The 56,713-nt window shown below is 70.4% G+C and carries 51 protein-coding genes and 1 pseudogene (1 of these 52 cut by a window edge); 26 read left to right on the top strand and 26 right to left on the bottom strand.

Going from position 1 to position 56,713, the window contains the following annotated elements; all coding sequences use genetic code 11:
* Positions 1-122: 122 nt before the first annotated feature.
* The 5 genes from Apa02nite_RS29110 to yicI all read left to right on the top strand — a co-directional run bounded on the left by Apa02nite_RS29110 (position 123) and on the right by yicI (position 6,696).
* On the top strand, positions 123-1,139 hold the full coding sequence (locus Apa02nite_RS29110; protein WP_067692045.1) for a LacI family DNA-binding transcriptional regulator: 1,017 nt from the start codon (positions 123-125) through the stop codon (positions 1,137-1,139).
* A gap of 140 nt (positions 1,140-1,279) precedes the next feature.
* Positions 1,280-2,596: an extracellular solute-binding protein gene (locus tag Apa02nite_RS29115; protein ID WP_203827858.1), complete on the top strand. Its 1,317-nt coding sequence runs from the start codon at positions 1,280-1,282 to the stop codon at positions 2,594-2,596.
* A 54-nt stretch (positions 2,597-2,650) separates the two neighbouring features.
* The gene (locus tag Apa02nite_RS29120; RefSeq protein WP_067692039.1) at positions 2,651-3,544 is read left to right on the top strand and encodes a carbohydrate ABC transporter permease; all 894 of its coding nucleotides are present in this window, start codon (positions 2,651-2,653) and stop codon (positions 3,542-3,544) included.
* Between the two features lie 4 nt (positions 3,545-3,548).
* The gene (locus Apa02nite_RS29125) at positions 3,549-4,430 is read left to right on the top strand and encodes a carbohydrate ABC transporter permease (protein WP_067692036.1); all 882 of its coding nucleotides are present in this window, start codon (positions 3,549-3,551) and stop codon (positions 4,428-4,430) included.
* A gap of 16 nt (positions 4,431-4,446) precedes the next feature.
* On the top strand, positions 4,447-6,696 hold the full coding sequence (gene yicI / locus Apa02nite_RS29130; RefSeq protein ID WP_203827859.1) for an alpha-xylosidase: 2,250 nt from the start codon (positions 4,447-4,449) through the stop codon (positions 6,694-6,696).
* 40 nt (positions 6,697-6,736) lie between these two features.
* Here yicI and Apa02nite_RS29135 read toward each other — a convergent pair whose 3' ends face one another.
* Complete coding sequence (locus Apa02nite_RS29135) at positions 6,737-9,676, bottom strand: NACHT domain-containing protein (protein WP_203827860.1); 2,940 nt, start codon at positions 9,674-9,676, stop codon at positions 6,737-6,739.
* Between the two features lie 105 nt (positions 9,677-9,781).
* On the opposite strand from Apa02nite_RS29135, the gene Apa02nite_RS29140 reads away from it, so the two are divergent.
* From Apa02nite_RS29140 to Apa02nite_RS29155, 4 genes are all read left to right on the top strand, one after another.
* On the top strand, positions 9,782-10,453 hold the full coding sequence (locus Apa02nite_RS29140) for an enoyl-CoA hydratase-related protein (protein ID WP_203827861.1): 672 nt from the start codon (positions 9,782-9,784) through the stop codon (positions 10,451-10,453).
* Positions 10,454-10,596: 143 nt separating this feature from the next.
* Positions 10,597-13,005, top strand: a complete 2,409-nt coding sequence (locus Apa02nite_RS29145; RefSeq protein ID WP_203827862.1) for a phosphoketolase family protein — start codon at positions 10,597-10,599, stop codon at positions 13,003-13,005.
* 188 nt (positions 13,006-13,193) lie between these two features.
* A complete protein-coding gene (locus Apa02nite_RS29150; RefSeq protein WP_239164645.1) occupies positions 13,194-13,571 on the top strand; it encodes a peptidoglycan-binding domain-containing protein in 378 nt (125 codons plus the stop codon).
* Positions 13,572-13,690: 119 nt separating this feature from the next.
* Positions 13,691-13,837, top strand: coding sequence for a hypothetical protein (locus tag Apa02nite_RS29155; protein ID WP_203827864.1), 147 nt, complete (start codon positions 13,691-13,693; stop codon positions 13,835-13,837).
* 370 nt (positions 13,838-14,207) lie between these two features.
* Here the strand turns inward: Apa02nite_RS29155 and Apa02nite_RS29160 are convergent, their stop codons facing one another.
* The 6 genes from Apa02nite_RS29160 to Apa02nite_RS29185 all read right to left on the bottom strand — a co-directional run bounded on the left by Apa02nite_RS29160 (position 14,208) and on the right by Apa02nite_RS29185 (position 19,591).
* Entirely contained in the window at positions 14,208-14,984 is a 777-nt protein-coding gene (locus Apa02nite_RS29160) for an energy-coupling factor ABC transporter ATP-binding protein (RefSeq protein ID WP_067692022.1), read from the bottom strand.
* 37 nt (positions 14,985-15,021) lie between these two features.
* Entirely contained in the window at positions 15,022-15,786 is a 765-nt protein-coding gene (gene cbiQ, locus Apa02nite_RS29165) for a cobalt ECF transporter T component CbiQ (protein WP_203827865.1), read from the bottom strand.
* Position 15,787: 1 nt separating this feature from the next.
* Entirely contained in the window at positions 15,788-16,135 is a 348-nt protein-coding gene (locus tag Apa02nite_RS29170; RefSeq protein WP_203827866.1) for a PDGLE domain-containing protein, read from the bottom strand.
* Positions 16,132-16,830, bottom strand: a complete 699-nt coding sequence (locus Apa02nite_RS29175) for an energy-coupling factor ABC transporter permease (RefSeq protein ID WP_203827867.1) — start codon at positions 16,828-16,830, stop codon at positions 16,132-16,134. Before Apa02nite_RS29175 ends, Apa02nite_RS29170 begins: the two co-directional genes overlap by 4 nt.
* 99 nt (positions 16,831-16,929) lie before the next feature.
* Positions 16,930-17,895 carry an Acg family FMN-binding oxidoreductase gene (locus Apa02nite_RS29180; RefSeq protein ID WP_203827868.1) on the bottom strand — a complete coding sequence of 322 codons (966 nt, stop codon included), beginning with the start codon at positions 17,893-17,895 and terminating at the stop codon, positions 16,930-16,932.
* Positions 17,896-17,956: 61 nt separating this feature from the next.
* Positions 17,957-19,591, bottom strand: a complete 1,635-nt coding sequence (locus Apa02nite_RS29185; RefSeq protein WP_203827922.1) for a GAF domain-containing sensor histidine kinase — start codon at positions 19,589-19,591, stop codon at positions 17,957-17,959.
* 160 nt (positions 19,592-19,751) lie between these two features.
* Here Apa02nite_RS29185 and Apa02nite_RS29190 point away from each other — a divergent pair, with 160 nt between their 5' ends.
* Positions 19,752-20,396: a response regulator gene (locus Apa02nite_RS29190; protein WP_067692002.1), complete on the top strand. Its 645-nt coding sequence runs from the start codon at positions 19,752-19,754 to the stop codon at positions 20,394-20,396.
* A 64-nt stretch (positions 20,397-20,460) separates the two neighbouring features.
* Here the strand turns inward: Apa02nite_RS29190 and Apa02nite_RS29195 are convergent, their stop codons facing one another.
* Positions 20,461-22,416 carry an ATP-binding protein gene (locus Apa02nite_RS29195; protein ID WP_203827869.1) on the bottom strand — a complete coding sequence of 652 codons (1,956 nt, stop codon included), beginning with the start codon at positions 22,414-22,416 and terminating at the stop codon, positions 20,461-20,463.
* Positions 22,417-22,541: 125 nt separating this feature from the next.
* Here Apa02nite_RS29195 and Apa02nite_RS29200 point away from each other — a divergent pair, with 125 nt between their 5' ends.
* The gene (locus tag Apa02nite_RS29200; RefSeq protein ID WP_203827870.1) at positions 22,542-22,952 is read left to right on the top strand and encodes an ATP-binding protein; all 411 of its coding nucleotides are present in this window, start codon (positions 22,542-22,544) and stop codon (positions 22,950-22,952) included.
* The gene (locus tag Apa02nite_RS29205) at positions 22,949-23,260 is read left to right on the top strand and encodes an STAS domain-containing protein (protein ID WP_083971390.1); all 312 of its coding nucleotides are present in this window, start codon (positions 22,949-22,951) and stop codon (positions 23,258-23,260) included. The genes Apa02nite_RS29200 and Apa02nite_RS29205 overlap by 4 nt, the downstream gene beginning before the upstream one ends.
* Here Apa02nite_RS29205 and Apa02nite_RS29210 read toward each other — a convergent pair.
* Together Apa02nite_RS29210 and Apa02nite_RS29215 are read right to left on the bottom strand one after the other, a co-directional pair.
* Positions 23,257-24,861: a methyl-accepting chemotaxis protein gene (locus Apa02nite_RS29210; protein WP_203827871.1), complete on the bottom strand. Its 1,605-nt coding sequence runs from the start codon at positions 24,859-24,861 to the stop codon at positions 23,257-23,259. The genes Apa02nite_RS29205 and Apa02nite_RS29210 overlap by 4 nt on opposite strands.
* Positions 24,862-24,898: 37 nt before the next feature.
* On the bottom strand, positions 24,899-26,089 hold the full coding sequence (locus tag Apa02nite_RS29215; RefSeq protein WP_203827872.1) for a sensor histidine kinase: 1,191 nt from the start codon (positions 26,087-26,089) through the stop codon (positions 24,899-24,901).
* A 176-nt stretch (positions 26,090-26,265) separates the two neighbouring features.
* On the opposite strand from Apa02nite_RS29215, the pseudogene Apa02nite_RS52425 reads away from it, so the two are divergent.
* Positions 26,266-26,457 (top strand): annotated as a pseudogene (locus Apa02nite_RS52425) (response regulator); the annotation flags it as partial.
* A gap of 128 nt (positions 26,458-26,585) precedes the next feature.
* Entirely contained in the window at positions 26,586-27,260 is a 675-nt protein-coding gene (locus Apa02nite_RS51285) for an HD domain-containing phosphohydrolase (RefSeq protein ID WP_373873066.1), read from the top strand.
* On the opposite strand, the gene Apa02nite_RS29225 is transcribed toward Apa02nite_RS51285, so the two are convergent.
* Genes Apa02nite_RS29225 through Apa02nite_RS29250 form a run of 6 tightly spaced genes read right to left on the bottom strand, consistent with a single transcriptional unit; the run spans position 27,242 to position 33,394 of the window.
* Positions 27,242-27,640, bottom strand: coding sequence for an Hpt domain-containing protein (locus Apa02nite_RS29225; protein ID WP_203827873.1), 399 nt, complete (start codon positions 27,638-27,640; stop codon positions 27,242-27,244). The genes Apa02nite_RS51285 and Apa02nite_RS29225 overlap by 19 nt on opposite strands.
* Positions 27,641-27,656: 16 nt before the next feature.
* Entirely contained in the window at positions 27,657-28,808 is a 1,152-nt protein-coding gene (gene rhaI, locus Apa02nite_RS29230; RefSeq protein ID WP_203827874.1) for an L-rhamnose isomerase, read from the bottom strand.
* Positions 28,805-29,866 carry an ABC transporter permease gene (locus tag Apa02nite_RS29235; RefSeq protein WP_203827875.1) on the bottom strand — a complete coding sequence of 354 codons (1,062 nt, stop codon included), beginning with the start codon at positions 29,864-29,866 and terminating at the stop codon, positions 28,805-28,807. The genes rhaI and Apa02nite_RS29235 overlap by 4 nt, the downstream gene beginning before the upstream one ends.
* Positions 29,863-30,855, bottom strand: coding sequence for an ABC transporter permease (locus tag Apa02nite_RS29240; protein WP_239164648.1), 993 nt, complete (start codon positions 30,853-30,855; stop codon positions 29,863-29,865). The genes Apa02nite_RS29235 and Apa02nite_RS29240 overlap by 4 nt, the downstream gene beginning before the upstream one ends.
* Positions 30,852-32,351 carry a sugar ABC transporter ATP-binding protein gene (locus Apa02nite_RS29245; RefSeq protein WP_203827876.1) on the bottom strand — a complete coding sequence of 500 codons (1,500 nt, stop codon included), beginning with the start codon at positions 32,349-32,351 and terminating at the stop codon, positions 30,852-30,854. Before Apa02nite_RS29245 ends, Apa02nite_RS29240 begins: the two co-directional genes overlap by 4 nt.
* Positions 32,352-32,365: 14 nt before the next feature.
* The gene (locus Apa02nite_RS29250) at positions 32,366-33,394 is read right to left on the bottom strand and encodes an autoinducer 2 ABC transporter substrate-binding protein (protein WP_203827877.1); all 1,029 of its coding nucleotides are present in this window, start codon (positions 33,392-33,394) and stop codon (positions 32,366-32,368) included.
* 285 nt (positions 33,395-33,679) lie between these two features.
* Between Apa02nite_RS29250 and Apa02nite_RS29255 the strand changes: the two genes are divergently transcribed.
* Entirely contained in the window at positions 33,680-34,105 is a 426-nt protein-coding gene (locus tag Apa02nite_RS29255) for a phage holin family protein (protein WP_203827878.1), read from the top strand.
* 694 nt (positions 34,106-34,799) lie between these two features.
* Here the strand turns inward: Apa02nite_RS29255 and Apa02nite_RS29260 are convergent.
* The gene (locus tag Apa02nite_RS29260) at positions 34,800-35,069 is read right to left on the bottom strand and encodes a hypothetical protein (protein WP_203827879.1); all 270 of its coding nucleotides are present in this window, start codon (positions 35,067-35,069) and stop codon (positions 34,800-34,802) included.
* Between the two features lie 247 nt (positions 35,070-35,316).
* Between Apa02nite_RS29260 and Apa02nite_RS29265 the strand changes: the two genes are divergently transcribed.
* Complete coding sequence (locus Apa02nite_RS29265) at positions 35,317-36,015, top strand: DUF3618 domain-containing protein (protein ID WP_203827880.1); 699 nt, start codon at positions 35,317-35,319, stop codon at positions 36,013-36,015.
* A 210-nt stretch (positions 36,016-36,225) separates the two neighbouring features.
* Here the strand turns inward: Apa02nite_RS29265 and Apa02nite_RS29270 are convergent, their stop codons facing one another.
* Positions 36,226-36,993 (bottom strand): inositol monophosphatase family protein, encoded by a 768-nt coding sequence (locus Apa02nite_RS29270; protein ID WP_203827881.1) that lies wholly within the window; start codon positions 36,991-36,993, stop codon positions 36,226-36,228.
* A 79-nt stretch (positions 36,994-37,072) separates the two neighbouring features.
* Between Apa02nite_RS29270 and Apa02nite_RS29275 the strand changes: the two genes are divergently transcribed.
* Positions 37,073-39,022 (top strand): serine/threonine-protein kinase, encoded by a 1,950-nt coding sequence (locus tag Apa02nite_RS29275; RefSeq protein WP_239164649.1) that lies wholly within the window; start codon positions 37,073-37,075, stop codon positions 39,020-39,022.
* Here Apa02nite_RS29275 and Apa02nite_RS29280 read toward each other — a convergent pair whose 3' ends face one another.
* From Apa02nite_RS29280 to Apa02nite_RS29290, 3 genes are all read right to left on the bottom strand, one after another.
* Complete coding sequence (locus tag Apa02nite_RS29280) at positions 39,023-39,589, bottom strand: Uma2 family endonuclease (protein ID WP_239164650.1); 567 nt, start codon at positions 39,587-39,589, stop codon at positions 39,023-39,025.
* Positions 39,590-39,671: 82 nt separating this feature from the next.
* Complete coding sequence (locus Apa02nite_RS29285; protein ID WP_239164651.1) at positions 39,672-40,235, bottom strand: Uma2 family endonuclease; 564 nt, start codon at positions 40,233-40,235, stop codon at positions 39,672-39,674.
* 81 nt (positions 40,236-40,316) lie between these two features.
* Entirely contained in the window at positions 40,317-41,645 is a 1,329-nt protein-coding gene (locus Apa02nite_RS29290; protein ID WP_203827884.1) for a GntR family transcriptional regulator, read from the bottom strand.
* 59 nt (positions 41,646-41,704) lie between these two features.
* On the opposite strand from Apa02nite_RS29290, the gene Apa02nite_RS29295 reads away from it, so the two are divergent.
* From Apa02nite_RS29295 to Apa02nite_RS29330, 8 genes are all read left to right on the top strand, one after another.
* Positions 41,705-43,195, top strand: a complete 1,491-nt coding sequence (locus Apa02nite_RS29295; RefSeq protein WP_203827885.1) for a CoA-acylating methylmalonate-semialdehyde dehydrogenase — start codon at positions 41,705-41,707, stop codon at positions 43,193-43,195.
* Positions 43,196-43,205: 10 nt separating this feature from the next.
* Positions 43,206-44,543 (top strand): aspartate aminotransferase family protein, encoded by a 1,338-nt coding sequence (locus tag Apa02nite_RS29300; protein WP_203827886.1) that lies wholly within the window; start codon positions 43,206-43,208, stop codon positions 44,541-44,543.
* Between the two features lie 172 nt (positions 44,544-44,715).
* Positions 44,716-46,134: an aminobutyraldehyde dehydrogenase gene (locus tag Apa02nite_RS29305; protein ID WP_067691940.1), complete on the top strand. Its 1,419-nt coding sequence runs from the start codon at positions 44,716-44,718 to the stop codon at positions 46,132-46,134.
* Between the two features lie 44 nt (positions 46,135-46,178).
* The gene (locus tag Apa02nite_RS29310; protein ID WP_203827887.1) at positions 46,179-47,336 is read left to right on the top strand and encodes an ABC transporter ATP-binding protein; all 1,158 of its coding nucleotides are present in this window, start codon (positions 46,179-46,181) and stop codon (positions 47,334-47,336) included.
* A gap of 41 nt (positions 47,337-47,377) precedes the next feature.
* Positions 47,378-48,586, top strand: coding sequence for a polyamine ABC transporter substrate-binding protein (locus Apa02nite_RS29315; RefSeq protein ID WP_232344188.1), 1,209 nt, complete (start codon positions 47,378-47,380; stop codon positions 48,584-48,586).
* 4 nt (positions 48,587-48,590) lie between these two features.
* Positions 48,591-49,454: an ABC transporter permease gene (locus Apa02nite_RS29320; RefSeq protein ID WP_067691931.1), complete on the top strand. Its 864-nt coding sequence runs from the start codon at positions 48,591-48,593 to the stop codon at positions 49,452-49,454.
* Positions 49,451-50,257: an ABC transporter permease gene (locus Apa02nite_RS29325; RefSeq protein WP_203827888.1), complete on the top strand. Its 807-nt coding sequence runs from the start codon at positions 49,451-49,453 to the stop codon at positions 50,255-50,257. Before Apa02nite_RS29320 ends, Apa02nite_RS29325 begins: the two co-directional genes overlap by 4 nt.
* 167 nt (positions 50,258-50,424) lie before the next feature.
* Positions 50,425-51,807, top strand: a complete 1,383-nt coding sequence (locus Apa02nite_RS29330; RefSeq protein ID WP_067691925.1) for an aspartate aminotransferase family protein — start codon at positions 50,425-50,427, stop codon at positions 51,805-51,807.
* A 28-nt stretch (positions 51,808-51,835) separates the two neighbouring features.
* Here the strand turns inward: Apa02nite_RS29330 and Apa02nite_RS29335 are convergent, their stop codons facing one another.
* Positions 51,836-52,567, bottom strand: coding sequence for an alpha/beta fold hydrolase (locus Apa02nite_RS29335; protein WP_239164652.1), 732 nt, complete (start codon positions 52,565-52,567; stop codon positions 51,836-51,838).
* 156 nt (positions 52,568-52,723) lie between these two features.
* On the opposite strand from Apa02nite_RS29335, the gene Apa02nite_RS29340 reads away from it, so the two are divergent.
* Positions 52,724-53,119, top strand: a complete 396-nt coding sequence (locus Apa02nite_RS29340) for a response regulator (RefSeq protein WP_067691919.1) — start codon at positions 52,724-52,726, stop codon at positions 53,117-53,119.
* A gap of 235 nt (positions 53,120-53,354) precedes the next feature.
* On the opposite strand, the gene Apa02nite_RS29345 is transcribed toward Apa02nite_RS29340, so the two are convergent.
* The 4 genes in view from Apa02nite_RS29345 to Apa02nite_RS29360 are tightly spaced (at most 44 nt apart) and all read right to left on the bottom strand, a layout consistent with a single transcriptional unit that may run on beyond the window.
* Positions 53,355-54,587: an NAD(P)/FAD-dependent oxidoreductase gene (locus Apa02nite_RS29345; protein WP_203827889.1), complete on the bottom strand. Its 1,233-nt coding sequence runs from the start codon at positions 54,585-54,587 to the stop codon at positions 53,355-53,357.
* A 2-nt stretch (positions 54,588-54,589) separates the two neighbouring features.
* A complete protein-coding gene (locus Apa02nite_RS29350) occupies positions 54,590-55,045 on the bottom strand; it encodes an Lrp/AsnC family transcriptional regulator (RefSeq protein WP_232344186.1) in 456 nt (151 codons plus the stop codon).
* 44 nt (positions 55,046-55,089) lie between these two features.
* A complete protein-coding gene (gene gabT / locus Apa02nite_RS29355; protein ID WP_203827890.1) occupies positions 55,090-56,367 on the bottom strand; it encodes a 4-aminobutyrate--2-oxoglutarate transaminase in 1,278 nt (425 codons plus the stop codon).
* Positions 56,367-56,713 carry the 3' end of a gamma-aminobutyraldehyde dehydrogenase gene (locus tag Apa02nite_RS29360; protein WP_203827891.1) on the bottom strand. Its footprint extends 1,090 nt past the window's final position, so the window shows 347 of its 1,437 coding nt (coding positions 1,091-1,437); its start codon lies off the right edge, out of view — the gene reads right to left on this strand; its stop codon occupies positions 56,367-56,369. Before Apa02nite_RS29360 ends, gabT begins: the two co-directional genes overlap by 1 nt.

The following is a 56,713-nucleotide window of genomic DNA, read 5'->3' on the forward strand; positions in this document are numbered from 1 at the left end:
CTCGCGGCGGGGAGCCGGATGGGAGCGGGCTCCCCGCCGCGACCCCGGCGTGATCATGCAGGTGGCTAGGATCGACGAGGGGAGCGGTCTTGGGTAGAGACCGGGGGACATGGGGAGGCGCAGTGCCGACGATCAACGACGTCGCCAGGGCGGCCGGTGTGTCGCCCAGCACGGTGTCGTACGTGTTGAGCGGCCGGCGTCCGATCTCCGCCGAGACCCGGGCGCGGGTGCAGGCCGCCATCGCCGAGCTCGGGTTCCACCCGCACGCCGGCGCGCGGGCCCTGGCCAGCAGCAAGACCAACGTGCTCGCGCTGGTGGCGCCGCTGCGGCTGGACGTGAACGTACCGGTGATCATGCAGTTCGCCACCGCGGTGGTGACCGCGGCCCGGTCGTTCAACCACGACGTGCTGCTGCTGACCAAGGACGAGGGCACCGCAGGCCTGGAACGAGTGGCGCACAGCACCATGGTCGACGCGTTGATACTGATGGACATCGAGCGCGACGACGTGCGGTTGCCGGCCATCCGCCGCCTCAAACAGCCCTCGGTCCTGATCGGGATGCCCGCCGACCACGCCGGAATAGCCTGCGTCGACCTGGACTTCGAGGCCGCGGCCGGGCTCGCGCTGCGGCACCTGGCCGGGCACGGGCACCGGCGGATCGGCCTGATCGGCCCGTCGCCGGCCGTCTACCGGCGGCAGACGACGTACGCGGACCGGTTCCTGGCCGGCTTCCTGACCGCCTCGGCCGAGCTGGAGCTGCGCACGGTGACCCACCCGTGCGAGCCGGGCGCCGACGGCGTCCGGGCCGCCCTGGCCGACCTCGACACCGAGCTGCCCGGGATGACCGCGCTGGTGGTGCACAACGAGGAGACCCTGCGCCCGCTGCTCGACCTGCTGCGCGCGGCCGGCCGCCGGGTCCCGGAGGACATCTCGATCGTCGCGGTCTGCCCGCGGGACGTGGCGATGAGCATGCCGGTGAACCTCACCTCGATCGACATTCCGGCGCACGACGTCGGCACTCTGGCGGTGGAGACCGCGATGCGGTTGCTGGACGGCCGCCGGGTCGAGTTCACCCGGTTGCTCGAGCCGGGTCTGGTCGAACGGTCGAGTTGCCGCGAAATCCCGCCGTCACACCGTTGACATCTGCGTCACTGATTTCATAGCGTCTGCGGCGAGGTCGTTGTCGAAGCGCTTCGACATTTCCTGCGAGATTGTCGAAGCGCTTCGACGACACCCTTCCTGGTTGAACTCACCTTGATCAGTCCCCCTGGGAGGACGACATGGCTATTTCTCGGCGCGGTTTGCTGGCCGGCTCCTTTGCGATGACCGCCGCGCTCGCCCTGGCCGCGTGCGGTGACGACGGTGGCTCCTCCGACTCGACCGAGGGCGCCGACGCCAAGACCCTCACGCTGTGGCACTACGAGGGCCCGACCAGCGCGATGGGTATCGCCTGGACCAAGGCCATCGAGATCTTCAAGGCCAAGCACCCGGGCGTCGAGGTGAAGTTCGAGGAGAAGAGCTTCGAACAGATCCAGCAGAACGCCCAGATGATCCTGAACTCGGACAGCGCGCCGGACATCCTCGAGTACAACAAGGGCAACGCGACCGCCGGCCTGCTCTCCAAGCAGGGTCTGCTCACCGACCTCAGCGACCAGGTGACGAAGTACGGCTGGGACAAGAAGCTGAGCGGCAGCCTGCAGACCACCGCCAAGTACGACGAAGACGGCATCATGGGCACCGGCAAGTTCTTCGGCGTGCCCAACTACGGCGAGTACGTCATGGTTTATTACAACAAGGCGATGTTCGAGAAGTACAAGATCGCCGTGCCGACCACGCTTGCCGAGTTCACCGCGGCGATGGACACCTTCGTCAAGAACAAGGTCACCCCGCTGGCCGTCGGCGGCGCGGAGTACCCGGCTCAGCAGATCCTCTACGAGCTGGCGCTCTCCAAGGCCGACCGGACCTTCATCGACGACTACCAGCTGTACAAGAACAAGGTCGACTTCAACGGCCCGGTGCTCACCTACGCCGCGGACACCTTCGCCGACTGGGTCGCCAAGGGCTACATCAGCAAGGACTCGGCCGGCATCAAGGCCGAGGACATGGGCGTCTCCTGGGAACAGGGCAAGTTCCCGATCCTGATCTCCGGCAGCTGGTGGTACGGCCGGTTCGCCAGCGAGGTGAAGAACTTCGAGTGGGGCACGTTCCTGTTCCCCGGCAACACCCTGCACCCCGGCTCCAGCGGCAACCTCTGGGTGGTACCGGAGAAGAGCAAGGCCAAGGCCCTGGCGTACGACTTCATCGACATCACCATGTCGCCCGAGGTGCAGAACCTGCTCGGCAACAGCGGCGGTGTGCCGGTCGCGGCCGACCCGGCGGCGATCACCGACGCCAAGAACAAGGAACTGATCGAGAACTTCAACAAGATCTCGACCTCGGACGGTCTGGCGTTCTACCCGGACTGGCCGGCGCCGGGCTACTACGACGTGATGGTCAGCGGCACGCAGAGCCTGATCAACGGGTCCAAGACGCCGAAGGCGATGCTCGACGAGATCGCCAAGCCGTACAACGAGAACCTGGCCGACCTCGGTAAGTAGGCGTTTCGAACCGGGGCGGGCGGAGACGCCCGCCCCGCGGAAAGGACCGGGCGCATGGCCGGCAGCACCAAGAACCGCGGCTACGCGGTCTACCTCATCCCCGGGATCATCGCCTCGACCTTGGTGATCATCGTTCCGCTGGTGATGACGGTCTACATCAGCTTCACCAAGTGGACCGGGATCGGCAGCCCCCGGTGGGTCGGCTTCGACAACTACACCCGGCTCTTCGAGGACGCGAACTTCTGGGCGTCCTTCGGGCACATCCTGTTGCTCATCCTCGCGATGGCGGTGGTGCCGACGTTCCTCGGGCTGGTCCTGGCCGCGGTGCTGTTCGACTACGTCGCGAAGAAGTTCAACGACCGCTGGGCCTCGGTGCTGCGCTCCGGGTACTACCTGCCGCAGGTGCTCCCGGTCGCGGTCACCGGCATCATCTGGGGCTGGATCCTGCACCCCAGCTACGGCGCGCTCAACAAGATCCTGGAGACCGTCGGGCTCGGCTCGCTGGCCCGCAACTGGCTCGGCGACCCGAAGTACGCGCTGTACAGCGTGATGGCCGTGATGATCTGGTTCCAGCTCGGCTACCCGATCGTCATGTTCATGTCCGGCCTGCAGCGCATCGACCCGGAGCTGTACGAGGCGGCCGACCTGGACGGCGCGTCCTGGTGGCAGCGGTTCCGGAAGATCACCATCGCGATGATCCGCCCCGAGCTGTACGTGGTGCTGGTGACCACCACGATCGCGTCCCTCAAGATCTTCGGGCAGATCTTCGTGCTCACCCGGGGCGGCCCGAGCAACGCCACCCTGGTGCCGTCGTACTTCGCGTACAAGAACTTCTTCGAGAAGGCCCAGGTCGGGTACGGCTCGGCGATCTCCACCGTACTCACCATCCTGATCGTCATCCTGGCGATCGTCTTCCTGCGGCTGCAAAACCGTGCCGAGCGGAGCTGAACCCATGACCGTCACCGCCACTCGTGCACCACGACGTCGTACCGAAGAACGCCCCTCGCTCCGGCAACGTCACCCGGCGCGCTTCTTCATCCTCACCGGCCTGCTCATCCTGCTGCTGCTGATGGTCGCGCCGCTGCTGGTGGTCGCGGTCAACGCGGTCAAGAGCCCGGCCGAGTACGCCGCGAACGGCCCGCTGTCGCTGCCGCACCACCTCTACTGGGCCGGCATCGTCGACTTCTGGAACCGGGTCGACTTCGGACTCAAGCTCTGGAACAGCTTCATCACCAGCCTGGTGGTGGCGGTGCTCGGCGTGGTCCTGTCGGTCTTCAACGCGTACGCGCTGGGCATCGGCCGGGTCAAGGGCCGGACCTGGTTCCTGGTGTTCTTCCTGGTTGCCAACCTCCTGCCGCAGGAGGTGCTGGTCTACCCGCTGTACTACCTGTCGAAGCAGATCGGCCTCTACGACAACCTGCTCGCCATCATCATCATCTTCACCGTCGTGCAGAGCGCGTTCGGCACCTACCTGCTGACCTCGGTCTACACCGAGTTCCCCAAGGAGCTGCTGGAAGCCGCGTCGATCGACGGCGCCGGCAAGTGGCTGTCGCTGTGGCGGGTGGTGGTGCCGGTCAGCCGGCCGACCCTCGCGGTGCTGTTCACGTTCTTCTTCATCTGGACGTGGAACGAGTTCTTCCTGCCGCTGGTCTTCCTGATCTCCAACGACAACCAGACCGTCCCGGTGGCCCTCGGCGTGCTGCAGGGCGACCGGATGATGGACGCCACGACCACCAGTGCGTCCGCGCTGATCGGCATCATCCCGGCGATGGTCTTCTTCCTGATCTTCCAGCGGACCCTCACGCGCGGCATCGCCGCCGGCGCCATCAAGTGACCTGAGAAGGACAACCATGAAGTTCACCGACGGCTATTGGCGTAAGCGCGACGGCTACCAGGTGCTGCACCCCGCTCAGTTCCAGGACAGCGCGCCGGGCCCGGACTCGCTGACCGTCTACGCCGCCACCCGCAAGGTCCTCGACCGCGGCGACACGCTCGACGCCCCGCTGATCACGATCGGCCTGGAGTCGCCGGCACCGGACGTCATCCGGGTCACCCTCGAGCACTTCCAGGGCGGCCGCCCGCGGACACCCAGCTTCGCGATCACCGGCGAGCCGGTCGAGCCCGGCGTCTCCGCCACGTCGTTCACCTCGGGCGCGCTGACCGCGCAGATCCGCACCGGCGACGAGTGGGGACTGGACTTCCTCGCGGACGGGCGGCGGCTCACCGGCAGCGGCTGGAAGGGCACCGGCATCGTCACCGGCCCGGACGGCGCCTTTGTGCACGAGCAGCTCGACCTCGGTGTCGGCGAGGTCGTCTACGGGCTCGGCGAACGCTTCGGGCCGTTGGTCAAGAACGGCCAGAGCATCGACATCTGGAACGAGGACGGCGGCACCAGCAGCGAGCAGTCGTACAAGAACGTCCCGTTCTACTTCACCAACGGCGGGTACGGCGTCCTGGTCGACCACCCGGGCAAGGTGTCGTTCGAGGTGGCCTCCGAGATGGTCACCCGCACCCAGTTCAGCGTGGCCGGGCAGGCGCTGTCGTACCTGGTGATCTACGGGCCGACGCCGGCCGACGTGCTGCGCAAGTACACAGCGCTGACCGGCCGGGCGGCGCTGCCACCGGCGTGGTCCTTCGGGCTGTGGCTGACCACGTCGTTCACCACCTCGTACGACGAGGAGACGGTGAACAGCTTCATCGACGGGATGGCCGAGCGGGACCTGCCGCTGTCGGTCTTCCACTTCGACACGTTCTGGATGCGCGAGTTCAACTGGTGCGACTTCGAGTGGGACACCCGGATCTTCCCGGACCCGGTGGGCATGCTGAAGCGGCTGGCCGACAAGGGACTCAAGGTCTGTCTATGGATCAACCCGTACATCGCGCAGCGTTCGCCGCTGTTCGCCGAGGGCAAGGCGAACGGCTACCTGGTGACGACCGAGGCCGGTGACGTCTGGCAGTGGGACCGCTGGCAGGCCGGGATGGCCCTGGTCGACTTCACCAACCCGGCCGCCCGCGAGTGGTACGCCTCGAAGCTGCGCGCGCTGGTCGAGATGGGTGTCGACGCGTTCAAGTCGGACTTCGGCGAGCGCATCCCGGTCGACGGCATCGTCTGGCACGACGGGTCCGACCCGGAGCGGATGCACAACTACTACACGCAGCTCTACAACCAGGTCGTCTTCGACGTGCTCAAGGAGGCCCGGGGTGAGGGCGAGGCGGTGCTGTTCGCGCGCTCCGCGACCGTCGGCGGGCAGATGTTCCCGGTGCACTGGGGTGGCGACAACACCGGCAACTTCGCGTCGATGGCGGAGAGCCTGCGCGGCGGGCTGTCGCTGATGTCGTCCGGCTTCGGGTTCTGGAGCCACGACATCGGCGGCTTCGAGGGGCTGCCGGACCCGGCCGTGTTCAAGCGCTGGGTGGCGTTCGGGCTGCTGTCGTCGCACAGCCGGTTGCACGGCAGCAAGTCGTACCGGGTGCCGTGGAACTTCGACGACGAGGCGGTGGACGTGCTGCGCTCGTTCACCCACCTCAAGTACCGGCTGATGCCGTACCTGTACGGCGCGTCCCGGGAGGCGCACCTGACCGGCCTGCCGGTGATGCGGTCGATGGCGATCGGATTCCCGGGCGACCCGGCGGTGGCCTACCTGGACCGGCAGTACCTGCTCGGCGGGGACCTGCTCGTCGCGCCGGTGTTCAGCGCGGCCGGCGACGTGCAGTACTACGTCCCGGCCGGGTCCTGGACCCACTACCTGACCGGCGAGGTCGTGCAGGGGCCGGGCTGGGTGCGCGAGACGCACGGGTTCGACAGCGTGCCGCTGCTGGTGCGGCCGGGTGCGGTGATTCCGGTGGGCGCGCGGCAGGACCGCCCGGACTACGACTACCGGGACGGCGTGACGCTCCGCTTGTTCTCGCCCGCGGAGGGGCGGACCGCGGTGGTGGTGCCGGGGCCGTCCGGGGCGGACACGGTGTTCGCCGTGGTCCGGGACGGCGACGAGGTGCGGATCGGGCGCAGTGGCGAGGCCCTGCGGTGGTCGGTCCAGCTGGGCGACGCGGTGACCGAGGTGGCCGCGGATCAGGACAGCTGCACCCTGACCCTGGGCTAGCAGCGCACGGTGACCGGCGGGATCCAAGAGAGCCCGCCGGTCACTCCTGCGGGAGCATTCCCCGCGGGACCTGGTTACGGATCTCCGCGACGACTTCCGGCGCGATCTTGTCGTCGTTGTCGAGACGGTCCAGCAGCAGCCGCATGTAGTTGCTGACGGTCACCTCGTCCCAAGACTGGACCAGGGCGGGAACGTCGGCGGCCCGCTGGTAGTCGTCGGCCGACGGCGCGGGGTGGGCCAGGATCCGCAGCAGCAGATGTGCGGCCGAGTCCACGCCGGACCCGCCGAACGTGTTGACCGTGGCCGGCAGGTGGGTGACGAGTGGTTCCAGGGCGTGGTGGACCAGGTCGTCGAGGACGCTGCACTGGAAGTAGGACTTCAGGCGCAGCTGCTCCGGATGCAGGTCGGGCAGGGTGAAGAAGCTGCCCGGGTCCACGTTCAACGTCCAGTCCAGATCGAGAGCCGGAGCGACGGACGTGCTGTAGAGGCTGAGCCGCAGGTCGCGCCGGTTGCCTGCCCAGGTCCGCTCCAGGGAGATCATGTCGACCACGCTGGTCCAGGCGTCGGTGCTCAGCTGGGACCGCCACAACAAGGCCTGCGCGTGCCACGCGTCCACCGGGTCGGGCGGCTCCGGATACAGCTCGCTGCCCCGCACGTCACCGAGACAGAGCGTCAGCAGCAGCAGGTTCGCCGCGTAGGTCGCGTACCGCGCCGGCACACTCGGCGACTGCGGCTGGTAGGCCGGGTAGCGCGCCGCCGGGGGAGCGTGGTTGACCGCCCGGTACAGCCGCACCAGCAGACCGCGCAGGCGCTCCCGCTCGTGGTCGTCGGTCGCCGCGGCCAGATGCGCCAGGAAGTCGATCACCGGCGCCCGCACGCTCAGCGGCTGGAACGAGAGCAGCGCCCGCAGCAGCTCGTCCTCGGCCGGCCCGGGGTGGAACGACGCCGACGCGGCCGCGTCCCGCACCGCCAGGTCCTGGAGCACCTGCCAGCTCAGCCGCGCGACCAGGTATTCGCCGAACGTCGCGTGCAGGAACTCGTACGTCTGGAAACGGGTCTCGTCCCCGGCGGACCTGGCCCGATGGATGAAGAAGAAGCGCCCGAGCGTCAGCTCGGCCTCGGGAAGCGGCGCCCGCAGCCCGGACGCGGCGCCCGGACCGACCGGCCCGGTGATCTGCAGGGCGGCGATGTCGCGCTCGAGATCGGACTCGGTCACCCACTGCGCGGCCCGGTTGAACATCGCGAACGCCACCACCGAGAGCCGGCGCAGCTCGTTCTCGACCGCGGCGGCCAGCTCCCGGTCGGGCAGGCCCTCCCGGTGCTTGGTGATCTCGCGCAGCGCGAAGCTGCGCAGCAACTGCTCGTAGAGCTCGTCGGCGCGCAGGTGCGGTCCGGAGCGCTGCAGCACGTTGCCGTCCGCGTCGTAGAGCGCGAGCATCAGCAGCAGCAACGGCTGCCCGGCCAGGTCGCGGTGGGCGAGAACGGTCTCCGCGGCGAGCGGCTTGAGGTGCCGGGCGGCGAAGTTCGCGGCGTTCACCCGGTTCCAGATGTCCAGCCAGGCGATCACCCGCTCGTCGTCGAACGGTTCGAGGCGCAGCGCGACGGTCTCCTCCGGGGTGCGGGCCCGGTCGGCGACCGCGGTCCGGCTGGTGACGATCACCGCGACCGGCCGGCCCTGGTCGGCCTCGCGGCGCTGGAACCGGGCGACCCGGGTCAGGTAGTCGGTGTGGCTCACCCCGACCGCCTGCAGCAGCTCGTCGAAGCCGTCGAGCAGGACGACCGGCATCGCGTCGCCGGCCGAGCGGGCCAGCGCCGGCCACTCCACCCGCTCGCCGGTGGCCTCGCGGATCGCGTGCTCGATCTGGTCCTGCACGTCGTCGAGGGTGGGCACGTCACGCAGGATGACCCGGATCGGCAGGAAGTCGGCGGCCGGGAGCCGGGCGGCGAGGACCCGGGTGAGCACCGACTTGCCGGACCCGGGCTGGCCCAGCACCAGCAGCGGGGCGCGCACCGCCTGCGGCGAGGTCAGGTGCCCGAGCAGGAACTCCGGCAGGTCGTCGCGGACCGGCCGCGCGTCCCACCAGGACTCCTCGCTGACCTGGTCGTTCGCCCGGACCGCGACCGCGCGGAACCGGGGCGGCAGGTAGCCCTCGCCGAGCTCCGGCACCCGGATGCCGTCCGGGACGTCACCGGACTCGACGATGCGGCGGCCCAGCTCGGCGCGGTAGGCCAGGGCCAGGCCGGCCCGGCGCTGGTCCGGCGCGCGGCCGGTGGAGATCGCGGTCAGGGTCTCCTCGAGCCCGGCCAGGGCGGTCCGGGTGGCCCGGTGCTCCCGCTGGCTGGCCCAGCAGGCCACCTCGGGGAACTCGCCGGCCAGCTGGCGGAACAACTCCTCGTACCGCAGGACGGCGCGGGCCGGGACGGCGCTCATCGCGTCGTAGAAGGTCTTCCGGCGGCCCACGGTCAGGCGCTCCCAGACGGCGAGCCCGGCGGTGAACGTGGTGATCGATCCGGCCAGGCTTCCGTAATAGGCGGTCAGGCTGAGCAGATAGGTCTCCGGGGCGATCAGCGGTGACGGCAGCATCATCGGGGCCTGGTCGACCGTCGCCGGGATCGCCCGGTCGGCGAGGGAGCTCTGCTCGGCCTTGGTCAGCTCGAGATCACCGAACCGGAACGGCAGCCGGGCCTGCTCCATCGCCTCGAAGAACGCGGTGACCACGAGCACCGCGTGCGCCGCCTCCAGCCGCTCGGTGCGGCTGGCCCGGGACAGGCCGCTGCGCCGCTCGGACAGCGTGCGCACCAGCTCGTGGCTGAGCCGCACCAGCTCGCCCTTCGCGTCGAAGAGGCCGAGCAGCACCGGCGCCGCCGGCGTGGCGACCAGCAGCGCCCCGCCGACGATCTTCTCGACGGCGCTGACGAGCTTGCTGTCCTGCCCGCCGAGCAGACGAACCGCGTCCAGGTATCCGAGCAACCGAGCCATGTCGTCCATCATGGCCGGTGATCGCCACGGCTTCTCCTCGGTGCTCGCGGGGTGGGGCGGAATGCCGTAAGTTACCCGCTGGTAACAGTCTTTCAAGGAGGCAGCATGCCCACGCTCGAGCGGCACGACGACGTCTTCGTTCTCGATCTCGGTGACACCGAGAACCGGTTCCACCCGGACTGGCTGACCGCGGTCGGCGCGGCGCTCGACGAGGTGGAGAAGGCGGACGGCGCGAAGGCGCTGGTCACCACGGCGACCGGGAAGTTCTTCTCGAACGGGCTCGACCTGGACTGGCTGGGCGCCACCGGCGGGGACCTCGCGGAGTACGCGCTTTCCGTACAGGAGCTCTTCGCCCGGATTCTCGGTCTTCCGCTGCCGACCGTTGCGGCGTTGCAGGGGCACACGTTCGCGGCCGGTGCGATGCTGTCGCTCGCGCACGACTTCCGGGTGATGCGGGCCGACCGGGGCTTCTGGTGCCTGCCCGAGGTGGCGATCAACATCCCGTTCACCCCCGGGATGGCCGCGCTGATCCAGGCCCGGCTGACCCCGCAGGCCGCGCACGAGTCGATGACCACCGGGCGCCGGTACGGCGGGGCCGACGCGCTCGCCGCCGGGATCGTCGACAAGGCGGTGGCCGAGGACGCCGTCCGGCCCACCGCGATCGGGATCGCCGCGTCGCTCGCCGCCAACGCCGGCGAGACCCTCGGTGCGATCAAGACCCGGATGTACGCCCCTGTCCTCGCCGTCCTGCGCGACCGGGAGGGCCCGCTGGGCTGAATACCGGTTGTTCACTCGCAACGGAGGGTGCGCCCGGCCCCTCCCCGGGTAACGTCCCGGACGGAGGGGCCGAAGGACCCTGCCACGCGGGGCCCGGGCCGGGAAAAGTGAAGATCGAAAAAGCCTTCAGGGGAGGAAAGATCGTGACCGCTGTGCTCGACCACGAGGACCTGGTGCGCAAGCTCGCCCAACCCGACGACGCCGAGGTGGCGAGTCTCGACGCATGGTGGCGGGCGAACAACTACCTCACCATCGGACAGATCTACCTGCAGGCCAACCCGCTGCTGCGTGAGCCGCTGGCGAACGAGCACATCAAACCGCGGCTGCTCGGCCACTGGGGGACCAGTCCCGGCCTGTCGTTCGTCTACGCCCACGTCTCCCGGCTGATCAAGACCACCGGGCAGGAGGCCATCTACCTGGCCGGTCCCGGTCACGGCGGGCCGGCCCTGGTCGCCGCGGGATATCTCGAGGGCACCTACTCGGAGATCTACCCGAAGGTCAGCCAGGACGAGGACGGCCTGCTCCGGCTGTTCCGCCAGTTCTCCAGCCCGGGCGGCATCCCGAGCCACGTCTCGGTGACCACCCCGGGCTCGATCCACGAGGGTGGCGAGCTGGGCTACGTGCTGGTGCACGCGTTCGGTTCGGTGATGGACAACCCGGACCTGCTGACCATCGCGATGGTCGGTGACGGCGAGGCGGAGACCGGCCCGCTCGAGGGCTCGTGGAAGGGCATCTCGTTCATCAACCCGGAGCACGACGGCGCCGTCCTGCCGATCCTGCACCTGAACGGCGCCAAGATCGCCGGCCCGACGGTGCTGGCCCGGAAGGACCCGGCCGAGGTGCGCAAGCTCCTCGAGGGCCACGGCTACGAGATCATCGAGGTGAGCGGGGACGACCTGCCCGGCATGCACCACCGGTTCGCGGCGGCGCTCGCCGAGGCCTGGGGCAAGATCCGCTCGATTCAGACCGCGGCACGTGAGGGCAGCTGGGACGGGCAGCGTCCGCACTGGCCGCTGATCATTCTTCGTACGCCGAAGGGCTGGACCGGGCCGGAGAAGATCGACGGCATCACGGTGACCGGCACCTGGCGGTCGCACCAGGTCCCGCTGTCCGGGGTCAAGGGCAACCCCGCGCACCTCAAGGACCTGGAGACCTGGCTCAAGTCGTACCGGCCGGAGGAGCTGTTCGACGCGACCGGCGCACCGACCGAGCTGGTCAGGCAGCTGGCGCCGGAGGGTGACCTGCGGATGAGCGCCAGCCCGCACGCCAACGGCGGGCTGCTCACCAAGGACCTCGACCTGCCGGACTTCCGCGACTACGCGTTCGACGTGAAGCAGCCGGCCGCCGAGCACGCCGAGTCGACCCGCAAGCTGGGCGAGATGATGCGCGACATCTACACGCGCAACCCGGACCGGTTCCGGCTGTTCTGCCCGGACGAGACGAACAGCAACCGGCTCGGCGCGGTCTTCGAGGTGTCCGACCGCGGGTTCATGGAGTCGGTCAACGCCGACGACGTGAAGATCAGCCGCAACGGCCGGGTGATGGAGGTGCTCTCCGAGCACAACTGCCACGGCTGGCTCGAGGGGTACAACCTGACCGGCCGGCACGGCATGTTCGCCACCTACGAGGCGTTCGCCATGGTCAGCGCGTCGCAGACGATCCAGCACGGCAAGTGGTTGCAGGAGGCCAGCCACCTCGACTGGCGGGCCAAGGTGCCGAGCCTGAACATCCTGCTCACCTCGACCGCCTGGCGCAACGACCACAACGGGTTCTCGCACCAGGGCCCCGGCCTGATCCAGAACGTGCTGACCCAGCGCGGCGACGTGGCCCGGGTCTACCTGCCGCCGGACGCGAACACGCTGCTCTCGGTGGCCGACCACTGCTTCCGGTCGCGGTCGTACATCAACCTGATCGTCATCGACAAGCAGCCGCAGTTGCAGTTCCTCACCATGGACCAGGCGATCGAGCACTGCACCATCGGCGCCGGGGTCTGGGAGTGGGCCGGGACCGACGACGGTTCCAGCGATCCGGACATCGTGCTGGCCTGCGCCGGCGACGTGGTGACCATGGAGACCGTGGCCGCGGCCCGGATCCTGCGGGAGAAGCTGCCGAACCTCAAGGTGCGCGTGGTCAACGTGGTCGACCTGATGACCCTGCCGCGGCCCAAGGACCACCCGCACGGCATGAGCGAGACGCTGTTCCGCGAGCTGTTCACCGACCACGTGGACGTGGTGTTCTCGTTCCACGGCTACCCGGGCGCGATCCACCAGCTGGTGCACGGCCGGCCGGACGCCGACCGGTTCCGGGTGCGCGGCTTCATCGAGCAGGGCACCACCACCACGCCGTTCGACATGACGGTGCGGAACAAGGCGTCGCGGTACCACCTGGTGATGGACGCGATCAACAACGCCAGGCGGCTACCGAGCGGCGCGACCGAGGTCAAGGCGTGGTGCGAGGCCCAGCTGGCGAAGCACGAGGCCTACGTCGTGGAGCACCTGGAGGACATGCCCGAGGTGCGCGACTGGTCCCTCGGCGACTGGGCGCAGAGTTGATCTAGCGGGGTCCGGCCGCCGCTTCGCCTAAGAAAGTAGGGGCGAGGGGGCGGCTGACCCTTCCTTTCGACGTCGAGCCGGGAGAAGGTGAAAGGCACACGCCTACTCGACGTTGAGGAAGGGGATCCCGGATGGCCGCTACCCGCAGCCCATGGCCGACGACCCGGCAGGGTTCGACCCAACATCCCGTGCCCACGCTGCAATATCTGCTGCGAGCCCGAGGCCACACGGTCACCGTGGACGGCGTCTTCGGCGCGCAGACCGGTGACGCGGTCCGCGCCTGCCAGCGTGCCAAGGGCCTCCCCGACAACGGCGTCGTCTGCGCGGAGACCTGGCAGGCCTTGATCATGAAGGTCGGCCCCGGCGCGGTCGGCAACGCGGTGCGCGGCGTCCAGCACGAGTTCCGGCCCGGTTCGGACCCGGACGGCGTCTACGGCCCGGCCACCGAGTCGGCGGTCCGCGCCTTCCAGTCCTCGGTCGGCCTGCCCGCCGACGGCGTCGTCGACGCACCCACCTGGCAGGCCCTGGTGTGCGGCTCGGTCGGCTCCCTGCAGCAGGCCGCCTGACATAACGGCAGGTCAGCGTCCTCAATCGACGCTGACCTGCCGGCTTTTCTGGTCTACACTCCCGGCTTCAGTTGATCTTGAATTCGGGGGCCGACATGTTCGACGACTACGATCCCGCCGTGGTTTTGCTGCTCACAGGCATCTGGTACCTCCTCTGCACCGGCGCCGTCCTCGGCGCGTTGTACCTGGTGGTCCGGACCGCGGTCCGCGACGGCATCAAGCTGGCCGCCGCCGACAAAACCCCGGTTCGGCGCGAGACCGCCTGAGCTTCCGGCCCTCATCCGGTACGTATACGGAGCGCCCGCCCGCAGGCTACGAGCCGAGTCCCGCCCGTGAGGCGAACGCGAGACCGCGGCTGGCAGCGGCCGTGGCGCGCCCCCGGCCCCGGCTGGCTCTCAGGGGTGTCTCCGGGTTGTTGACGCACCCCTCAGGACCAGCCGGGGTCCGGAGGTGCGGCGCGGTCGTGAGCCCGGCTGGTGTTCAGGGGTGTCTCCGGGTGTTTGAGGCACCTCTCAGAGCCAGCCGGGGGCGGGGGCGCGCTGCGGTCGGGACCGGCTGCGGTGTCGCGTCTGCCTCATGGGCGGGACTCGGCTCGTAGCCTGCGGACGGGCGCTCCGTATGCGTACCGAACAGGGGTCAGCGGTGGCGAGTGGCAGCGGCCGTGACCGGGTCGAAGCCGAAGGGGAGTTCGAGGCGGTGGCCGCGCATCAGGTCGCGGTCGGCGAGCAGGGTGACGGTGGCGTCGTCGGCGACGATGCGGCCGGTGTCCAGGATGACCGCGCGGGGGCAGAGCTCGAGCGCGTAGGGCAGGTCGTGGGTGACCATCAGCAGGGTCACCGGGAGCGTCTCGAGGATCTCGGCCAGCTCGCGGCGGCTCGCCGGGTCGAGGTTGGACGACGGCTCGTCGAGGACCAGGATCTCCGGGCGCATGGCCAGCACGGTGGCGACCGCGACCCGGCGGCGCTGGCCGAACGACAGGTGGTGCGGCACGTGGTCGCGGTGCTCGGACATGCCGACCGCGGCGAGGGCCTCGTCGACCCGGGCGTCCAGCTCGGCGCCGCGGACACCGAGGTTGGCCGGGCCGAACGCGACGTCCTCGGCGACCGTCGGCATGAAGAGCTGGTCGTCCGGGTCCTGGAAGACGATGCCGACCCGGCGGCGGATCTCGGCGATCGCGGCGCGGTCGGCGGGGACGACCGGGGCGCCGGAGACCTCGACGGTGCCGCCACCGCCGTGCAGGATGCCGTTGAGGTGCAGCACCAGGGTGGTCTTGCCGGCGCCGTTCGGGCCGAGCAGGGCCACCCGTTCGCCGGGGGCGAGGGTCAGGTCGACGCCGCGCAGCGCGGCCCGGCCGTCCGGGTACGCGTAGTGCAGGCCGGCGACGCGCAGAGCGGGATCGGTCACGTCGATCATGCTAGGCCGGGCCGCGGGCGGGGTTGCGCCGGAGGGCTCATGCGAGCACCGCCGCGGCGACCGCGATGCCGGCCGAGGCGACCGGCAGGGCGGCCGACACCATCCACTCCCGGGGCGCCGCGCGCCGGCCCGCGACGACGGGGAGCCGGCCGGTGTAGCCGCGGGAGACCATGGCGAGGTAGACGCGCTCACCGCGTTCGTACGATCGCAGGAACAGCGACCCGACGCCCACCGCGAACGCCTTCACCTGCCAGAGGAACCGCGGGTCGTAGCCGCGGGACAGCCGGGCGATCCGCATCCGCCGCGCGTCGTCGGCGAGCACGTCGATGTACCGCAGCATGAACGTGGCGATCTGGGTGAACACCGACGGCACCCGCAACCGGTCCAGCCCGACGATCAGATCCCGCATCGTCGTGGTCGCCGCGAGCAGCAGCGACGCGAGCACACCCAGGGTGCCCTTGGCGAAGATGTTCCACGCGCCGTGCAGGCCGTCGATCGACAGCGACATGCCCAGCCAGTCGACCCGCTCGCCGTGCCCGGCGAACGGCAGGACCACCGCGAGCAGCACGAACGGCAGCTCGATGGTGGCCCGTTTGAGCAGCCACGGCACCGGCACCCGGGCGGCCGCGGTGACGCCGGCCAGCAGCAGCAGATAGCCGCCGAACGCCGCGAACTCGGTGGGCGGGGTCAGCACCACCACGATGGTGAACAGCAGCACCGCCGCGATCTTCACCTCGGGGGCCAGCCGGTGCAGCCGGCCGGCGCGATCCAGGTAGAGCGGATGGGCGTGCCCGGCGCCCACCTCAGGCGGCCTTCTGCTCGCGGCGGCGGACCAGCCAGAACCCGCCGGCGCCGAGGCCGAAAGTGATCAGCACCCCGGCGACGCCGGCCAGGCCGGTGGACAGGTACGGGTTGTCGATGCCCTTGATGCCGTAGTCGGCCAGGGGACTGTCGGCCATCTGGTGGCCCTCCTCGCGCTGGAGCATGCAGGTGCCTCCGGTGATCTCGCCGTCGGCGCCGAACGTGCAGCCCTCGCGGGCGGTGGCGTCCAGGCCGTCCGGGCTGCCGGAGGCGAAGTTGCTGACCACGCCGGCCAGCAGCAGGGCGACCAGCAGGCCACCGGCCAGGAACCAGCCGAGTTTCCTGGTCATGCCACGGCCTCCACGTCGACGGTCACCGGCTTGCGGAACGTGCGCAGCGCGTAGACCAGGTCGGGGCGGACCCGGGCGACGGTGGCCACGGTGGTCGCGGCGATCAGGCCCTCACCGATGCCGATCAGCACGTGGGTGCCGGCCATGGTTCCGGAGATCCACGGCAGGGACAGCTGGGTGGTGCCGCCGAGCGCGTACTCCAGGACGAAGCCCTGCGAGGCGACCACGACGGAGACGACCGAGGCGATGAACGCGGTGACGCCCAGCCCGTACGGGTTCTTCGGCAGCAGCCGGACCAGCCCGGCGACCAGCAGGTAGCCGGCGGCGGTGCCGAGGATCGCCATGTTGGTGATGTTAAGGCCGATCGCGGTCAGGCCGCCGTCAGCGAAGAGCAGGCACTGCACGATCAGGACGGTCGAGACGCAGAGCGCGCCGACCCACGGCCCGACCAGGATGACGGCGAGGGTGCCGCCGAGCAGGTGGCCGGAGACGCCCGGCAGCACCTGGAAGTTGAGCATCTGGACGGCGAAGATGAACGCCGCCACCAGCCCGGCCATCGGCGCGAGGCGGTCGTCCAGGTCGGCTTGCGCCTTCCAGACGCAGACCGCGAGCACCGCCACGGCGAAGACCACGAAGATGGCGGAAACCGGGCCGTTCACGATCCCGTTCGCGATGTGCATCGCTTGCGCGTCCATGGCGCCTCCCCTTCGCGGGGTCCGGAAGTCCCCGCGGCGCCAGCATATTGGCCAGAGGTAGCTGTTGCACATCCTTGGCAACTAGTCGAGTGATGATCTTCACCGCCCTTCGGCGTTCAGCACCTCCTCGACCGGGCGACGGGGGGTCATCTGACCGGGGTGGCCGTAGCCGATCCGGAGCGCGATCTGCGGGAACCCGGTCCGGCCCAGCGAGCGCCGCAACTGATCACGGGCGGCCGGCACCTCGATGGGCTGGGAGATCATCGAAACGGCCAGCCCGGCGTCGGTGACGGTCAGCAGCACCCGCTGCAGCGCCTGCCCGGCCATCACCTGGTCCAGCCGCCGGTCACCGGCCGTGCCCAGGATGCCGACCAGCGGTTCCGGCTCGTAGTCACGGCCCGGTGCGCGCCGCCGGTCGCTGAACGCCCGCTGCGGGATCAGGTCCTGGTGCTCGCCGACGACCGCGCCGGCGTACGCCGGGACACCGTCCGTCGCCACCTCGGTGTCCACCCAGCTGATCAGCTCGCCCTGGTACCTGTCGTTGCGGCGCAGCACCCGGTCGGCGCTGTGCGCGATCTCCGAGAACCCGGTCAGCGCGGTCATCCCGACCAGCAGGTCCAGCCAGGTGTTCTCGGCGCGGGCCGCGTCGATCAGCCGGACCCGGACGTCGGCCGGCACCGGATCGGGCCAGAACGGGTCCCGGTTGCTGTGCCGGCGCTCGATCGCGGCGTACAGGTCGCGTTCCGGGTACGTCGGTGGCCGGTGCCGTGCCGGGGTGAGCCGGGCGATCAGGTCCGGTTCCGCGGGGTCGGGCAGCAGCAGCACGTCGGCCGGGGTACCTGCCCAGGCCAGCGCGAGCCGCGCGTTCAGGGTGGCGGCGCCACAGGCCAGGCGCAATGCCCAGCCGCTCTGGTCGGCGACGCCGAGCTGGCGGGCCGGGTCGGCCATCACCTCGATCGCACCGTCACGCAGCCGGAAGATCCAGGGCTGGGTGTTGTGCATCGAGGGTGCCTGGATCCCGGCCGCTGCCGCGCGCCGCAGGTCTGACTCGTCGTAGCCGTTCACCTTTACCACAGTGCCTGCCGGGGCTTCCGGCGGGCAGGGCCGAAAGTCCCGGTCACGGCGGTCAGGAGGTCAGCGGGACCCGCCAGACCAGCAGGGTGCCGCCGTCCGGGGCCGGGCCGACCTCGAACGAGCCGCCCAGGTCCCGGGCCCGCTCACCCATGTTGACCACACCGCCGCGGGCCAGCGACGGATCGATGCCGACGCCGTCGTCGCGGACCTGCAGGTGCAGGGACCCGTCGGCGACCCGCACCGAGACCCGGACGTTCTTCGCCCGGGCGTGCCGCGCGACGTTGGCGAACGCCTCCTGCAGCACGGCCAGCAGCTCCGGTACGACGTCGTCCGGCACCGCGCTGTCCACCGGCCCGGACGTCTCCAGGTCGGGCCGGAACCCGAGCGTGGTCTCGGCGGCGTCGACCGCCTGCCACAGCTCGCCGCGCAGCGACGGGCCGATCGGCGCGCGCAGCTCGAAGATCGACCGCCGGATGTCGCGGATGGTGGCGTCCAGGTCGTCGACCGCGTCGTTTATCCGTTTCGCCACCTCGGGCCGGACCGTGTGCGGGCCGATCGCGCTCTGCAGGTGCATGCCGGTCGCGAAGAGCCGCTGGATCACCACGTCGTGCAGGTCCCGGGCGATCCGCTCGCGGTCGGAGAGCACCGCGAACAGCTCGCGCTCCTCCTGGGCCCGGGCCCGTTCCAGGGCCAGCGCGGCCTGCCCGGCGAACGTGGAGAGCAGCACCGGGTCGTCCGGCTCGCCGAGCGCGGCGTGCGCCGGCGACTGGGAGACGATCAGCACGCCCTGCGGGCTGTCCGACCCGGCCAGCGGGGCGGCCAGCGCCGGGCCGGCCGGGACCGGGCCGGGCCACTCGGCGGCCGCGCGCAGGTCGGGGATCTGCCGGTACCGGTCGGCGCCGAAGTCACGCACCACCGGGCTGTCGGCCGGGAGCACCTTGCCGGTCAGGTCGGCGCACGCCGGGTCGGCGCCGTCGGCCACCTCGACCCGGTACCGCGCGTTGCCCTCCTCGTGCAGCAGCACCAGCACCAGCTCGGCGCCGGCCACCTCGCGGGCCCGGCGGGCGATCAGCCGCAGTGCCTCGGTGCGGTGCACGGTGCCGAGCAGCACCCCGGTGATCTCGGCGGTGGCGGCGAGCCAGGCCTCCCGGCGCTGGGCCAGCTCGTAGAGCCGGGCGTTGTCGATCGCCACGCCGGCCGCGGCGGCCAGGGCCACCACGATCTCCTCGTCGTCCTCGCTGAACTCCGCGGCACCCTGCTTCTCGGCCAGGTACAGATTGCCGAAGACGTGGTCGCGGGTGCGCACCGGGACGCCGAGGAAACTGTGCATCGGCGGATGGTTCGCCGGAAATCCGTACGAATGCGGGTGTTTGCGAATGTCCGGCAACCGCACCGGGTTCGGATCGGTGATCAGCACGCCCAGCACGCCCCGGCCGTGCGGCAGGTCGCCGATGTTGGCGTGCACCGCCGGGTCGATCCCGTGGGTGATGAAGTCGGAGAGGCTGCGGTGATCCGGGCCGAGCACGCCGAGAGCGCCGTACCTCGCGCCGCCGAGCGCGCAGGCGGCCTTGACGATCCGCTGCAGGGTGCTGCGCAGATCGAGGTCGGAACCGATGCCGACGACCGCGTCGAGCAGGGCACGCAGGCGCTCGCGGCTGTTCACCACGTCGCCGACCCGGTCGAGCATCTCCTGCAACAACTCGTCCAGCCGGACGCGGGACAGCGGACTCAGACCGAGCGAGGGGGGAGACGGTTCGACCACGGTCCGAGGTTATCCGGTACTCGTCCGGGGCGACCCGGGACCTATGACCCTGTGTGTCAGGGCCGAGCGGGGATAGAAAGGATTCATGATCCGAGTTTTCCTCCTCGACGACCACGAGGTCGTCCGCCGTGGCCTGATCGATCTGCTCCAGTCCGGTGGCGACATCGAGGTGGTGGGCGAGTCCGGCTCCGCGCGTGAGGCGGCGGCGCGTATCCCCGCGCTGCGGCCGGACGTCGCGGTGCTGGACGCCCGCCTCCCCGACGGCAACGGCATCGACGTGTGCCGCGACGTGCGCGCGGTGGACTCGACGATCAAGGGGTTGATCCTGACCTCGTACGAGGACGACGAGGCGCTGTTCGCCGCGATCATGGCGGGCGCGTCCGGGTACGTGCTGAAGCAGATCCGCGGCACCGACCTGGTCGACGCGGTGCGCCGGGTCGCGGGCGGGCAGTCGCTGCTCGACCCGGCGGTCACCCAGCGGGTCCTGGAGCGGATCCGCAACGGCGTGGAGCAGCCGCGCGAGCTGGCCGGGCTGACCGACCAGGAGCGGCGGATCCTGGAGTTCGTGGCCGAGGGCCTGACCAACCGGGAGATCGCCGGCCGGATGTTCCTGGCCGAGAAGACCGTGAAGAACTACGTGTCCAGCCTGCTCGCGAAACTGGGCCTGGAGCGCCGCACCCAGGCCGCCGTGCTGGCCACCAAGCTGCTGGGCAATCACTCGCACGAATGACCAGGCCATGGCTGGTCGCCAGGGGTGTCTCGGTGCGTCGGAGGCACCCCGGAGAGCCAGCCGGTCAGCCGGTCGGGGCCGCGGCCGGGGCGCGGGGGAGGCGGACGGTGGCGATCGTGCCGCCGGTGTCGCCGGCCTCCAGGGTGATCGTGCCGCGGTGCAGGTCGACGATGGCGCGGCTGAGGGCCAGCCCGAGCCCGGCGCCCGGGATCCGGCTGTGCCGGGCGTTGGTGGCCCGGTAGAGCCGGGCGAAGAGCCGGTTGCGCTCCTCGTCCGGGATGCCCATCCCGGCGTCCGCGACGGCGAGCACCGCGGTGTCCTCGTCCGCGGTCAGCGTGACCGTGACGGTCGAGTCGTGCGGGCTGTACTTGACCGCGTTGCCGATCAGGTTCTCCGCGACCTGCCGCAGCCGGGCCTGGTCACCCCGGATCGGCAGGGTGTCCGGGAGATCGGTGAGCACCCGCGCGCCCGGCTCGCCGGCCTCCGCGGTCACCGCGGTCACCGCGGCCTGCAGCACGGCGGCCAGGTCGACGGCGCCGACGGTCAGGCTCGCGTGCCCGGACTCCAGGGCGGACAGGTCGAGCAGGCGCTCGACCAGCGAGCGCAGCCGGGCGTTGTTGCGTTCGATCACCGCGAGCAGGTCGCGGATCTCGCCGATGGTGGTCTCGTCACCGGACTCGACGATCAGATCCGTGTACGTGGCGATCGAGGTCAGCGGCGTCCGCAGCTCGTGCCCGACCAGCGCGATGTACTCGCCGATGCTGGCCGCCAGCTGGTTGGCCAGCTCGTCCGAGCGCCGCCGTTCCAGGTACGCACCGAACAGCCCGGCGATCCCGGTCAGCAGCACCGCGAGGGCCGGCTCCGGGTCCTGCCGGTCCGGGGTGAAGAACGTCAGCACCCCGACCACCTGCTCGGCGCTGAGCACCGGCACCGCCCCGGCCGCCCGGTACCCGGTGCCCTCGGCCACCCACGGCAGCATCGGTGAGTCGGTGGCCCGGATGTCCGGCACCCAGACCGTCTCGCCGCGCTCCCAGCACAGCCCGGCCAGCCCCTGGCCGCGTTCCAGGACGGCCGGCAGCGGCGCCACCTCGGCGCCCGGCGCGGTGTGCGTGACCACCGGCCGCAGCCGCCCGGACACCTCGTCGAGCATCCACAGCCGCAGGCACGGCCAGTCCAGGCAGTGCGAGAGGCTGCGCAGCACGGCCGCGCCGGCCGGCTCCACCCCCGGCGCGTGCACCAGGGCCCGGAGCACCTCGGCCTTGCACTTCTCGTACTGGATCTGCTGGTGCTCGCCGGTGATGTCGTGGATCGCGGCGACCGCGCCGAGCAGCGTCCCGGCGGCGTCCCGGACCGGCCGCGCGTTGATCGCGAACCAGCGCAGCCGGTGCTCGCGGTCGCAGGCCCGCACGTCGGCGTGGTAGACCTGTTCGCCGCGCAGCGCCCGGTCCAGCGGCAACTCCTCGGGCAGCAGCGGGGCACCGTCGTGGTGGCGCAGCTGGAACCGGGCCGGCCACTCGCGGATCGGCACGGTGGCGCACTCGTCGCCGAAGAAGTCGCGGACCGCCTGGTTGACGAAGACCGTACGGCCCTGCCGGTCACAGGCCACCGCGCCGGCGTCCAGCCCGCGCATCAGCTCGGCCAGGAACGGGCCGTCCGGCGGCAGCGGCAGGCACTGGCGCAGCGTCTCGGTCAGGCCCTTGACGCTGAACGGCTTGGCCACCACGGCGGTGGCGCCGGCCTCGGTCAGCAGCGTGTCGCCCGGCGGCAGGTAGCCGGTGATCAGCACGACCGGCACGTCGGCGGTGGCGGGCTCGGCGCGCAGGGCACGGCACATCCGCACACCGTCCAGGTGCGGCATGTCGACGTCCGCGATGATCAGGTCGTACGGGTCGGCGAGCGCGGCGGCGAGCCCGGCCCGGCCGTCGTCGGCGAGCGTCACCTCGTGGCCCAGGCGCCGGCCGATCTCGGCGAGCACCGCCTGATGTTCCGGGTTGTCCTCGACGACCAGCACCGCTGCCATGGCCCGACTCTAGAGCGACATAACGTCCAAAATTGGTGAAAACAGACAATCAGCCACTCAGGTTTCGTGATCGGTAGCGCGCGGGTACTGTGCGGGCCGCATATCGGCGAGCCTCGGGGTAATGCATGAGCGCGTTGACGGCCCACCTGGACGTACCACTGCACCACGGCGCGCCCGGCGCGGCCCGGCGGGCGGTGGTGGCCGTCCTGAGCGGCTGGGGTCTGAGCGACCAGGACTGGCTGGACGCGGCCGCCGTGGTGGTCAGCGAGCTGGTCACCAACGCGGTCCGGTACGGCGGCGGCTGCGTCGCCCTGCACGTCGAGGCGCAGGACGGTCGCGTGGTGGTCTCGGTCGCCGACGGTTCCCCGGTGCGGCCCCGGCGGCGCGACCCGGACGACGTGGGCGGGCGCGGCATCGCGCTGATCGAGGCCCTCGCCGAGAGCTGGACGGTGCGTCACCACGAGGGCGGCAAGCAGGTCCGGGTGGCGCTGCGGCAGTGCCCGGGTCTTGCGCCGGCCCGGGGGGTCGCCGCGTGAGAATCGTCCGGGACGGCGTCGACGGCCTGGTGCGGATGGCCTTCCACGGTGAGCTCGACCTGGCCACCGTCGACCAGGTGGCCGCTCAGGTGAGCGCCGAGCTGGCCGCTCCCGGCCTGCTCCGGCTGGTGCTGGACCTGGCCGGGCTGACCTTCTGCGACTCGACCGGCATCGACGCGCTGATCAACGCCCAGATCGCGGCCCGGGACCGGGGCGTGATCTTCCAGGTGGTGCGCCCGCGCGGGATCGTGCGCCGGACGCTGGTCGCCACCGGCGTGCTGGAGCTGCTGACCACCGCCACCGGTTAGAAGCGGAAGCGCTGGACCGCGGACCGCAGCTCGTCGGCGAGGGTCTCCACGTCCTGAGCGGTGCGGGCCGCCTGACCGGCCGCCGCCCGGCTGGCCGCGGTGCTGTGCGCGACGCTGGCGATGTTGCCGGCGATGTCGGTGGCGCCGGCGGCCGCCTCGCTGACCCCGCGGTTCATCTCGGCGGTGGTGGCGCTCTGCTGCTCGACCGCGGACGCGATCGTGGTCTGGTAGTCGCTGATCTGCTCGATGATCCGGCTGATCTCGTCGATCGCGGTGACCGCGTGGCCGGTGTCGCTCTGGATCGCGGCGATCTGCTGGGAGATCTGCTCGGTGGCCCGGGCGGTCTCCTGGGCCAGGTCCTTGACCTCGCTGGCGACCACCGCGAAGCCCTTGCCGGACTCGCCGGCCCGGGCCGCCTCGATCGTCGCGTTCAGGGCGAGCAGGTTGGTCTGCGCGGCGATCGCGGTGATGGTGGCGATCACGTCGCCGATCTGCGCCGACGAGTCGCCGAGCCGGTTGATGGTGGCGCTGGTGGCCCGGGCCGCGGCGACCGCGTCCGAGGCGACCTGCGCGGCGTCACCGGCGTTGCGGGAGATCTCGCTGATCGCCGAGCCCATCTGGTCGGTGCCGGCGGCGACCGTGTGCACGTTGCCGGACACCCCGGAGGCGCTCTGCGCGGCCAGCCCGGCCTGCTGATCGGCCTCGGCCACCGCGTCGTCGATCTCGTGGCTGACCCGGCGCATGGTCTCCGACGCCTCGGTCAGCCGGCCACCGCTGTCGGCGATCTCCACGACGGTGGTGCGGATCCCGATGATCGCCTCGTCCAGGGCGCGGCCCATCAGCGCGATCTCGTCGGCGCCGTCGGTGTCGGCGCGGACCGTGAGGTCGCCGCGGGCCATCGCCTGTAAGTTCTGCACCAGCCGGCCGACCGGGCCGGTGACGCTCCGGGTGACCAGCACGGTGAGCAGCACCGCGGCGACCACGGCCAGCGCGAACGCGATGATCAGGGCGTTGCGGGCGGTGGCCGCCTGCTGCTCGGCGGTGTGGGTGGCCTTCTCGGCCCGGCCGGTGACCGACGCGACCAGCGCGTCGGTGCCTTCCACGATCTTGAAGTACAGCTCGTAGCCCGGCCCCAGGATGATCTTGTCGCCGGCCGGGATGTCGCCCTTCGCGTACTCCGCGACGGCCTCCAGGTCGGCGTCGAAGTACGCGGTCCAGGTGGTCTTCAGGCCCTCGAAGACGGTGCGCTCGTCGGCGGTCATCGAGGCGGTGTCGGTGCCGTCCAGCAGGTCCAGCAGCTTCTGCTTGTCGGCCAGGAAGCCGGCCCGGTTCTCGGTGGCCGGGTCGACCGCGACCTTCGGGCCGAGGCGCAGGGTGTCCCAGACGTAGGCGATCTGCCAGCCGGAGATGTCACCGTCGTAGTACTTCTGCTCGTCCACCTGGTGCTGCAGCTTCAGCAGGCCCCGGGTCGCGGTGGCCGCGTCGGACTGCCGGTTCAGGCCGATCGCGCCGATCGCGACCGCCACCCCGAGCAGGGCCAGCACCACGCCGAATGCCGCCGCGAGCCGGCCCGCCAGCCGTAGACGCCGTAGCACCGTCATGGTCAACCCCCGTGCTGGGCCGGATCGCTGGACAAGATCAGCAGATCACGGTCATCCGGGCGGTGGTGCCCTTTCCGGAACCCTCCGAGAAGACGGTCAGCTCGCCGTCGTGCGCTTTCATGATCCGTTCGGCGATGCTCAGGCCGAGGCCGACGCCGGGAACCGCCTGGTCCCGGGAGAACCGGCCGCGGTAGAACCGCTCGATCACGTGCGGCAGTTCGTCGGGCGGGATGCCCGCGCCGTGATCGATCACGGACAGGCCGGTCTCGTCGACCCGGATCCGGACCGCGGTGCCGGCCGGGCTGAACAGCAGGGCGTTGCGGACCAGGTGCTCGGCCGCCTGGCTGAGCCGGGTCAGGTCACCGGGCACCGGGAAGTCGTCGGCGCCGGGCTGCAGCTCGAGGCGCAACGTCACCTCGCGCTGCTGGGCCAGCTGCCGGCACGTCGCCATCGCCGTCTCGGCCACCGCGATCAGGTCGGTCTGCGCCCGCAGCAGCGGCAGCGGGGTGCCCGCCGGGCGGGTGCCCGCGAGCAGGTGGTCGACCATCCGGACCAGACGTTCGCCGTTCCGCTGGATCGGTTCGATCATTTTCCGGTACGGGGTGAGCTCCTCGTTCTCCACCAGCAGCTCCAGGTACCCCTGGATCGTGGTGACCGGGGTGCGCAGCTCGTGCGACACGGTCGCGACGAAGTCCTCCTCGCGGCTGATCGCCCGGGACAACTCGTCACCCACCGCGGCCAGCAGCAGCCGGCTGCGGATCGCCGAGAGGTGCCCGGCCGCCTGGCCGGCCATCGTGTGCAGCAGTTCCAGCTGCCGGTCCCCGGCCTCGCGCGGCCGGTTGTCGAGCACGCACATGGTGCCCAGCGTGAAGCCGTCCTCGTCGATCAGCGGCACGCCGGCGTAGAACCGGATGTTCGGCGCGCCGACCACGTTCGCCCAGACCCGGTACTCGGGGTGAGACAGGGCGTCGCGCACGATCAACGGCATCCGCTGATCCACCACGACACCGCAGAACGACGTGGTCAGCGGGCCACCGGCGCTGGGCATGCCGGTGCTGCCGGCGAACCACTGCCGGTCCGCGGCGACCATCGTCACCGTGGACATCGGTGTCTCGAAGACCGAGCCGGCCAGCCGGGTCAACTCGTCCAGGACCGCCGGGCGGGGTGCGTCGAGCAGGTGATAACTCCGCACCGCGGCAACACGGGTCTCATCGCCGACTGCGCTCATCAGAATCCGTCTCTCCCAGGGCCGAGGTGCAGGTAAGGAAGTCTTCGACATCCGGGTGGCCCGGATGAGGACTTCCGGTCCGTGCAATTACCCCGTTACTGAACGCTCAAAGCCGGTCACGCAGAGTCGATATGGCGCGGCATATCACTAGCGCCTGGCCAGGCGGAGGAGGACTCATGCGCACCGAGCTGTACAAGTCTGCGAACGCCGACGACAAGAAGCCCGTCGTGCTCGTCGTCGACGACGAGGAGACCGTGCTCGAAACGCTCTCGCTCCAGCTCGGCCGGGAGTACCGGGTGCTGACCGCCCCCGACGGTGACCGGGCTCTGCAGGTGCTGTCCGAGCAGGGCGCGCCCGCCGCGGTGATCAGCGACATGCGGATGCCCGGGATGAACGGCATCGAGCTGCTGCGCCGGGTCCAGATGGAGTACCCCTGTTCGGGGTCCTCGAACTGTCCAACCCGCCGGCCTTCCAGCGGGCCGGTCGGATCAGCACCCTGGTCGGCGAGCTCTGCCACATCCTGCAGATGGACGGCCTGTGGGAGATCGAGGTGGCCGCGATGGCCTCCCAGCTCGGCGCGGTCACCGTGCCCGCCGCCACGATGCAGAAGATGGAACGCGGGCTGCCGCTGAACGCCGACGAGCAGGCGGCGGTGGACAACATGCCGCGGATCGCGCTGCGGCTGCTCGGCGACATCCCGATGATGGAGGAGGTGCTCGCCATCGTCGGCGGCCTGAGCGGCGCGCCGGCCGGTCCGGAGGGCCGCTCCGCGCTGGTCGAGGACGCGATCGCGGTGCTGTGGACGGCCACCGCGTACGAGAGCCTGCAGACCCGCGGGGTGACCGACGTCAACGCGATCAACGTGATCGAGGAGCGCCACGACCAGTACCCGCACGTGATCGCGGCGCTGCGCCGGCTCAAGGGCGTCCGCGCGGTCAAGGACTCGGTGCGCAGCGTCCGGGTGACCGAGCTGGAGGTCGGCATGCGGCTGATCGAGGACGTGGTGGCCACCAACGGCCTGGTCCTGATCGGCAAGGAGACCGTGATCACCGAGCTGATGCTGGACCGGCTGACCACCTTCGCCCGCGCCGTGGAACTGGTCGAGGAGGTCCTCGCCGCGGTGCCGTACAAGGCGAGCTACCAGCCGACCGCCTACGCCGGGCACCGCTGAGCGAACTCCTCGGCCAGCGTCGACACCGCGCGCAGCGCCCCGGTGGCCTCGGACCGGATCCGATCAGCCGTGCGCGCCGGGTCGGCGACCGCGCCGGCCCGTGCCTGATCCTCCAGCACCGCGCAGACCGCGGCCAGCCCGGTGGCGCCGATGTTGGCCGCCGAGCCCTTCAGGGCGTGCGCCCGGTCGCGGATGCCGCCCGGGTCCGCCCGGCCGGCCAGCAGCGTGGTGAGCTGCTCGACCGCGCCGGGTGTCTTCGCCGCGAACGACCGGAGCAGGCGCAGCACCAGTGCGAGCTCGGCCGGTGTCGGATCCGGGTCGGTGATCGCCGCGATCCGGGCGCGTACTCCGGCCAGCCGCTGCTCGTCGTCCTCCGGCATGCGCCGAGTCTAGGTTTCAGGCGCCCCAGCCCGCCTGCGTTCCGCCGACCCGCTCGGCGGTCACCGTCGCCGCGTACCCGGAAGCCTTGAACGCCGCGACCGGGTCGCGCGGCAGACCGCGGGCCTCGCGCCGGTCCGCGAGCGGACCGCGCACATCGGTTTCGTACGCGTCCATCAGCACCGCGTTCGCCCCCAGCACGTCCCCCTCGCGCTGCGCCGTGGCGAGCGCGCCCTGATCGATCTGCAGCGCCTTGGCCAGGGCCTGCTCGACGTTGAGCACCGAGCGGATCTGCCCGGGGATCTTCTCCTCGATGTTGTGGCACTGGTCGAGCATGAAGTTGACCCGGGACTCCGGCCGGTGCGCGCCGGCCGCCACGATCTCCGACATGATCCGGAACAGCTGGAACGGGTCGGCCGCCCCGACGATCAGGTCGTCGTCGGCGTAGAACCGCGAGTTGAAGTCGAACGCGCCGAGCCGCCCCTGCCGCAGCAGCTGCATCACGATGAACTCGATGTTGGTGCCGGGCGCGTGGTGCCCGGTGTCCAGCACCACGGTGGCCCGCTCGCCCAGCGCCAGGCAGTGCAGCAGCGAGGTGCCCCAGTCCGGGATGTCCATGCTGTAGAAGTACGGCTCGAAGAACTTGTACTCGAGCAGGATCCGCTGGTCCTCGCCGAGCGCGTCGTAGATCCGCCGCAGCGACTCGGCGAGCCGGTCCTGCCGCCCGCGCAGCGAGTCCTGACCGGGATAGTTCAGCCCGTCCGGCAGCCAGATCTTCAGGTCGGTGGAGCCGGTCGCCCGCATGATCTCCAGGCAGTCCAGGTGGTGCCGGACCGCCTTGTCCCGGATCGCCGGGTCGGGGTGGCAGAGCGAGCCGAGCTTGTAGTCGTCGTCCTGGAACAGGTTCGCGTTGACCGCGCCGAGCCGCACGCCCTGCTTCTCGGCGTAGGCCCGCAGGTCACCCCAGTCGTCCACGACGTCCCAGGGGATGTGCAGGGAAACCCGCGGCGCGAGGCCGGTGGTCCGGTGCACGACTGCGGCGTCGGCGATTTTTTCGTACGGGTTCCTCGGCACCCCGGGCGAGGCGAAGACCTTGAACCGGGTGCCCGAGTTCCCGTAGGCCCAGCTGGGTACCTCGACGGTGAAGTCGTCCAGGCCGTCCAGGTTCATGACGTTCCTCCGTAGCGGCGGTTGGTGAGTCCGTTGAGCAGGGCGGCGAAGACCAGCACCGCGCCCAGGGCGAGCAGCTGGTACTGCGAGCCCTCGTTGCCGATGAAGGCCAGCAGGATGCCGGCGTTCAGCCAGACGATCAGCAGGGTGGCCAGCACCACGCCGGCGACCCGGCCGATCCCGCCGGTGATCGCCACGCCGCCGAGGACGGCGATGGTGATCGCGGGCAGGGCCATCCCGTTGCCGGAGACGCCGGCGTCCGGCCGGGCGCTCGCGAACTGGCCGACGGTCACCACCGCGACCAGGCCGGCGAGCAGACCGGCGTAGACGTACGCCTTGAAGCGGGTGTCCCGGACCGGCAGACCGGACCAGCGGGCCGCCACGTCGTTCGTGCCGATCGCGTAGAGCCGCCGGCCGTACGCGGTGCGGGCCAGCAGCAGCCAGACCGCGACCACGGTGGGCAGCAGGAACGTGAAGATCCCGAGCGGGATGTCCGGGACGTACTGCCCGAACAGCGGCAGCTCGACCGACTTGCTGATCGAGAAGAGCTTCTGGATCGGCGCGGTGCTGATCGGCTCCTGGTTGTTGATCACGATGGCGATCGACTTGAACGCGTAGTACGTGGCCAGGGTGGCGATCAGCGCCGGGAAGCCGATGTACGACACCAGGAAGCCGTTGACCGCTCCGCACAGCGCGCCGAACCCGGCGGTCAGGATGATCGCGGCCCACAGCGGCCAGCCCCACTCGCCGTACGCGAAGCCGAAGACCATGCCGGCCAGCGAGACGATCGCGCCCACCGAGAGGTCGATGCCGCCCCGGCCGGACAGGATGACCAGCAACTCGGCCAGGCCGAGCATGGCCAGCGGGACCGCGCTGATCAGCGACGCGGACATGTAGTCGAAGTCGTAGGAGGCGGTCAGGTAGCCGCCCGCGTCCTGGATGAAGAACGTGACCACGACCGCGACGATGAGCACCGCGAGCAGGGCGATCCGCTGGGTGAGCAGGACGCGGAGGATCCGGGCGCCGGTGCCCTCTTTCTGCGCGGCCACGGCGGTCATCGGCTTCTCCTTGCCCGGGTGCGCAGGAGGTCCGCTCCGACGGCCACGATGATGAAGACGCCGACGAACAGGTCGGACAGTTGCGAACGCCAGCCCAGCTGGGTGACGCCCGAGGCGACCGACTGCACCAGCAGCGCGCCGAGCAGGGTGCCGAGCACCGAGCCGCGGCCACCCATGATCGAGGTGCCGCCGATCACCACGGCCGCGATCACCGCGAGCTCCTTGCCGGAGCCGACCGACTGGTCCAGCGTCGAGGTGCCCTGCGCGATCACGAAACAGCTGGCCAGCCCGACGAGCAACCCGGTGATCAGGTACGTCAGCAGGACCCGGCGCTGCACCCGCACTCCGGCCAGCCGGGCCGCCTGCGCGTCCCCGCCGATCGCGAAGAAGTGCCGGCCGCCCGCGGTGTGCCGCAGGTACCACCAGGCCGCCGCGGTGATCAGCACGGTGATCAGGAAGGCGTGCGGGACGCCCAGGGTGCGGCCGCCCGCGCCGCGGCCGAAGAAGGCCAGCGTGCCCGGGATGCCGTTCACCGTCCCGGACCCGAAGATCCGCAGGCCGAGGAACATGAACAGGTTCGCGGTGCCGAACGTGATGATGATGGCGTGCACCCGGCCGTAGGCGATCAGCACGCCGTTGACCAGGCCCAGCGCCCCGCCCACCGCGACCGACAGCAGCACCGCGACCGGCAGGCTCACCTCCGCGCCGACCAGGGCCTTCGCGGTCAGCACCGAGCACACCATGATCGCGCCACCGACCGAGACGTCGATGCCGCCCGTGATGATCACGATGGTCATGCCGACGCCGGCCAGCGCGATCGGCGCGGTCGCCACCAGCAACGGCTGGATCGACCCGGCGGTCAGGAACGCCGGGGTGCTGACCGCCAGCGCCGCCCAGAGCACGACCAGTACGCCGGCCAGCACGATCTCCTGGCCGGTCAGCCGGGGTGGCAGCACCCGGTGGCGGATCGTCGCGGTGACGGTGCTCATGCCGTTCCTCCCGCGGCGGCGGCCAGCAGGTCGACCTGCGAGGCGTCCGGGCCGAACTCCTCGGTCGTGGTGCCGCCGCGGACCACCTGGATCCGGTCCGCGATCCGCAGCGCCTCCGGCAGGTCCGACGTGACCACCAGGACCGCGGTGCCCTCCTCGGCCAGTTCGGTGATCAATCGGTGGATCTCCTCCTTGGCACCCACGTCGACGCCCTGGGTCGGTTCGGCGAGCACCAGCACCTTGGGCCGCTCGACGAGCTGCCGGGCGAGCACCACCTTCTGCGCGTTGCCGCCGGACATCGCGCTGATCGGCTGCCGCTCGCTGGGCGTCTTCACCGCCAGGCGGCGGATCAGATCGAGCGCCACGCTGCGCTCCCGGCCGCGGTCCAGGAACACCCCGAAGCGGGAGAACCGCTCGAGGTGGCCGGCCGAGATGTTGAACGCGATCGACTGGAAGCTGAACATGCCCTCGACCTTGCGGTTCGCCGGGAGCAGCGCGATGCCCAGCCGCTGCGCGTCGCGGGGCGAGCGCGGCGACACCGGCTCGCCCTCGAACCGCAGCGCACCGGCGGTGGACCGGTCGATGCCGTAGACGCAGGCGGCGATCTCCGAGACGCCCGAGCCGACCAGGCCGTAGAGCGCCACGATCTCGCCGGCCCGGACCCGCACGTCGACGTCATGGAACCGGCCGGTGCGGCCGAATCCGTCCAGCTCGAGGACGGGCGGGCCGTCCGGGACCACGCGGTGCGGGCGCTCGTCGGAGAGGATGCCGCCGACCATGAGCTCGGCTATCCGTCGTACCGAAAGATCGTGAATGTCATGAGTGCCGATGGTCCGGCCGTCCCGCATCACGGTCACCTCGTCCGCGATGCGGAACAGCTCGTCCAGCCGGTGCGAGATGTAGACGACCGCCACCCCGTCCGCGGTCAGCCGCCGGACGACGCCGAAGAGCACCTCGATCTCGGCGTCGGTGAGGATCGCCGACGGCTCGTCGAGGATCAGCACGCTCGCCTCGGCCGCGAGGGCCTTGGCGATCGAGACCTGCTGCTGCTCGGCGACCGAGAGCGTGCCGACCGTGGCGGTGGCGTAGCGGGCCGGGAGGCCGAGCCGCTCCAGCAGCTCGACCACCCGCCTGTTCTGTTCCGCCCAGTCGACCCGACCGGCTTTTTTGATCTCACGGCCGAGGAAGATGTTCTCCGCGACGGTGAGCTCGCCGAACAGCTGCGGCTCCTGATAGACGGTGGCGATACCGAGACCGATCGCGTCGGTGGTGCTGCCGATCCGCACCGGCTCGCCGTCGAACTCGATCGTGCCGGTGTCGGCGGTCTCCGCCCCCGACACGATCTTGATCATCGTCGACTTGCCGGCGCCGTTCTCGCCGACCAGGGCGTGCACGCGGCCCGCCCGTACTGTCACATCGGCCTGCAGGATCGCGCGCACCGCGCCGAACCGCTTCGCGATCCCGGTCAGGCGCAGCCTGGGCTTCTCGTCGGTCATCTCTTCGCTTCGGCTCAGTAGTTGAACTGGTCGACGTTCTTGTCGGTGATCTGCAGCGCCGGGCCGAGCAGCAGCATCTTCGACGTCGCGTCGTAGGTGACGCCGGTGAGCTTGTCGCTGACGTTGTTGGTGGCCTGGAACTGCTTGCCCTCGGCGATCTGCGCACCGGCCCAGGCGGTCAGGTAGCCCAGGTTCTGCACGTCCCAGAGGATGGCCGCGGTCGACGACTTGTCGGTCAGGTACGGCTTCATCGCCTGCGGCGTGCCCAGCCCGACGGTGAAGACCTTGCCGATCTTCCCGGCGTCCTTGACCGCCTGCGCCACCCCGGGCGCGCTGGACGTGCACTCGCCGACCAGCCCGGTGAGGTCCGGGTGGGCGTTCATCAGGTCGGTCGCCATCTGTGTCGCCTTCGCCTGGTCCTCACCGGCGTAGACGACGTCGACGATGGTGGCGTCCGGGTACTTCTCCTTGGTGTACGCCTGCTGGACCTTGATCCAGGAGTTCAGGTTCTCGGCGGTCTGGCCGCACGAGACGATCGCGTACTTCCCCTTGCCGCCCATCGCCGTGAGCAGCGCGTCGGTCAGACCCTGGCCGATGCCCTCGGCGGTGGCCTGGTTGACGAACACCTCCCGGACGCTGCTCGGCGCGTCGGTGTCGGCGGTCGCGACGTGGATCCCGGCGTCCTTGGCCTGCTGCAGCAGCGGGGCCATGCTGTCCGGGTCGTTCGGCGCGACGATCAGAGTGTCGACCTTCTGCTGGATGTAGGACCGCACGATGTCGGCCTGCGCTGCCGCGTCGGCCTGCGTCGGACCCTGATAGAGCCACTCGACGTTGCCGAGAGCGGCGGCGGCGGCCTTGCCACCGGCGTTCATCGCCTCGAAGTAGGGGACGCCTTGCAGCTTGGGGACGAAGGCGACCTTGTAGGTCTTGGCACCGGCGGTGCTGCCGGAGCTGGTGTCGTTGTCGTTCTTCTTGGTGCAACCGGAAACCGCCAGCGCGGCGGTGGTGAGGATCGCGATCGGAAGGGCCAGCCGGGAACGCATTGATGCCTCCAGCGACTTGAAACGTTCTATCTGGAATGTGACCCACGTTACGATCCGGTTAGAGGTTGGGTCAAGAGGCGTGCGTGATTGTGTCCAATCAGAGTTTCAACGTTTCAACTGGGCGGGGTTTTTGCGGAGTTCGTCCCGTCCAGCGCGGCCTTCTCGTGCCCGAACCCGCGGAACGGGGCCGGACGGGCGCTCGGGGGTGTGGGATTGGGGGTGGTTAGGGAGGGTTGGTGCGGGTACGTCAGCCCTCTGCAAGGCTGGTGCAGGACGGAGGGGACGATGGCGTACACGGACACGGACACGCGGAGTGAGCAGGCTTCTACCGCGGCTTTGGTCAGCCGGCTCAGTGAGCAGGTCTCGACGCTGGTACGGGACGAATTGACGCTCGCCCGCATGGAGATGATGGAGAAGGGCAGGCGAGCCGGGAAGGGCGCCGGGTTGCTGGGCGCGGCCGGCGTCATGACGATGTACGGCACCGGCGCCCTCCTGGTCACCGCCGGGGCGGCGTTGGCGCTGATCGTGCCGGTGTGGGTGGCCGCGCTGGCGGTGACCGGCGTGCTGTTCCTGGCGGCCGCGGTGACCGCACTGGCCGGCCGGCAGGAGATCCACCACGCCGGCCCGGCCCTGCCGCAGGCGGCGATGGCGAGCGGCCGTGAGGACGTCGACGCCTTCATGGACGCGGCCCGCGCGGGGAGGTCCCTGTGAACGACGACGGCACAGCCCGCGGCCAGGTGTCATCCGGTCCGGCGGCGTCCGGCGGGGCGTCTGGTCTGGCGGCGTCTGGCGGGGCGTCTGGTCTAGCGGCGTCCGGAAGGGCGTCCGCGCCGGTGGCGTCCGGGCGCACGCCGGTGGAGGGCAGCACCCGGACCAGCGCTCCGGTGCCGGGCCCGGTCGCCAGCAACCCCGGGGGCTCCGGCCCGGCGGGGAAGGCCCCCAGCGGAACCGGCCGGGGCAACACCTCACCGGGCGGCGCCGGCCGCGGCCCCAAGCCGTCAGCCGGGACGTCCCCCAAGGCCGCTCCCGGTCCACCCCCGGGTGCCACCCCGAAGCCGTCCGTCGGGACGTCCACGCCGGCGGCTCCCGGCCCGGCGCAGGCCGCTACACCCGGCCCGGCGCAGGCCGCTACTTCCGAGCCTGTCCCCGGCCCGCCGTCCGCCGCGCCCGCGGTCGAAGCCGCGTCCAAGCCCGTTCCTGGCCCGCCGCAGGGTGTGGTCGCCAAGCCGGCGAGTGGGACGCCCGCGGCGGTTCCCGGTTCGCCATCGGCGGTGACCACCGAGTCCGCGGCCGGGGCCCGGCCCAAGGCCGCTGCTGGGCCTTCGGGGACCGCTGTCCCCAAGCCCGCGCCGCCGAAACCGGCGCCGCCGAAACCCGCGCCGCCCAAGCCGGTGCCGGCGGACGGTCAGCATCCGCCCGTCCCCAAGCCGGGGCCGCCGACGGCGTCGCCTGCCGCGTCCTCCGCTTCGCCGAAAGCGTCGCCCGCCGCGTCCTCCGCTTCGCCGACGGCGTCGCCTGCCGCGTCTTCCGTTCCGGCGGGGGTGTCGTCGGCCGGAGCGGGGGTGTCCGGGGTGAACGGTTCGGGGTCGCGGGCGGCCGGGTCGACGGTGCCTGCGAAGCCGGCACCGCCCCAGGCGGCGGCTGAGGCGAACGGCCCGGCCTCCGGTGCGGTCATCAAGCCCGCGCCGGCGCCTCCGAAGGGTGCTTCCGGCGGGACGGCCGCCTCGGCGGAACCCGGGGTGTTGAAAGGGCCGGCCGGTCCTGGCCCGAGACCCGGGCCGGTGCCGGCCGCGGGTGCGGGGAAGAAGCCTGAGATGCCGAAGGAGAGTTCGTCGATGTCGGTGCAGTCGAAGCCGGGGGCAAACGGTGCGTCCGGGAAGCCGGCCGGGCCTGGCGCCGCGGGTTCCGGGGCGGGTTCCGGCGTGGGCGGAGATCATGGCGCTGGTGACGGCGCGCGGGAGGAGAGCGCTGCTGCGCCGCGGGATGCCGGGGAGCTTCGTGCGGAGATCGAGCAGACACGCGCCGAGTTGGGGGAGACGGTCGAGGCTCTGGTGGCCAAGGTTGACGTCCCGTCCCGGGTCAAACATTCCGCCGCGGACAAGACCGCCCAGCTCAAGGCCTCAGCCATGGATCTCAAGGACGCGGCCACGACGAAGGCCGCTGATCTCGGGGAGGCGGTTTCCGCCAGGACCGCGGACCTGAAGGAGGCTGCCGTTGATCTTGGGGGCGCGGTCTCCGCGAGGGCCGCTGAGCTCAAGGGCGTCGTCGCCGACACCGCGGGGAAGGTCTCGGACCGGGCTGCTGGCCTGCGTGAAGCGGCCGCGAGCAAGGCCGGGCAGCCCCAGGGGGCGGCCGCGCCGAGCGGGGCTCGCCGGAACGAGACCGCCGGTCTGGCAGCCGGTGGCCCGTGGGGGGTTCATGAGACCGGGCACATCGCGGAGGCGACGGCGCAGACCAGCGCCCGGATGTGTGCCTCGGCGGCGGACGCCGCCGGACGGGCCACCGCCGTGATCGGCTCTGCGCGGCGGCGGATCGTCGCGAACCCCGGGAGGTACGCCATCCTCGGTGCCGCGGTGGGCACTGTCGCCGCCGGGGTCGCTTTCATCCGTCGGTCCCGCTGACGGGACGAACCAGGGGCTCGGCCGGTGCCTCCCACCCGGCCGAGCCGACCCCATCGCGGCCCCGTCGATGGCGGTGCCCCGTCACGAGGGCGGTGGCGATCCGCGATCCGGGCCGCACAGCCGCGCCGGGTGGCTCGGCCGTGCCGGATCGCCCGGCTGCGCTGGGCCGCACGGGTGCGCTGGATCGCGCACTTGAGGTTGAGGGCGGGGTCAGGCGGTGCGGATGAAGGACAGCAAGGCGGCGTGCGTGCCGGCGTCCGCCGCGGCTACCAGGCCGGTGCCGGTCTGCCACGGTGTGCCGTCGACGCCGGTGACCACACAGCCCGCCGCCTCACAGATGGCGACGCCGGCCGCGAAGTGGACGCTGTCGCGGACGTCCCCATACGACAGATAAGCGGCCCGGCGCCCGTCCGCCACCCAGAGCAGCGCGAGCGTGGTGGACACGACCCGGGGGCGGAACCGGTCCCGGAAGCCCGGTGCGGCGATCACCCGGGACGGCTCGACCGGGAACGGCGGGTCCAGGTTGATGTCCACCATCGCGGTGACCGGGGACGGGACCAGCGGCCGGTCGGCGCCGTCCGCGCCGCGGACCCGGGCCACGGTGCCGTCCGTCCAGTACGTCTCGCCGGTGAACGGGTCGGCGGAGGCGGCCGCGGTGACCCGGTCGCCGTCGCGGAGGGCGACGTTCGCCGCGACCAGCGGGGTCTGCGCCGCGTAGTTGAGCGTGCCGCAGAGCGGGTCGACCAGCCAGCGTCGCCGGGCACCGGCCGGGCCGGACGCGCCGGTCTCCTCGCCGGTGATCGCGTCGTCCGGGGAAGCGGCGCTCAGCACGGCATGGATCGCCTGTTCAGCGGCGAGATCCGCCTCGGTGGCGAAGTCGCCGCCGCCCTTGTCGACCCGGGCCAGGGCGCGTCCGTACCGCTCCCGGATGACGTCTGCGGCAGCCAGCGCGGCGGCGATGGCGGTCTCATGATCCATGGAACGGACCGTAACGCAGAGGTGCGAGGATGGAGCCGCACCGAACCCCTCCGGCGCAGAACGGCAGGCTTGCTCACCGATGAACTCCCCGGCAGATCCGCCCGGTCCCGCGGCGGACGCTACGGCCCGTGACGAGCCCGCCCGGACGGAGGAGGAGGAAGCGGCAGCCGGCGCGGAAACCTCGGTGGTCGCCGACCCGGCCCGGAAAGACGCCGCGGACCGAAAAGACGACCCGGCCAGGAAAGACGGCCCGGACCGGAAAGACGCCGCTGACCGGAAAGGCGCCGTGGACCGGAAAGGCGCCGCGGACCGGAAAGACGACCCGGACCCGGAAGGCGACCCGGACCAGGACGAGCCGGCCCGGGAGGACGAGTCGGACCGGAAAGACGAGAACGAGCCGAAAGCCGACGTTGCAGCGCGGCCGTACCCGGGTATGTCATCGGACATGCCTGACGCGCCGACCCTGCTCGCCGGCCGCTACCGCCTCGGAGTGGAGCTCGGTCGCGGCGGCATGGGCCTGGTCCGGCTCGCGCACGACGAGATCCTCGAGCGCGAGGTCGCGATCAAGCAGATCGACCTTCCCGAGGAACTCGCCCAGGGTGAGGCCGCCGCGCGACGCACCATCCGGGAGGCCCGCGCGTCGGCGCGGCTGAGCCACCCCAACGTGGTGCAGGTCTACGACGTCCTCTCGGTCGACGACCACACCTGGATCGTCATGGAGTACGTCCCGTCCCGCTCGCTGCGTGAGGCGATCACCGAGGACGGCCCGTTGGACGCGTACCAGGTGGCCCGGATCGGTCTGGACCTGCTCGCCGCGCTGCAGGCGGCACACCGCGCCGGCGTGCAGCACCGCGACGTGAAACCGGCGAACGTGCTGCTCGCCGACGACGGCCGGGTGCTGCTCACCGACTTCGGCATCGCGGCGATCGACGACGACATCCTGACCAGCAAGTCCGATGTGCTGATCGGCTCACCGCTCTACATGGCACCGGAACGCGCCCGTTTCGGGATCAGTGGCCCGGCCGCCGACCTGTGGGGCCTGGGCGCCACCCTGTACGCCGCGGTCGAGGGGCACTCGCCGTTCCAGCGCACGTCGACGATGGCGACCCTGGCCGCGCTGGCCACCGAGGAGCCGACCCCGCCGCAGCAGGCCGGCCCGCTCACCCCGGTGCTGGACGGCCTGCTCCGCAAGGACCCGGACGAGCGGATCGAGGCCGAGGAGGCCGAGCGGCTGCTCCGCGAGGCGGTGACCGCGCTGGACACCCCGGTCACCCGCTCCGCCCCGGTCCCGAAGCCCCGGCCGCCCGCGAATGATGAGATGCGGACGGCGCTTCCGGCCGTACCGACAAAGAACCGGAAGCTGATCGCCCTCGCCGCCACCCTGGTGTTGGTGATCGCCGGTCTGGCGATCTTCCTGGTGACGCGGCCGTCGTCGGAGCCGGAGACGACGGCCGGCGACCGCACCGCGACGACGCAGCCGACCCAGGCAGCCACCACCACCGCTCCCACCAGCGCAAAGCCCTCGACTACCGCGCCGTCGCCGTCGGCGAGCAAGAGCCCGGACCAGGCAGGCGGTCGGCCGGCGTTGCTGGCCGGGTGGCAGAACTGGACCGACAAGACCGGTTTTTCGGTGTACGTCCCGAGCGGCTGGAGCACGTATACGAAAGGGTCGATGCGCTACTGGAAGGACGGCAAGGGCCACCTCCTGGGCATCGACCAGACCGACAAACCGCGATCAAATCCGGTCGCCGACTGGAAATCGCAGCGTGACGCGCGGCGCGCCGACGGCGACTTCCCGGGCTATGACGAGATCAAAATCAAGTCGGTCGACTACTTCCAGAAGGCCGCCGACTGGGAGTGGACCTACAACGGTGACGGCGGCCGCCAGCACGTGAACAACCGTGGCGTCGTCACGTCAGCGCACCAGGCCTACGGTTTCTGGTTCCAGACCCCGGACGCGGACTGGTCCCAATACCGCACAGACGTCCTCGAGGTGGTCTTCAAAAGCTTCGTCCCGGACAAAGACTGATCAGAAGTCGAGCAACGCTTCGGTGCTGATCGCGATGGGGAACGGCAAATCCGACGTCAGCGTCTCGCCCTGTTTCGCGGTCGTGTGCTCGACGTAGGTCGTCCCGTCGAGGCGGAACAGCCGTAGTTCAATCGAGTCGTAGCCGGCGAAGTCCGGTTCGACGAGGAGATACCACGGGATATTTGCCGCGGCGTAGAACTGCGCCTTCTGCCCTCGATCGGTCGCGGCGTTGCTCGGCGAGGTGATCTCGGAAACGAGAGTCACACTGGCGGCGTCCACGATGCTGGCGAGCCGGTCGATTCGTCCGACGACCAGATCCGGAATGAGGATGCGACTCCCGGCGACGCGAAGGTTCATCGCCTCGGCGATGCGATAGCCGGCCGTCCGCGCTTCGTGGTGGAGCGCGGAAGTGAGACGGTACGAAATGCTTTGGTGCGGAAAATTCGGTCCCGGGCTCACCCAGAGGCTCCCGTCGATCAGCTCGATGCGATTGTTCGTCTCGCCGAGCGCGAGCCAGTCCGCCTCAGTCCAGGGCCCGTTGTGGTCGTCGAGCGTCCCCTTGCTCATGAGCAGAGTCTCGCACGCAGTCATGTCGCATTCCTCTCATGCCTAGTTGTTGCATGACAAGATGTCGCGGGGTGGGATCGCGTCAGAAGGCGAGCAGGTCCTCGGTGCTGATCGCGAGCGGGAACGGCAATGTTGAGGTCAGCGTTTCGCCCTGCTTCGCGGCGGCGTGTTCGATGTAGGTCCTGCTCTCGAGGCGACACAGGACCAGCGCCACCGATTCGTAGCCGGAGAAGTCCGGTTCGATGAGCAGGTACCAGGGGATCTGCGCCTCGGCATATGCCAGCATCTTGTTGATGCGATCGTTCGCGGCGTTGCTCGGCGAGGTGATCTCGCAGACGAGGACGACCTCGTCCGCGCTGCTGATCGCCGTCGTGATCGGGCTCTTCTTGATGGCGAGGTCGGGGATGAGGGTCCGCTCGTTGTTCAGCCGGACGTTGGGGGTCTGGGCCGCTCGGAGGCCCGCGGCTCGTGCTGCGGGGTGTAGCGCCTTCATGAGGTTGAACAAGATGGTGTTGTGGTAGTCGTTGGCTGAGGTCACCAAGAGGCTCCCGTCGAACAGCTCGATGCGTTCGTGCGTTTCGCCGAGCGCCAGCCAGTCCGCCTCAGTCCAGGGCCCCTCGTGGTTGTCAAGCGTCCCCTTGCCCATGGGCAAAGTCTCGCACGTGCTCATGCCGAAATCATCCCATGCCTAGTTGTCACTGGGCAAGGTGTCGTGTGTCAGTGGATTTCAGCGGGGGATCGCAGGTGCCAGGGTGTGTGCGGCTCGGGCCAGGTGGCCGGCGATGGCCTCGTGGTCGGTGGCTACCAGGCCGACCGTGACGCGCAGGTGGGGTCGGCCCGGGCCGATGGTGAAGGCCGTGCCGGCTGCCGCGCCGATGCCCGCGCTGGCCAGGCTCAGCAGTGCGGCCTGCTCGTCGGCCACCGGCAGCCAGATGTTGATGCCCTCGCCGGGTGGCAGGTCGATCCCGGCCGAGCGCAGGCCGTCACCGATCAGGCGGCGGCGTCGCGCGTATTCGTCGCGGGCCGCGCGGACCGCCGTCACCGACGGCGGGTCGGTCAGCAGGGAGAAGAGCAGGCGCTGCAGCAGCCGGCTGGTCCAGCCCTGGCCGAGCAGCCGCCGTTCCAGGATCGGGTCCAGCACGGTGGCCGGCCCGGTCACCGCGGCCAGCCGCAGGTCCGGTCCGTGCGACTTGGAGAAGCTGCGCACGTGCAGCACCTGACGGGGCAGGTACGACCCGAGCGAACGAGCCTCGCCGAACGCCAGGTCGCCGGCCGAGTCGTCTTCCACGACGTACACCTCGGGGTGTGGGGAAAGCACAGCGGCGAGCGACGCGGCCCGCGACGGTGACCACGACGCGCCGGTGGGGTTGAGCGCGCGCGGCTGGAGGAAGACCGCGGCCGGGCGGCGGGTGAGTGCGGCCGCGAGCTGGTCGGGCAGCATCCCCTCGGCGTCGGTGCCGACACCGACCACCGGTACGCCCAGCGCCTCGAGCAGGTCCAGCAGCGGCGGAAAACTGGGATTCTCCACCACGGCGAGGTCCCCGAGGCGCAACAATGCCGAGGAGACCTGGTCGATCGCGTCCATCGCCCCGTCGAAGACCGCGAGGCGTTCGGCCGGGTACGGCCACCGCTCCCGCAGCAGTCCGGCCAGCTCGGGCAGCACCGGCTCGTCGAGGTAACTGGTCGGCGTGGGGGAGAGCCCGTGCAGGGCGGGTATCGGTGGCAGCAGGGCGGGATCGGGCACCCCGGTGGAGAGGTCCAGGCCGAATCCGCCGGTCCGGCGCAACGCGGCGCGATACCGCCCCGGGCCGCCGGAGCCGGGTGCCGCGACGACAGTGCCGCGGCGTCCGTCCGTCCGGATGGTGCCGGCCCGGCGCAGCAGCTGCCAGGCTGCGTTGACGGTGCTGGGGGAGAGGTGCAGCTCGGTGGCGACCTTGCGGACCGGCGGGAGTTTGGCGCCCGGCTCGATCGCGCCGTCGCCGACCGCCCGGCTGACCGCTTCGGCCAGCCCGCGGGCGCTGGGTGCGCTCAGTCGTTCCCCAAGGGCTTCGAACATTTTTGTGACAGTACATTTGAAGCATTGTTCGGTCTACGGTCGTCACATAATCTCGGCACATGATTCACATTGCGCACTGGATCGGTGGCGCTGAGCGTCCCGGCACGTCCGGCCGGGTCGGCCCGGTCTTCAACCCGGCCACCGGCGAGCAGTCCGCCGAGGTCGACCTGGCCAGCACCGCCGAGGTCGACGGCGCCGTCGCGATCGCCAAGGAGGCCGCCAAGGGCTGGCGCTCGGCGTCGCTGTCGAAGCGCTCGGCAGTGGTCTTCACGTTCCGGGAGCTGCTGGCGGCCCGGACCGGCGAGCTCGCCGCGATCATCACGGCCGAGCACGGCAAGGTGCTCGCCGACGCGGCCGGCGAGGTGGCCCGGGGTCTGGAGAACGTCGAGTTCGCCACCGGCATCCCGCACCTGATGAAGGGCTCGTTCTCCGAGCAGGCCGCCACCGGCGTGGACGTGTACTCGATCCGCCAGCCGCTCGGCGTGGTCGCCGGCATCACCCCGTTCAACTTCCCGGCGATGGTGCCGCTCTGGATGTGCGCCACCGCGATCGCCGCGGGCAACTCGTTTGTGCTCAAGCCGAGCGAGAAGGACCCGTCCGCGGCGCTCTGGCTGGCCCGGCTGTGGGCCGAGGCCGGTCTGCCGGAGGGCGTGTTCACCGTCCTGAACGGCGACAAGGAGGCGGTCGACGCGCTGCTGGTCCACCCGGACGTCGCGGCGGTCAGCTTCGTCGGCTCCACCCCGATCGCCAAGTACATCTACGAGACCGGCACCGCGCACGGCAAGCGGGTCCAGGCCCTCGGCGGCGCGAAGAACCACATGGTCGTGCTGCCGGACGCCGAGCTGGACGCGGCCGCCGACGCGGCGATCAACGCGGGGTACGGCGCGGCCGGCGAGCGCTGCATGGCGATCTCGGTGGTGGTCGCGGTCGGTGAGATCGCCGATCCGCTGGTCGAGGCGATCGCGGCCCGGCTGCCGAAGCTCAAGATCGGCAACGGCGCCGACGCCGGCGTCGACATGGGCCCGCTGATCAGCGCGGCGCACAAGGAGAAGGTGATCGGCTACATCGAAGCGGGCGAGCGCGAAGGTGCGACGGTGCTCGCCGACGGCCGTAAAGATGAAATATCTGACAAGTCGGGATATTTCCTCGGCACGACGCTGCTCGACAACGTCACCCCCGAGATGACGGTGTACACCGACGAGATCTTCGGCCCGGTGCTGTCGGTCGTGCGCGTGGACACCTACGCCGAGGCCCTGCAGCTGGTCAACGACAACGAGTACGGCAACGGCACCGCGATCTTCACCCGGGACGGCGGCGCGGCCCGGCAGTTCCAGTTCGACGTGAACGCCGGCATGGTCGGCATCAACGTGCCGATCCCGGTCCCGGTGGCCTACTACTCGTTCGGTGGCTGGAAGGCGTCGCTGTTCGGCGACAGCCACATGTACGGCCCGGAGGGCATCAGCTTCTTCACCCGCGGCAAGGTAGTCACGTCCCGCTGGCCGGACCCCGGAACCTCCGCGATCGACCTCGGCTTCCCGCAGACCCGGTGAGGATGTTCCAGTGACCGACGAAGCTCAGGTTCGCGCGGATGACCGCGCCCACGTCTTTCATTCCTGGTCGGCCCAAGGGCTGATCAACCCGCTACCGATCGCCGGCGCCCTCGGTTCGTACTTCTGGGACTACGACGGCAAGAAGTACCTCGACTTCTCGTCCCAGCTGGTGAACATCAACATCGGGCACCAGCACCCGCGGATGGTCGAGGCCATCCAGGAGCAGGCCGCGAAACTCTGCACCATCCAGCCCGCCTTCGCCAACGACAAGCGCGGCGAAGCGGCCCGGATGATCGCCGAGGTGGCGCCCGGCTCGCTGAACAAGGTGTTCTTCACCAACGGCGGCGCCGAGGCGAACGAGAACGCGATCCGGATGGCCCGCCTGCACACCGGCCGGCACAAGGTGCTCTCCACCTACCGCAGCTACCACGGCTCGACCGCCACCGCGATCACCGCGACCGGCGACCCGCGGCGCTGGCCGAACGAGCCGGTCGCGGTCGGTGTCGTGCACTTCTGGGGCCCGTACCCGTACCGGTCGCCGTTCTACGCCGAGACCGAGGAGCAGGAGGGCGAGCGGGCCCTGCAGCACCTGCGCGACACCATCGTCTTCGAGGGCGCCGGCACCATCGCCGCGATCCTGATCGAGACCGTGGTCGGCACCAACGGCATCCTGATCCCGCCGCCCGGATACCTGGCCGGCGTGCGGGCGCTCTGCGACGAGTTCGGCATCGTGTTCATCGCCGACGAGGTGATGGCCGGCTTCGGCCGCTGCGGCGAGTGGTTCGCCGTCGACCACTGGGGCGTCACCCCCGACCTGATCACCTTCGCCAAGGGGGTGAACTCCGGGTACCTGCCGCTGGGCGGGGTGGTGATCTCCGACGAGATCGCCGAGACGTTCCGGGAGCGGCCGTTCCCGGGCGGGCTGACCTACTCCGGTCACCCGCTCGCGGTGGCCTCCGCGGTCGCGTCCATGCAGATCTTCAAGGAGGAGGGGATCATCGAGCACGCCCGCGCCCTGGGCGAGGACGTGATCGGTCCCGGCCTGGCCGCGCTGGCGGCGAAGCACCCGAGCATCGGTGACGTTCGTGGCCTGGGGGTGTTCTGGGCGATCGAGCTGATCCGCGACGCGGACAAGACGCCGCTGGTGCCGTTCAACGCCTCCGGTGCGGCGGCCGGGCCGATGAACGACGTGGCCGCGGCCTGCAAGGAGCGGGGCCTCTGGCCCTTCGTGCACTTCAACCGGATCCACGTGGTGCCGCCCTGCACGGCGAGCGTGGCGGAGGTCCGCGAGGGCCTCGCGATCCTCGACGAGGCACTGACCGTCGCCGACGGTTTTTACGCCTCCTGACGCCGGATTGCGTTGTCTCCAGGCCACCGGAGATTTGGATTCCGTTTCAGGCTTGGAAATTACTTCGGATTCCCTTGATTCATAAGTCGCCCGTGTGACAGGGTTCCCCCACTTCGGGTGAGCACGCCCACACCGACCGGAAGGCACTTCCCCTGTGAGCACCGCATTTCCCGTGCTTCGCAACTTCGTCAACGGGTCCTACACGGACACCGAGGAGGGGCGGACGTCTCCGGTCGTCGACCCCAGCACCGGGGAGACCTACGCCCACGCGCAGGTCTCCTCGGAGCGGGACGTCGCGGCCGCGGTGGCCGCCGCGGAGGCCGGTTTCGAGGTCTGGCGGGACACCACCCCGGCCGAGCGGCAGCGGGCGCTGCTGCGCATCGCCGACGCGGTGGAGGCCCGGGCCGAGGAACTGATCGAGGCCGAGTGCCGCAACACCGGCAAGCCGGTCGAGGCGACCCGGGCCGAGGAGATGGGCCCGGTCCTGGACGAGCTGCGGTTCTTCGCCGGTGCGGCCCGGATGCTGGAGGGCAAGGCCGCCGGCGAGTACATGCGCGACCACACCTCATACGTACGACGTGAGCCGATCGGCGTCTGCGCCCAGATCACGCCGTGGAACTACCCGCTGGTGATGGCGATCTGGAAGCTGGCCCCGGCGATCGCGGCCGGCAACGCGGTGGTCCTCAAGCCGTCCGACACCACGCCGGTCAGCACGCTGCTGCTCGCCGAGATCGCCGCCGAGTTCCTGCCGGCCGGTGTGCTCAACGTGGTCACCGGCGACCGGGACACCGGCCGTTCGCTGGTCTCGCACCCGGTCCCGCAGCTGGTGTCGATCACCGGTTCCACCCGGGCCGGGATGGAGGTCGCCGCGGCGGCCGCCCCCGACCTCAAGAAGGTGCACCTGGAGCTGGGCGGCAAGGCGCCGGTCGTGGTCTTCGACGACGTCGACATCGCGGCCACCGCCGAGGCGATCGCCGGCGCGGGGTTCTTCAACGCCGGCCAGGACTGCACGGCGGCCACCCGGGTGCTGGTGCATGAGCGGATCGCCGCCGACTTCACCGCCGCGCTGGCCGCGGCGGCCCGGAACACCCGGGTGGGCGCGCCGTCCGACCCGGACGCGTTCTTCGGCCCGGTCAACAACGCCGGCCAGCTCGAGCGGGTCGCCGGGTTCCTGGACCGGGCGCCGGACCACGCCGAGGTGGTGGCCGGTGGCAAGCGGATCGGCGACCGCGGCTTCTTCTTCGAGCCGACAGTGGTGGCCGGCCTGCGCCAGCGCGACGAGATGATCCAGGACGAGGTGTTCGGCCCGGTCATCACGGTCCAGCCGTTCGCCGACGAGGCCGAGGCGATCCGGTACGCGAACGACGTGCGGTTCGGCCTGAGCTCCAGTGTCTGGACGCAGAACCACGGCCGCGCCATGCGCGTGTCCCGCCGGCTCGACTTCGGTGCGGTCTGGATCAACACGCACCTGCCGTTCGTCTCCGAGATGCCGCACGGCGGTTACGGGCATTCCGGTTACGGCAAGGACCTTTCCATGTACGGCTTCGAGGAGTACACCCGGATCAAGCACGTGATGAGCTTTCACGGCTGATCAGGCCCCGCACATATGAACACCCCCGCCTCCGAGGTGAATGAATGAGCACGTCTCCCCCGCACTCCTCCGTGACGGCCGTGTCCGCCACCGGTGAGCGGACCGGGCATCCGGCGATCGAGTTCGTCGGTGTGCGCAAGGACTACCTGTCACACGGCGAGGCGGTGCCGGCCGTCAAGAGCCTCGACCTGACGATCGCTCAGGGCGAGTTCTTCTCGCTGCTCGGTCCGTCCGGCTGTGGCAAGACCACCACGATGCGAATGATCGCCGGCTTCGAGGACCCGACCGCCGGCAAGGTGTTCCTGGACGGTCAGGACGTCACCAACATCGCGGCCAACAAGCGCGACGTCAACATGGTGTTCCAGTCGTACGCGCTGTTCCCGCACCTGAACGTGCTGCAGAACGTCTCGTTCGGGCTGGAGCGCAAGAAGGTCGCCAAGGCCGAGATCAAGCGGCGGGTCGGCGAGATCCTCGAGATCGTGTCGCTGACCGGCATGGAGAAGCGCCAGCCCAAGGAGATGTCCGGTGGCCAGCAGCAGCGGGTCGCGCTGGCCCGGGCCCTGGTCAACCACCCGCGGGCGCTGCTGCTCGACGAGCCGCTCGGCGCGCTCGACCTGAAGCTGCGCCAGCAGATGCAGATCGAGCTCAAGCGGATCCAGCGCGAGGTCGGCATCACCTTCGTCTACGTCACCCACGACCAGGGCGAGGCGCTGACCATGTCGGACCGGATCGCGGTGATGAACAACGGGCTGATCGACCAGCTCGGCACGCCGCGGGAGATCTACGAGAAGCCGGCGACCCGGTTCGTGGCCGGCTTCATCGGCACCTCGAACCTGATCGACGGCGAGGTCAGCCGGGTGGAGGACGGGTTCGCCGTGCTCGACCTGGGCACCGAGGGCCGGATCCTGGCACCGGTGCCCGGCGCGGTCGTCGCCGGGCAGAAGCTCGAGGTCTCGGTACGCCCCGAGAAGATCGACCTGCACCGCACCGAACCGGCCGGCTTCACCGGCAGTGTGCTGGCCGGAACGGTCGCCGAAGTCGTCTACCACGGGACATCGACCAACTACGCCGTGACGACATCGACCGGATCAGATTTCGTGGTGTTCGATCAGAATGCTAACGATGCCGAGGACGTCGCCTCGCGCGGCGAGCGCGTCTTCCTCACCTGGGCCCCGCAGCACTCGTACCCGATCGGAGTCTGATGTTCCCGACCAATAAGCCGGACCCCTCCCTCCTCCGCGGCATGACGCAACGGCGCCTCGGCCGCCGCGACGCGCTCCGCCTCGGCGGTGTGTCGGCTCTTGGTGCGTTCCTCGCCGCGTGTGGCGTCGAGGGCAAGGGCAAGCCGCAGGCCAGCGTCGCCCCCGACGCGGTGGAGAAGTTCTGGGCCGGCAAGGCGCAGAACGGCAAGCTCGACTTCGCCAACTGGCCCCTCTACATGGACCCGAAGAAGCCGGAGATCGCGAAGTTCACCGCGAAGACCGGCATCAAGGTCAACTATCAGGAGGTCATCCAGGAGATGGGTCCTTGGTTCGCCAAGGTCCAGCCGCAGCTGTCGGCCAAGCAGTCGATCGGCTTCGACCTCATGGTGATCACCAACTCGATCCAGTTCGGACAGTTCCGCGACGCCGGCTTCCTGGCGCCGCTGGACCACTCCAAGCTCCCGAACTACGCCGCCAACGCGGGCAAGGCGTACGCCCAGGAGTCGTTCGACATGGGCAACGTCTTCAGCATCCCGTGGGCGTCCGGCATCACCGGCATCGCGTACGACCGGAAGAAGACCGGCCGGGACATCACCAAGCTCGCCGACCTGTGGGACCCGGCGTTCAAGGGCAAGGTCGGCATGTTCTCGGACACCCAGGAGCTGGCCAACTTCGGTCTGCTCGCGGCCGGCCTCAAGCCGGGCGACTCGGGCGAGGAGGAGTGGAAGAAGGCCGCGGCCAAGCTCAAGGAGCAGAAGGACGCCGGCATCGTCCGCAACTACTACGACCAGAGCTACGTCGACGCGCTCGGCAAGGGCGAGGTCTGGCTGACGCAGGCCTGGTCCGGCGACATCTTCCAGAAGAACGTCTCGGACGGCACCGACTTCCAGTTCATCATCCCGGAGGAGGGCGGCACGATCTGGACGGACAACTTCACCATCCCGGTCACCGCCGCGAACCCGGTCGACGCGATCATGATGATGGACTTCTTCTACGAGGTCGAGAACGCCGCGTCGCTGGCCGAGTACATCAACTACGTCTGCCCGGTGCCGGCCGCCCAGGAGCAGATCAAGAAGGACGCGGCGACGAAGACCGGGGAGGACAAGGCGCTCCTCGAGAAACTCGCCACCAGCCCGCTCGTGTTCCCGGGCGAGGCCGACTACGCCAAGCTGCACTACTACGTGGACTTCAACACCGCGGAGGAGCAGCAGGGCTTCCAGAGCATCTTCGAACCGATCACCCTGAGCTGAGTCGATGAATCGGGTAAAACGTACACTCGCGCCCTACCTGCTCGTGCTACCCGGCGGGTTGTGGCTGCTGTTGTTCTTCGTGGTGCCGATGGTGACCATGCTGTCGCTGTCGCTGCAGCAGGGCGACGTCGTCAACGGGTACCGCTTCACCGGTCATTGGCAGAACTACGTGGATGCCGTGACCGACTACCGGACCCAGATGATCCGCTCGCTGGTGTACGGGCTCGTCACGACGGTGGTGCTGGTCGTGATGAGCTTCCCGATCGCCTACTGGATCGCCTTCTACGGCGGCAAACGCAAGTCCACCTACCTGTTCCTGCTGCTGCTGCCGTTCTTCGTGTCGTTCGTGCTGCGGACGATCTCGTGGCGGCAGATCCTCACCGACGACGGGATGCTGCTGCATCCGCTGAAGGAGGCCGGGCTGCTCTCGCCCGGCTTCCACATCCTCGGCACGTCGTACGCGGTGATCGGCGGCCTGGTCTACAACTTCCTCCCGTTCATGGTGCTGCCGATCTACGTGGCCCTGGAGCGGATCGACTCGCGGGTCATCGAGGCGGCGCAGGACCTGTACGCGGTGCCCGCCACCGTGTTCCGCAAGGTGGTCTTCCCGCTCGCGCTGCCCGGTGTCTTCGCCGGTGTGCTGATGACGTTCGTGCCGGCGAGTTCGGACTACGTCAACTCGGCGGTGCTGGGCAGCTCCTCGACCACCATGATCGGTCAGGTCGTCCAGGCGCAGGCGCTGGCCAACTCCAACTACCCGATGGCCTCCGCGATCTCGTTCACGCTGATGGCGGTGCTGCTGGCCGGCATCTTCGTCTACGCGCGGCTGCTCGGCACCGAGGACGTCATGAAGGCGGCGGCGCGATGACCAAGACCCGTCGTTTCCGGTTCGGCGGCGAGCAGGTGATGTTCGCCTACACCTGGCTGATCATCCTCTGGCTGGTGGCGCCGATCCTCATCATGATCGCGTTCGGGTTCAACAACCCGCACGGCCGCTACAACCAGACCTGGCAGGGTTTCACGTTCAAGTGGTACTCGCAGGTCTTCGAGATCAGCGATCTCACCTCGGCACTCGTCACCTCGCTGGTGATCGCCGTGGTCAGCTCGGTGATCTCCGGGGCGCTGGGCACCGGGATCGGCTACGCGCTGGGCCGCTGGCGGTTCCGCGGCTCGAGCACGCTGAACTTCATCATGTTCACCACGATCTCCTCGCCTGAGCTGATCATGGGCATCTCGCTGCTCACCCTGTTCGTCACGCTGGGCGCCGGTCTGGGCGCGACCACGATCACCATCGCCCACGTGATGTTCTCGGTGTCGTTCGTCGCCACCGTGGTCCGGGCCCGGGTGGTCACCCTGGACCGGTCGATCGAGGAGGCCGCGTCCGACCTGGGCGCCGGTCCGTGGACGACGTTCTGGAAGATCACCTTCCCGATCATCATGCCGGCCGTGATGTCCGGTGTGCTGCTGGCGTTCGTGCTGTCGATCGACGACTTCGTGGTCACCAACTTCACCGCGGGCACCACGGTGACCTTCCCGTTGTGGATCTGGGGCGCCACCCGGGTCGGCCTGCCACCGCAGGTCAACGTGATGGGCACGCTGATCTTCGCGGCCGGCCTGCTGATCGCCGTGATCGCCAACCTGCGCTCCCGCGCCAAGGCCAAGCGGGACTGATCGTCCTCAGCGGAAAGGCGCCGGTCACGAACGTGGTGACCGGCGCCTTCGGCATGCTGAGGAAATCCCGGAAATAGTACGGAAATAGTTGCTCTTGGTCTTGTGCGCGACGGATTCCGTGGGCAGGATCAGGGTTAACAGTAGGAACTAGTGGCAACGGAGAAATCGTGACCGACCGACAGCCCGATGACGTGGACACCCTCTCCGCGACCGCCCGTGACCACCTGTGGATGCACTTCACCCGCCTCTCGGCGTATCAGGACGCGCCGGTGCCGGTGATCACCCGCGGCGACGGCTGCTACGTCTGGGACTCGGCCGGCCGCCGCTACCTCGACGGTCTCTCCGCCCTGTTCGTCGTGCAGACCGGCCACGGCCGGCAGGAGCTCGCCGACGCCGCCGCCAAGCAGGCCGCCGAGCTGGCGTACTTCCCGATCTGGTCGTACGCGCACCCGAAGGCGATCGAGCTGGCCGGCCGGCTGGCTGGCATGGCGCCCGGTGACCTGAACCGGATCTTCTTCACCACCGGCGGCTCCGAGGCCGTGGAGTCGGCGTGGAAGCTGGCCCGGTCGTTCTACCGGCACACCGGCAAGCCGCTGAAGACCAAGGTGATCTCCCGGGCCATCGCGTACCACGGCACCTCGATGGGCGCCCTGTCGATCACCGGCATCCCGGCGCTCAAGCAGGACTTCGAGCCGCTGGTGCCGAGCACGCTGCGGGTGCCGAACACCAACTTCTACCGCCGTCCCGACCAGAACATGACGCCCGAGCAGTTCGGCGTCTGGGCCGCCGACCGGATCGCCGAGGCGATCGAGTTCGAGGGCCCGGACACCGTCGCCGCGGTCTACCTGGAGCCGGTGCAGAACGCCGGCGGCTGCTTCCCGCCGCCGCCCGGGTACTTCCAGCGGGTCCGGGAGATCTGCGACCGGTACGACGTGCTGCTCGTCTCGGACGAGGTGATCTGCGCGTTCGGCCGCCTCGGCGAGTACTTCGGCGCCGACAAGTACGGCTACCAGCCCGACATCATCACCGTCGCCAAGGGCCTGACCTCCGGGTACGTCCCGCTCGGCGCGATGATCGCCTCCGACCGGCTGGCCGAGCCGTTCCTGAAGGGCTCGAACTGGTTCGCGCACGGCATCACCTATGGCGGCCACCCGGTCGGCTCCGCGGTGGCGCTGACCAACCTCGACATCATGGAGCGCGAGGGCCTCAACCGGCACGTGACGGAGAACAGCCCGCTCTTCCGGTCGTACCTGGAGCGGCTGCTCGACCTGCCGATCGTCGGCGACGTCCGCGGCGACGGCTACTTCTTCGGCATCGAGCTGGTCAAGGACAAGGCCACCCGGGAGACGTTCAACGCCGACGAGTCGGAGCGGCTGCTGCGCGGTTTCCTCTCCAGCGCGCTGTTCGAGGCCGGCCTGTACTGCCGTGCCGACGACCGCGGCGACCCGGTGATCCAGCTCGCGCCGCCGCTGACCGCGACCGAGACCCAGTTCATCGAGATCGAGCAGATCCTGCGGTCGGTGCTGACCAAGGCCGGCACCCTGCTCTGACGCAGGCTCCTGACCCGGGTGAGGCCGGTCAGGTCGCCGACGTGCGATCGAGGTGGCCGCCGGCCTTGCTCAGCTCCTCCGGGTCGACCCGGACCGGCCGGGCCGTGCCGGCGGCCGTGTGCACCGCGCGGATCGCGTAGGCCACCAGGTCGGGCGCCGTGCTGGGGATCCGGTGCCCGGAGTCGTCCGCGACGATCAGCGGCGCGCCGAGTTCCCGGGCCAGGATCCGCTGGCTGGTCAGCCAGAGCTCCTCGACGCCGGCGGGCAGGCCGGCGGTCGTCGGGTGGACCGGGCTGCGGGTCAGCACCAGCGCGGGCACCGGCGGCATCGTGGCGGTGAGCACCTCCACCTGGCCGGTGACGGTGTCCAGCTCGGAGGCGTCCGGGCCGTCCCCGTCCACCGTCGTCTCGTCCGTCGGCCAGAGGCGCAGCTGCGGGATCGAGCCGTCGACGTGCACCAGCCCGGCCACCCGGTGCGGGTGCCGGCCGGCGTAGACCCGGGCCACCAGGCTGCCGATCGAGTGCGCGACCAGGATCGCCGGTCCGGTCACCCGCCGTTCGTCGAGCTCCTCGGCCAGCTCGTCGGCGAGCACGCTGTACGGCAGTGGGGCGCGCGGCGCCGGCCGCGGCGGGGTGGCGCCGGTGCCTGGCCGGTCGTAGGCGACGGTGGTCAGGTCCCCCAGGCGTTCCAGGACGGGTGACCAGTTCTGTCCGGGTTCGCCGAGGGCGGCTATGAACACAATGGGTAGTTGAAGCGTCACCTGATCGAGAGTATCGACGGTTGTCGAGATCCGCGCGCCGGCGGGAGAGTTTCCTCGCGGGGCGATGTTACCGACGGGTCACCGGCCCTCGTTGATCGACGCTGGTAATTGTCGTAAAACGTCCCGGAGCGCCCCTCGGTGGCGCATGCTGACGGCATGGCCGTACTGCTTATCGCCGAGGACGACGAGGACATCGCCACTGTCCTGGCCCGGGTGTGCAAGCGGGCCGGCCTGACCGTGCTGCGCGCGCCGGACGGGCAGGCCGCCCTCGAGATGATCCTGGAGAAGCATCCGGACGCCCTGCTCACCGACCTGGGCATGCCCCGGATGGACGGCTGGGAGCTGATCCGCGCGGTCCGCGCCCACCCCGAGGTGGGCCAGATCCCGGTGGCCATCCTGACCGGCCAGCTCACCCCGGGCGACCCGCGCGCGGCCGAGGCCGAGGTCTGCACCGTTCTGCTCAAGCCGTGCCCGAACGATCAGCTGCTGGCCGCCATCCAGGAGATGCTCGACAACGGCCCGCACCAGCACGACCAGCACTGCGCCGTCTAACCGGCCGCCCCGGTGCGCGTCTCCCGCCGGCTCACCGCTCCGGCTGGTGCTCAGGGTTGTCTCGCGGGGGTTGAGGCAGCCCTCAGCGCCAGCCGGGATCGGTGGGCGCGCCACGGTCCGGAGAGGGCCGCAGTGTCGCGCGAGACCACCGGTGAGCGTGGCTCGTAGCCTGCGGAGGTGCGCTCCGTAGTCGTACCGTATCGGCGCGGTCGGAAGTCCAGGTGACCGGGAGTGGTCAGCGGTCCAGAGCGTCCAGCAAGGCCGTGCCGTGCAGGCCGCCGTTGATGCCGAGCCAGCGGGCCGGCTCCGGTTCCCAGCGGCGGGAGCGGTGGCCGACCCAGGGGAGGGCGGTCAGCTCGGACTCGCGGCCCAGGATCAAGTCGGTGAGGGTGCGGCCGGCCAGGTTGGTCGCCGCGACGCCGTCGCCGACGTAGCCGCCGGCCCAGGCCACGCCGTCGCGCAGGCCGACGCTGGGCATCCAGTCGCGGGGGATGCCGAGCGGGCCGCCCCAGCGGGCCGCGACCGGGACGTCGATCCCGAACAGTTCCTTGACGGTGTGCCGCAGCTTGCCGAAGACCGCCGGCACCCGGTCGAACTCCGGGCGGACCCGGGACCCGAAGTGGTACGGCGCGCCCCGCCCGCCGAACGCCAGCCGGTCGTCGGCGGTCCGCTGGCCGTAGATGATCATCCGGCGCTCGTCGCTGAACGTCTCCCGCCGGCGCAGTCCGATCCGGTCCCAGACCTCGGCCGGCAGCGGCTCGGTGGCGATCATCAGGGAGTAGACCGGCGCCAGCTCGCGGCGGTGCCCGGCCAGCTCGGCGGTGTAGCCCTCGAGCGCCCGGACCACCGTGCCGGCCCGCACCGTGCCGTGCGCGGTGACCACCTCGCCGCGGCGCAGCGACGTCACCTTGGTGCCCTCGTGGATGGTCACGCCGAGCTGCTCGACCGCCGCGGCCAGGCCGCGGACGAGTCTGGCCGGGTGCAGCGCGGCGCAGTGCTCGCTGTAGACGCCGCCGAGCACCCCTGAGGCGTTGCAGATCGCCCGGGCCGCGTCGGCGTCCAGCGCGTCCTGCGGGGCGCGCCGCAGCTGGCCGGGCGTCCGGATCAGCGAGATCACCCCACCCTTGGCGTAGTCGCACTCGATGCCGGTGCGCCCGATCTCGTCGACCGCGTCGGCCAGCGCGGTGTGCATGGCCTTGGCCGCGGTGGCGCCGAACCCGCGGGCCAGCTTGGCCTCGGAGACCGGGAACAGCCCGGACGCCCAGCCGCCGTTGCGGCCGGACGCGCCGAACCCGCAGAACTCCGCCTCGAGGATCACGATGCGCAGCGTGGGATCTGCCTTGGCCAGGTAGTACGCCGTCCAGAGGCCGGTGAAGCCGCCGCCCACGATCGCGACGTCGGCATCCCGGTCACCGGGCAGCGGGGACCGCCGCTCGATCGGACCGAGCGATTCCAGCCAGAAGCTCATGGTTACCTGGTTCCCCACGCATACGTTTGTTTGGCGAGCTTGAGGTACATGAAGGTGTCGACGGCGGCGACGCCCTCGATCACCCGTACCTTCTCGTTGAGCAGGTCGAGCAGGTGTTCGTCGTCGGTGCAGACCAGCTCGACCAGCAGGTCGTACCGTCCGGCGCAGATCACCACGTAGTCCACCTCGGGGATCGAGGCGAGCTTGTCGGCGATCTCCCGGAGGTCGCCGTTCACCCGCAGGCCGACCATGGCCTGCCGGGCGAAACCCAGGGTGAGCGGGTCGGTCACCGCGACGATCTGCATCAGGCCGTTGTCCAGGAGCCGCTGTACGCGCTGGCGCACAGCGGCTTCCGAGAGCCCGATCGTCTTCGCCAGGGTGGCGTACGACATCCGCCCGTCCTGCTGTAGATGATCGATGATCTGCTTGTTGATCTCGTCCAGGGCCACGTCGCTCACGGCGCGATTCTTCCCTGTAGGGACATGGTCCGGCAAAGAACGTCCTAGTTGTCCCGAAGTGCGGTGGTCAGGAGGTCGAGTCCGCGGCGCAGTTGTTCGTCCGGGATGACCAGCGGCGGCAGGAACCGGAGCACGTTGCCGTAGGTGCCGCAGGTCAGCGTGAGCAGCCCGGCCTCGTGGCAGGCCTTCGACACCGCCGCGGTGCGTGCCGCGTCGGGCTCGATGGTGCCCGGCTTCACCAGCTCGATGGCGATCATCGCGCCCCGGCCGCGGACCTCGGCGATGCCGTCGTCCGTCCCGGCGATCTCGCTGAGCGCCGTTGTCAAGATCGACTCGATGTGTCTCGCGGCCGCGTCCAGGTCCAGCTCGCGCATGGTCTCGATGGCGGCGAGGGCGGCGGCACAGGCCACCGGGTTCCCGCCGTACGTGCCACCGAGGCCACCGGCGTGCACCGCGTCCATCAGCTCGGCCCGGCCGACCACGGCGGCGATCGGCAGCCCGCCGCCCATCCCCTTGGCCGTGGTGATCAGGTCGGGCTCCAGGCCCTCGTGCTCGCTGGCGAACCACTGGCCGGTGCGGCAGAACCCGGTCTGGATCTCGTCGGCGATGAACACCGCGCCGGTCTCGGACGCCCACGCCGCGATCGCCGGCAGGAAGCCCGGCGCCGGCACCACGAAGCCGCCCTCGCCCTGGATCGGCTCGATCAGCACGGCCGCCACGTTGCTCGCGCCGACCTGCTTCTCGATCACGTCGATCGCCCGGCGGGCCGCCTCGGCGCCGTCCAGCCCGCCGTCGCGCAGCGGGTACGACATCGGCGCCCGGTACACCTCCGGCGCGAACGGCCCGAACCGGTGCTTGTACGGCATGTTCTTCGCGGTCAGCGCCATGGTCAGGTTGGTCCGGCCGTGGTACGCGTGGTCGAACACCACCACCGCCTGCCGCCCGGTGGCGTGCCGCGCGATCTTGACGGCGTTCTCCACCGCCTCGGCGCCCGAGTTGAACAGCGCCGCCCGCTTCTCGAACGAGCCCGGGGTCAGGTCGACCAGCTGCTCGCAGACCGCCACGTACGACTCGTACGGCGCGACCATGAAGCAGGTGTGGGTGAACCGTTCCACCTGGGCACGGACCGCCTCGACCACCCGGGGCGCCGCGTTGCCGACGTTGGTGACCGCGATACCGGAGGCGAAGTCGATCCACTCCCGCCCGTCGACGTCGGTCAGCGTGCCGCCGCCGGCGTGGTCGACGTACGCGCTGATGGTCGAGCCGACGCCCTTCGCCACCACGGCGAGCCGCCGCTTGTGCAGCTCCTCGGAGGAGGTCATCAGGCCCCCACGTGGTGCATGACGTGCTTGATCCGGGTGTAGTCCTCGAGGCCGTACACCGAGAGGTCCTTGCCGTGCCCGGAGTGCTTGAAACCGCCGTGCGGCATCTCGGCCACCAGCGGGATGTGGCAGTTGACCCAGACGCAGCCGAAGTCGAGCCGCTGGGTCATCCGCATCGCGCGCCCGTGGTCCTTGGTCCACACGCTGGAGGCGAGGGCGTAGTCGACGCCGTTGGCGTAGCGCACCGCCTCGTCCTCGTCGGTGAACTGCTGCACCGTGATGACCGGGCCGAACACCTCGTTCTGGATGATCTCGTCGTCCTGGCGCAGCCCGGCCACCACGGTCG

This window comes from Actinoplanes palleronii, assembly GCF_016862315.1.
GTDB lineage: Bacteria > Actinomycetota > Actinomycetes > Mycobacteriales > Micromonosporaceae > Actinoplanes > Actinoplanes palleronii.

Coding starts and splice junctions, on each gene's coding strand:
- Apa02nite_RS29185 (WP_203827922.1), bottom strand. CDS start 19,591: ATGCTCGACCGGGTCGGCGACGTGGTGAACAGCCGCGAGCGCCTGCGT.
- Apa02nite_RS29195 (WP_203827869.1), bottom strand. CDS start 22,416: ATGGCAGCGGTGCTGGTCGTCGAGGACAACCCGGAACATCAGGCGGTG.
- Apa02nite_RS29160 (WP_067692022.1), bottom strand. CDS start 14,984: ATGATCGACGTGACCGATCCCGCTCTGCGCGTCGCCGGCCTGCACTAC.
- Apa02nite_RS29215 (WP_203827872.1), bottom strand. CDS start 26,089: ATGAGCGCAGTCGGCGATGAGACCCGTGTTGCCGCGGTGCGGAGTTAT.
- Apa02nite_RS29270 (WP_203827881.1), bottom strand. CDS start 36,993: ATGGATCATGAGACCGCCATCGCCGCCGCGCTGGCTGCCGCAGACGTC.
- Apa02nite_RS29315 (WP_232344188.1), top strand. CDS start 47,378: ATGACGCAACGGCGCCTCGGCCGCCGCGACGCGCTCCGCCTCGGCGGT.
- Apa02nite_RS29135 (WP_203827860.1), bottom strand. CDS start 9,676: ATGGCTCGGTTGCTCGGATACCTGGACGCGGTTCGTCTGCTCGGCGGG.
- Apa02nite_RS29340 (WP_067691919.1), top strand. CDS start 52,724: ATGGCCGTACTGCTTATCGCCGAGGACGACGAGGACATCGCCACTGTC.
- Apa02nite_RS29125 (WP_067692036.1), top strand. CDS start 3,549: ATGACCGTCACCGCCACTCGTGCACCACGACGTCGTACCGAAGAACGC.
- Apa02nite_RS29285 (WP_239164651.1), bottom strand. CDS start 40,235: ATGGGCAAGGGGACGCTTGACAACCACGAGGGGCCCTGGACTGAGGCG.
- Apa02nite_RS29210 (WP_203827871.1), bottom strand. CDS start 24,861: ATGACGGTGCTACGGCGTCTACGGCTGGCGGGCCGGCTCGCGGCGGCA.
- Apa02nite_RS29140 (WP_203827861.1), top strand. CDS start 9,782: ATGCCCACGCTCGAGCGGCACGACGACGTCTTCGTTCTCGATCTCGGT.
- Apa02nite_RS29120 (WP_067692039.1), top strand. CDS start 2,651: ATGGCCGGCAGCACCAAGAACCGCGGCTACGCGGTCTACCTCATCCCC.
- Apa02nite_RS29240 (WP_239164648.1), bottom strand. CDS start 30,855: ATGAGCACCGTCACCGCGACGATCCGCCACCGGGTGCTGCCACCCCGG.
- Apa02nite_RS29325 (WP_203827888.1), top strand. CDS start 49,451: ATGACCAAGACCCGTCGTTTCCGGTTCGGCGGCGAGCAGGTGATGTTC.
- Apa02nite_RS29245 (WP_203827876.1), bottom strand. CDS start 32,351: ATGACCGACGAGAAGCCCAGGCTGCGCCTGACCGGGATCGCGAAGCGG.
- Apa02nite_RS29275 (WP_239164649.1), top strand. CDS start 37,073: ATGAACTCCCCGGCAGATCCGCCCGGTCCCGCGGCGGACGCTACGGCC.
- gabT (WP_203827890.1), bottom strand. CDS start 56,367: ATGACCTCCTCCGAGGAGCTGCACAAGCGGCGGCTCGCCGTGGTGGCG.
- Apa02nite_RS29235 (WP_203827875.1), bottom strand. CDS start 29,866: ATGACCGCCGTGGCCGCGCAGAAAGAGGGCACCGGCGCCCGGATCCTC.
- Apa02nite_RS29280 (WP_239164650.1), bottom strand. CDS start 39,589: ATGAGCAAGGGGACGCTCGACGACCACAACGGGCCCTGGACTGAGGCG.
- Apa02nite_RS29175 (WP_203827867.1), bottom strand. CDS start 16,830: ATGGACGCGCAAGCGATGCACATCGCGAACGGGATCGTGAACGGCCCG.
- Apa02nite_RS29200 (WP_203827870.1), top strand. CDS start 22,542: ATGAGCGCGTTGACGGCCCACCTGGACGTACCACTGCACCACGGCGCG.
- Apa02nite_RS29345 (WP_203827889.1), bottom strand. CDS start 54,587: ATGAGCTTCTGGCTGGAATCGCTCGGTCCGATCGAGCGGCGGTCCCCG.
- yicI (WP_203827859.1), top strand. CDS start 4,447: ATGAAGTTCACCGACGGCTATTGGCGTAAGCGCGACGGCTACCAGGTG.
- Apa02nite_RS29170 (WP_203827866.1), bottom strand. CDS start 16,135: ATGACCAGGAAACTCGGCTGGTTCCTGGCCGGTGGCCTGCTGGTCGCC.
- Apa02nite_RS29310 (WP_203827887.1), top strand. CDS start 46,179: ATGAGCACGTCTCCCCCGCACTCCTCCGTGACGGCCGTGTCCGCCACC.
- Apa02nite_RS29290 (WP_203827884.1), bottom strand. CDS start 41,645: ATGTTCGAAGCCCTTGGGGAACGACTGAGCGCACCCAGCGCCCGCGGG.
- Apa02nite_RS29295 (WP_203827885.1), top strand. CDS start 41,705: ATGATTCACATTGCGCACTGGATCGGTGGCGCTGAGCGTCCCGGCACG.
- Apa02nite_RS29190 (WP_067692002.1), top strand. CDS start 19,752: ATGATCCGAGTTTTCCTCCTCGACGACCACGAGGTCGTCCGCCGTGGC.
- Apa02nite_RS29255 (WP_203827878.1), top strand. CDS start 33,680: ATGGCGTACACGGACACGGACACGCGGAGTGAGCAGGCTTCTACCGCG.
- Apa02nite_RS29225 (WP_203827873.1), bottom strand. CDS start 27,640: ATGCCGGAGGACGACGAGCAGCGGCTGGCCGGAGTACGCGCCCGGATC.
- Apa02nite_RS29115 (WP_203827858.1), top strand. CDS start 1,280: ATGGCTATTTCTCGGCGCGGTTTGCTGGCCGGCTCCTTTGCGATGACC.
- Apa02nite_RS29260 (WP_203827879.1), bottom strand. CDS start 35,069: ATGACCGCACCGGAGGCCGGGCCGTTCGCCTCAGCCGCCGCCTGGGGC.
- rhaI (WP_203827874.1), bottom strand. CDS start 28,808: ATGAACCTGGACGGCCTGGACGACTTCACCGTCGAGGTACCCAGCTGG.
- Apa02nite_RS29250 (WP_203827877.1), bottom strand. CDS start 33,394: ATGCGTTCCCGGCTGGCCCTTCCGATCGCGATCCTCACCACCGCCGCG.
- Apa02nite_RS29320 (WP_067691931.1), top strand. CDS start 48,591: ATGAATCGGGTAAAACGTACACTCGCGCCCTACCTGCTCGTGCTACCC.